The sequence below is a fragment of the Marivita sp. genome (assembly GCF_020055675.1).
GTDB lineage: Bacteria > Pseudomonadota > Alphaproteobacteria > Rhodobacterales > Rhodobacteraceae > Marivita.
Genome location: NZ_JAIPUS010000025.1, coordinates 1 through 46664, shown reverse-complemented (window position 1 = coordinate 46664; position 46664 = coordinate 1). Strand labels below are relative to the sequence as shown.

At 61.5% G+C, this 46664-nt stretch carries 31 protein-coding genes and 1 pseudogene; 27 read left to right on the top strand and 5 right to left on the bottom strand.

Features of this window, described 5'->3' with window-relative positions; genetic code table 11:
- The 3 genes and pseudogenes from LCF59_RS14240 to LCF59_RS14230 form a co-directional block, all read left to right on the top strand.
- Positions 1-250 (top strand): IS4 family transposase (locus LCF59_RS14240; protein WP_292288277.1); only part of this gene is annotated, 250 nt, incomplete at its 5' end.
- A gap of 6 nt (positions 251-256) precedes the next feature.
- Positions 257-382 (top strand): annotated as a pseudogene (locus tag LCF59_RS14235) (ectoine synthase); the annotation flags it as partial.
- Between the two features lie 134 nt (positions 383-516).
- Positions 517-1254: an endonuclease/exonuclease/phosphatase family protein gene (locus LCF59_RS14230; RefSeq protein WP_292288276.1), complete on the top strand. Its 738-nt coding sequence runs from the start codon at positions 517-519 to the stop codon at positions 1252-1254.
- A gap of 15 nt (positions 1255-1269) precedes the next feature.
- Here the strand turns inward: LCF59_RS14230 and LCF59_RS14225 are convergent, their stop codons facing one another.
- The 3 genes from LCF59_RS14225 to LCF59_RS14215 form a co-directional block, all read right to left on the bottom strand.
- On the bottom strand, positions 1270-2769 hold the full coding sequence (locus tag LCF59_RS14225; RefSeq protein WP_292288275.1) for a glucan biosynthesis protein: 1500 nt from the start codon (positions 2767-2769) through the stop codon (positions 1270-1272).
- Positions 2769-4334: a glucans biosynthesis glucosyltransferase MdoH gene (mdoH, locus tag LCF59_RS14220; RefSeq protein WP_292288274.1), complete on the bottom strand. Its 1566-nt coding sequence runs from the start codon at positions 4332-4334 to the stop codon at positions 2769-2771. Before mdoH ends, LCF59_RS14225 begins: the two co-directional genes overlap by 1 nt.
- Positions 4335-4415: 81 nt before the next feature.
- The gene (locus tag LCF59_RS14215; protein ID WP_292288273.1) at positions 4416-4973 is read right to left on the bottom strand and encodes a cytochrome b; all 558 of its coding nucleotides are present in this window, start codon (positions 4971-4973) and stop codon (positions 4416-4418) included.
- A 119-nt stretch (positions 4974-5092) separates the two neighbouring features.
- On the opposite strand from LCF59_RS14215, the gene LCF59_RS14210 reads away from it, so the two are divergent.
- The 7 genes from LCF59_RS14210 (at position 5093) to LCF59_RS14180 (ending at position 12948) form a co-directional block, all read left to right on the top strand.
- A complete protein-coding gene (locus LCF59_RS14210) occupies positions 5093-5842 on the top strand; it encodes a CDP-alcohol phosphatidyltransferase family protein (RefSeq protein ID WP_292288272.1) in 750 nt (249 codons plus the stop codon).
- A complete protein-coding gene (locus LCF59_RS14205) occupies positions 5839-7476 on the top strand; it encodes a sulfatase-like hydrolase/transferase (protein ID WP_292288271.1) in 1638 nt (545 codons plus the stop codon). Before LCF59_RS14210 ends, LCF59_RS14205 begins: the two co-directional genes overlap by 4 nt.
- Positions 7473-8441 carry a lysylphosphatidylglycerol synthase transmembrane domain-containing protein gene (locus LCF59_RS14200; RefSeq protein WP_292288270.1) on the top strand — a complete coding sequence of 323 codons (969 nt, stop codon included), beginning with the start codon at positions 7473-7475 and terminating at the stop codon, positions 8439-8441. Before LCF59_RS14205 ends, LCF59_RS14200 begins: the two co-directional genes overlap by 4 nt.
- Positions 8442-8527: 86 nt before the next feature.
- Positions 8528-9526 carry an ABC transporter substrate-binding protein gene (locus LCF59_RS14195; RefSeq protein ID WP_292288269.1) on the top strand — a complete coding sequence of 333 codons (999 nt, stop codon included), beginning with the start codon at positions 8528-8530 and terminating at the stop codon, positions 9524-9526.
- The gene (locus tag LCF59_RS14190) at positions 9516-10316 is read left to right on the top strand and encodes an ABC transporter ATP-binding protein (protein ID WP_292288268.1); all 801 of its coding nucleotides are present in this window, start codon (positions 9516-9518) and stop codon (positions 10314-10316) included. The genes LCF59_RS14195 and LCF59_RS14190 overlap by 11 nt, the downstream gene beginning before the upstream one ends.
- Positions 10313-11908: an ABC transporter permease gene (locus tag LCF59_RS14185; protein WP_367273412.1), complete on the top strand. Its 1596-nt coding sequence runs from the start codon at positions 10313-10315 to the stop codon at positions 11906-11908. The genes LCF59_RS14190 and LCF59_RS14185 overlap by 4 nt, the downstream gene beginning before the upstream one ends.
- Positions 11905-12948: a glycosyltransferase family 4 protein gene (locus tag LCF59_RS14180; protein WP_292288267.1), complete on the top strand. Its 1044-nt coding sequence runs from the start codon at positions 11905-11907 to the stop codon at positions 12946-12948. The genes LCF59_RS14185 and LCF59_RS14180 overlap by 4 nt, the downstream gene beginning before the upstream one ends.
- 108 nt (positions 12949-13056) lie before the next feature.
- Here the strand turns inward: LCF59_RS14180 and LCF59_RS14175 are convergent, their stop codons facing one another.
- Positions 13057-15342: a TRAP transporter permease gene (locus LCF59_RS14175; protein WP_292288266.1), complete on the bottom strand. Its 2286-nt coding sequence runs from the start codon at positions 15340-15342 to the stop codon at positions 13057-13059.
- Positions 15343-15496: 154 nt separating this feature from the next.
- On the bottom strand, positions 15497-16480 hold the full coding sequence (locus LCF59_RS14170; protein WP_292288265.1) for a TAXI family TRAP transporter solute-binding subunit: 984 nt from the start codon (positions 16478-16480) through the stop codon (positions 15497-15499).
- A 312-nt stretch (positions 16481-16792) separates the two neighbouring features.
- Here LCF59_RS14170 and LCF59_RS14165 point away from each other — a divergent pair, with 312 nt between their 5' ends.
- The 17 genes from LCF59_RS14165 to LCF59_RS14085 all read left to right on the top strand — a co-directional run.
- Positions 16793-17953 carry an efflux RND transporter periplasmic adaptor subunit gene (locus tag LCF59_RS14165; RefSeq protein WP_292288264.1) on the top strand — a complete coding sequence of 387 codons (1161 nt, stop codon included), beginning with the start codon at positions 16793-16795 and terminating at the stop codon, positions 17951-17953.
- A 3-nt stretch (positions 17954-17956) separates the two neighbouring features.
- Entirely contained in the window at positions 17957-21127 is a 3171-nt protein-coding gene (locus tag LCF59_RS14160; protein ID WP_292288263.1) for an efflux RND transporter permease subunit, read from the top strand.
- Positions 21128-21278: 151 nt separating this feature from the next.
- Positions 21279-22289, top strand: a complete 1011-nt coding sequence (locus LCF59_RS14155) for a TAXI family TRAP transporter solute-binding subunit (RefSeq protein WP_292288262.1) — start codon at positions 21279-21281, stop codon at positions 22287-22289.
- Between the two features lie 61 nt (positions 22290-22350).
- Positions 22351-24459: a TRAP transporter fused permease subunit gene (locus LCF59_RS14150; protein ID WP_292288261.1), complete on the top strand. Its 2109-nt coding sequence runs from the start codon at positions 22351-22353 to the stop codon at positions 24457-24459.
- 9 nt (positions 24460-24468) lie between these two features.
- A complete protein-coding gene (locus LCF59_RS14145; RefSeq protein WP_367273414.1) occupies positions 24469-25842 on the top strand; it encodes an NAD(P)/FAD-dependent oxidoreductase in 1374 nt (457 codons plus the stop codon).
- A 91-nt stretch (positions 25843-25933) separates the two neighbouring features.
- The gene (locus tag LCF59_RS14140; RefSeq protein WP_292288260.1) at positions 25934-26746 is read left to right on the top strand and encodes a flagellar motor protein MotB; all 813 of its coding nucleotides are present in this window, start codon (positions 25934-25936) and stop codon (positions 26744-26746) included.
- A gap of 101 nt (positions 26747-26847) precedes the next feature.
- A complete protein-coding gene (locus tag LCF59_RS14135) occupies positions 26848-28149 on the top strand; it encodes a flagellar hook protein FlgE (protein WP_292288259.1) in 1302 nt (433 codons plus the stop codon).
- Between the two features lie 28 nt (positions 28150-28177).
- Positions 28178-29626: a flagellar hook-associated protein FlgK gene (flgK, locus tag LCF59_RS14130; protein WP_292288258.1), complete on the top strand. Its 1449-nt coding sequence runs from the start codon at positions 28178-28180 to the stop codon at positions 29624-29626.
- A gap of 11 nt (positions 29627-29637) precedes the next feature.
- Entirely contained in the window at positions 29638-30642 is a 1005-nt protein-coding gene (locus tag LCF59_RS14125) for a flagellin (RefSeq protein ID WP_292288257.1), read from the top strand.
- Complete coding sequence (locus LCF59_RS14120) at positions 30639-31739, top strand: flagellar basal body P-ring protein FlgI (protein WP_292288256.1); 1101 nt, start codon at positions 30639-30641, stop codon at positions 31737-31739. The genes LCF59_RS14125 and LCF59_RS14120 overlap by 4 nt, the downstream gene beginning before the upstream one ends.
- Before the next feature lie 33 nt (positions 31740-31772).
- Positions 31773-32639 carry a flagellar motor stator protein MotA gene (motA, locus tag LCF59_RS14115; protein WP_292288255.1) on the top strand — a complete coding sequence of 289 codons (867 nt, stop codon included), beginning with the start codon at positions 31773-31775 and terminating at the stop codon, positions 32637-32639.
- Positions 32632-34374 carry a hypothetical protein gene (locus tag LCF59_RS14110; protein ID WP_292288254.1) on the top strand — a complete coding sequence of 581 codons (1743 nt, stop codon included), beginning with the start codon at positions 32632-32634 and terminating at the stop codon, positions 34372-34374. Before motA ends, LCF59_RS14110 begins: the two co-directional genes overlap by 8 nt.
- Positions 34375-34581: 207 nt before the next feature.
- The gene (locus LCF59_RS14105) at positions 34582-35430 is read left to right on the top strand and encodes a glycosyltransferase (protein ID WP_292288253.1); all 849 of its coding nucleotides are present in this window, start codon (positions 34582-34584) and stop codon (positions 35428-35430) included.
- A gap of 2 nt (positions 35431-35432) precedes the next feature.
- Positions 35433-36788, top strand: a complete 1356-nt coding sequence (locus LCF59_RS14100) for an oligosaccharide flippase family protein (protein ID WP_292288252.1) — start codon at positions 35433-35435, stop codon at positions 36786-36788.
- Between the two features lie 105 nt (positions 36789-36893).
- Positions 36894-43370 (top strand): type I polyketide synthase, encoded by a 6477-nt coding sequence (locus tag LCF59_RS14095; protein WP_292288251.1) that lies wholly within the window; start codon positions 36894-36896, stop codon positions 43368-43370.
- Between the two features lie 5 nt (positions 43371-43375).
- On the top strand, positions 43376-44395 hold the full coding sequence (locus tag LCF59_RS14090) for a glycosyltransferase (RefSeq protein ID WP_292288250.1): 1020 nt from the start codon (positions 43376-43378) through the stop codon (positions 44393-44395).
- Between the two features lie 3 nt (positions 44396-44398).
- A partial coding sequence (locus LCF59_RS14085; RefSeq protein WP_292288249.1) for an AMP-binding protein occupies positions 44399-46664 on the top strand: 2266 nt, incomplete at its 3' end.

The window sequence follows — 46664 nt, the reverse complement described above, 5'->3', positions numbered from 1 at the left end:
ATCGCCTGCTGCCGTCTTCACCAACGTCGAACGCCAACTGCTCGAGCGCACGACGCCAGAAAGCAAGCAGAAGCTCCCGCGCGACCTCGATTTCTATATCAGGAGCATCGCGCGGCTCGGCGGCTATCTCGATCGCAGCTCCGATGCGCCACCAGGCACCACCGTCATATGGCGCGGCCTCTCTCGCCTCGCCGACCTTGTCGAAGGCGCGCGCATCGCAGAAACACCGCCAGCGGAGACATATGGGTAACTGCAAGTCGATCAGCACGACAAACACACCCTCGTGGCTGACGAAGAGCTGGTGATGGCCTGTTGTTTCAACCCGCCGGTCACGGGCACCGAGGTGCATCGCGAAGACGGCTCCTACGCAGCAGCCGAGTGAATCGACAGCAGTTCATGGCGTCCGGACATCCCCTCGAACAGATCGCCGCATGACATGAGCACGGCACAGGAACGAGAGTAAGGCGGGTCCATTGAGGTTTTACACCGGCGCATGGACTGGTACCGGATAAACCTGTGACCCGCCTTTCGATCATCAGCTGGAACATTCATCGGGGACGTGGCCAGGACGGCGTGATCGATCCCGTCCGAACGGCCGATGTTCTGGTCCGGGACGTGGTTGCGCCGCCAGCCGACCTTGTCGTTCTCCAGGAAGCTGACGAAGAACGAGTGCCGCACCGGGGCATCCTCGATCTTCCGGATATCGAGTCGCGCACGGGCCTGCGTCATATCCAACGGGAGACTTGGAGCCGTTGGGGCAGCGAAAGTCACGGCTTTCTCGGGGTGTTTTTCCTGGCTGGACAAGCGATCGATGTCGAATCCGTCACGATTATCGACTTGCCTGGCTATTGCCACCGGGGCGCCGTCATTGTCGAGCTCCGCAGCAACGGGTGCGCGCTGCGGGTCGTGGGAACGCATTTGTCGCTGTCGCAGGTGCTGCGGATCGCGCAGATGCGGACGCTGGGGCAGCATCTGTGTCGCAGGCCCGCGCGGCCAACTGTCCTGTGTGGCGATTTGAACGAATGGCGCCCCTGGAGCGGTGCCGCGCTGTCGCGTTCCATTCTGGGGGACCGATACACAGGTCCTGCGCCGGCCACGTTTCCGGTACGCCGTCCATTCCTGCCATTGGATCGCGTCCTCGGCGCCGGCGGCGCCCGTGTCTTGCACGCTCGGGCGCTGGACAGTGCGGGGATCCGCATCGCCTCGGACCACCGACCGCTGCGGGCCGAAATCGAAGTCCATGCACCTGGTTGACTCAGGGTCCGGACCCTAGACACCGCCATCTCGCGCGCGGGTCCAGCGATGGACCCAGACAGACGGGGAATGGGGGCTGCGAGCGTCGCGCAACAGGATGCGGATATCGGCGGCGTCGATGTCTCCGGGCACAAGCAGAAAAGTCAGCCGCGTCGCATCGCCCCCCGGCAGGGCAAAAACGCTGATCCCCTCGACATCCACCGCCGCGGGGCCCGTGATTTTCGGCATGACCCCCGCCGGTGAGCCCGAGATATCAATGACGTAACGACGGGCGCCGGGACGATCATGTTCGCGTCCACTCCGGGTCTGGACAATGGCGCGTGCGGTGCCGGCCTCCGGTGCGTCCTGCGTCCAGGTGATGGCATAAGCGAAGCGGTACTCTCTGCCGGACAAGAGCGGCGCAGCCGGCCGCCAGAAGGCGACGATATTGTCCATGAACTCGTCGTTCGCGGGAATTTCGACAAGCATCACCGCGCCGCGCCCCCAATCCCCGATCGGACGCACGATGGCCGAAGGACGCGCGTGATAGCGCGCCTCTGTATCCTCGAAATCCGCGAAGTCGCGCTTGGTTTGCAACAGGCCAAAACTGACAGGCCCATCGTCCAGAAATGCCGAGGTCTCTACCCGGGCGGGGTTGGAAATGGGTCGCCAGAGCTGCTCGCCCGCGCCGTTTTCGATCAGCAGCAGATCGCTGTCGTGGACCCTTGGCCTGAAATCATCGCTGACCGAGCTACGAAGTGGCCCCTTGAGGTACATGGAAGTCAGCGGCGCAACGCCGATATCGCTGATGTCCCGGCGAGGCAGGAGCGTGACAACAAGTTCGGTCACCGTGTCCGCCCCGGGGCGCAGGGTCATGTCGAGATGTCCGGCCAGCGACGGGCTGTCGAGGACCGCTTCGATTCGGACCGTGCCGCCGGGTGCCGGATGCAGCAGCAGATGGGTAAAGCGCGGAAACTCCTCTGGCTCCGGGCCGCCTGTCCCCAGGGCCACGGCGCGCGCAGACAAGCCGTAGACCATCGCCTGACCGATGGCGCGAAAGTAGCTCGCCCCCTGCAGCACCAGAACTTCGTCGAAGCGGTCCGGCGCATTCAGAGGATGGCGCAGCCGCAATCCCGAGAACCCCGCACCCGGCGCGGCTGCGGGCACATCTTCGAAATAGCGGTCATCGAATTCAAAGAGACCGGGCGCGAAGGTCACGGGCGCAGGTCCGCTGCCCTCGTCCACCTCAACGCGCACCGGGTCCGGAAAGAACAAGCCGGGCGGCAGGAGATCGAAGGCGAAATCGGGGCCGTGCGGAAGTAAGGCCGAGCGCCCCGGGACAGGTCGGATGCCGCGATAGGCATCATAGCTCAAGCCAGCGAAGGGCGCTGGCAAAGATGGCGATTCATTCGCGAACGGGCGGGACCCAAGGCGCCGCGCCTTGTCCAGAAGCGAGGGAGCCGGCCCAGCGCGCGGTCCGCGCGGAACCAGCAGCGCCGATGCAGCGGCCCCGGCCATGAAGCTGCGCCGCCGCATCAGGCCGGCGCATCCAGCATGCGGATGATCAGCGGGGCGAAGCAGAGTGGCAGGGCCACCGGCACGAGCCAGATCGCGGACGGCCCCGCCGCAGGTATGGCCAGCGCCACGAGGCTCCAGCCAACTGACGCTTCGCCAAGGCCGGGTCGCAGCCGCCACCTCGCGCCCTGAGATGACTTCCATCCACAATCGCGACCAAGACAGACGGCGATCACCGCACCCGTTTGCCGCAGCATCACGAGCGGCGCGATGACGGTCGAAAGAGCAAGCTCGCCCAGAGAGGCGCGCAACATCACCGCGCGCCGCCGCGCCGTCCGGGCCGCCTGCCAGCGGTCGAACAGCGCGCAGAGCTTGGGCATGAGCAGGACGCCCGCCACCACTGCCAAGGGCAGCCCCCCCGCCACCGGCACGTCACCAAGGGCCACAAGCGCGACGACGATCAGCCAGATCGGAGCCACAAGGTAGCTGAGAACGCCCATGATCAGGTGCATGCGGCTGACCGGATCAAGCCCCGGTTCAGTCAGCAAGCGGATGTGCTGAAGATTGCCCTGGCACCAACGGCGATCGCGGGCATGAAACTCGGCGATGGTCTGTGGCGCCGCCTCGGCGCTTCCAGTGGTGTCGGGGTCCAGCGCCACAGCCCAGCCAGCGCGCCGGATCCACGCGGCCTCGACGAAATCATGGCTCAGGATCATGCCGCCCCACGGGGCATTGCCCGGGAATTCTGGCAGGGTGCGGGCGACGCGGAACGCCGCCACGCGCACGATTGCATTGTGGCCCCAAAAGTTGCCGCTCTCACCGCTCCAGGCGGCAAATCCTCGGCCGAAGCCCCGCGTCAGAAGGCGCGACGCAATTCGCTGATGGCGGCCGAAGCGTGTCCTTCCCCGCAGCAGGCCGATCCCGGCCTGCAAGAGCCCAAGATCCGGGGTCCGCTCCATATGCCAGATCATGCGGGCGATGCGGCCCGGGGTGATACGGCTGTCGGCGTCGAGGATCAGCATGTGATCGAAACGCGCACCATGGGTGTCGACCCACTCACCTATGTTGCCGGGCTTGCGGCCGAGGTTGTTGCCGCGACGCCGGTACGTCAGAACGCCCGCGTCCTGCCGGCACAGAAGGGCCGCCTCTTCCCGAGCGACCAGACCTGCGCCTGACGTGTCCGACAAGACGAAAATTTCAGTGGCCTCCGACAGCCCGCAGCGTTCCAGCCCGTCGTGTAGAGACTCCAGGTACGCGGCCACCGGCTGCGGATCTTCCTTGCACAGGGTGACGAGGATCGCCGACCGGGAATTCGGACGCCAATGCGCAGGCACCTTTGCAGAATACGGCGGAGGCAAAAAATAACCGAGGAGCGCCAGCGCCGCGCCGCCCGAAATCCAGATCGCGGTCAGGGCGACAAGGGGCAGCGCGATGACCGCAGACGGTGTCCAGTCGGTCAGGTTGGCTGCGAAGATCGCAACAATCGCAAGCGTCATGCCAAGTGACAGTGCCGCCACCATGACCCGTGGACCATGCCAAGGCGGCTTCGTGGCAACCACACCCAAACGTTGTTCTTGAAGCGACATGGCGGTTCGCGAGCCCTCCCGTTGGATTGGGCAGGATTAGTTAAATCTAGCTAACCCGAACGCCTGTTTTGACAATATGCGCTATCCATGCCGTCTGGCAAACGGGGGCCACATGCGCGAGAAAACGCCGTCCCGGCGCAGAATGCCGTGATAGGCGGCGGCGCCGATGTGCAGGACAATGAACGCGCCAAGGGCAATACCGGAAAAGTAGTGAACGACCTTTGCCGTCTCTGCCACGGCATCCGAGCGCGGCACCAGCGACGGGATACCGAGCCAATCCAGCGTCTCGATCGGAAATCCGCCGGCTTTCACCCGGATGTAGCCCGCGATGGGCATTGCCAAAAGCAAAGTGTAAAGCGAAACATGGGACAGCCCGGCGGCCTGCCTCTGCCAGCCGGGCACATCATCGGGAAGCGCGGCCGGCGGATGCCTCCAGCGATAGAGCGCACGCAGGATCAAGAGAAACAGCAGCAGCACGCCCACGTTCTTGTGAAACATAAACAGCCCGTTCTGCAACGACCTGTCCAAATCCGGCTGCACCATGAGCACACCCGCGCCAATCATGGCAATGACCAGCACGGCCATTGTCCAATGGAGCACCCGCGCGGGTCGACGATACTGGAAGGCGGGGCCTGACACGAGCTGTCTCCAGACCGGTGAGAAACAAAAACCAAATTAACAGATTAGCGTCTGGCCTCAGCGCTTCAAGGGTCGGCAGCCGGGCTTGACTGTTCAGGCAACGGCCCAATGTTCTACCCATGGCATATGTCAGAGCAGAGAATGGCCAGCAGACGCCGGCGCAATCCCAGTCCGTCGTCCGGCACCCGGTCACCGAATTCGCGGCAACATCCGTTGCGCTGGCTGCGGGTATCGTCTTGCTGACCATGCTGATGCCCGCTGTCGGGCCTGTCCCGGGCGGTGTCGCACTTGCGTGCTTCGCCACCGGGGCGATGGTTTCGGGCCGGGCTTTGCAACGCAGTTACCCCCACGCGCACCTGGGCGTTTGCAATGCAATCACGCTGGCGCGGCTTGCCCTGACGATGGCACTGGCGGGACCTTTGGTGGCCGGCGTGGGGCCTTCATGGGTCGTCTTTTCCGTCGCGCTTGTCGCCTTGGCGCTGGACGGCATCGACGGCTGGTTCGCCCGGCGACACGGCAATGCCTCCGCCTTCGGCGCGCGTTTCGACATGGAAGTCGATTCCGCCCTGGCTCTGATCCTGGCGATCAGCGCGGCGACGACTGGCGTTGTCGGACCAGCCGCTATTCTGCTGGGTGTCCCGAGATATCTGTTCGCGAGCGGGGGATGGTTTTTCCCCTGGATGCGGCGGGACTTGCCGGAGCGTTTTAGCCGCAAGCTCGTGTGCGTGGCGCAACTGGCCGCCCTGATCGCGCTTCAGGCACCGATCCTGCCTGAGGCTGTTGCGCTGCCTCTGGTACCGTTGGTCCTGGCCATGATCGCATGGTCATTCGCGGTCGACCTGTTGTGGCTCTGGCGGCACCGAAGATGACGCGTCGCGTCATTCGAATCCTGACGGAGCTGGGTCTGGCAGGCCTGCTTTTTCACGTTTTGCTGATCCAGCCGAACCACCCGGCGGCAATGACTTGGGCTGCGCTCTTCGTGTTTCCCCTGGAACTGCCCGTGATCCTGCTGGGTTTGGCGGCGATCCCGGCCGCCGGCCGGGATGTCGTCCTGCGCGGCGTGCTGGTGGCGATCCTTGCGACAATCGCGATTCTGAAGACAGCGGATCTGGCGATGTTCACGGCATTGGGCCGCGGGTTCAATCCGGTGGCCGACCTGCCGCTGGTCACGGCGGGCCTGCGGCTGTCGACGGGGGCCATGGGTACGGTTCTCACCATCGGGGCCGTTTTGGCCGCATTGGCAGCAGCCGTGCTCGTGGTGCGGGCCATGTGGTGGGCAAGCGCGGTCTGGACACGGATTGCCGCACCTGCGCCCGTGGCCCGGGGGCTTGCCGCGGCATCCATCCTTTTTGCCGGTATCGCCACTGCTCAAGTGGGCGAGGCCATGGGGCGCTGGAGCCTTCCGGTCTCGCCGCCCGGTGCCGCCTTTAGCGCACGTGTGGCGGCAGAGCGGATCCAAATGACGCATGCGACTTTAACCGATTTGCGGAATTTCAAAGCAGCGGCCGCAAACGACCCCTACGCGACCCGTGCGGATCTACTGGAAAAGATCGACCGAGACGTCTTGATCGTCTTCGTGGAAAGCTATGGCCGGGCAAGCCTAGATACACCCATCTACGCGGACACCCATCGTGCCACGCTGAGGTCGGCGCAGGACCGGCTTGGCGCGTTGGGCCTGTCCATGAAGTCCGGGCTGCTGAAAGCACCGACGCGCGGCGGGCAAAGCTGGCTGAGCCATGCAACCCTGTCGAACGGGCTCTGGATCGCGGATCAGACAAGTTATGGTGCCGCGCTTGCCAGCGAACGCAGATCGCTTTTCCACCTCGCCTCGGATGCGGGGTTTCATACCGCCGCGGTGATGCCGCAAATTACCCTCGAATGGCCGGAAGCCGCGCTGATGGGCTTCGAGACAATCCTGGCGGCCGACGATCTTGGCTATGCCGGCCCCCCCTTCAATTGGGTGACCATGCCCGATCAATTCACCTTCGCGGCGCTCGACCGGCTGTTGCGAAACGACACGGCCGACCGGCCGTTGTTCGTGCAACTCGCACTCGGATCGTCGCATGCGCCTTGGGTGCCGGTACCAGACCTGGTGGATTGGGACGAGATCGAAGACGGCAGTCTTTTCAAGGCCATGGCCTTGTCAGGCGATCCCCCCGAGGTCGTCTGGCGCGATCGCGATCGGGTGCGGGACCAATATCGGAGGGCTGTGGATTATGCGCTTCGCGTCGTGTTCGACTACGCGGCGCGTCATGCCGAGGATCCGCCCCTGATTTTCGTGGTCGGCGATCACCAGGCCGCCGGCTTTGTCGCACGCGACGAGAGGCCCGACGTGCCGGTGCACGTCATCGGGCCGCAGACGCTGGTGTCCGCCGTTCAGCCCTGGGGCTGGACCGAGGGGCTGATCCCGGTGGAGACACTCGGGGTGCGGTCAATGGCGGATATGCGGGATCTCATCCTTGATGCGTATTCAGGTCCGATTGCTGCGGGACCGGACAGTTGAGCGCGCTTGGGCTGCAAATCCCCCGGTGGCTTGTCAAGCTCGGGCAGGTGGGGATCACCCTTGGCCTGCTCGCCCTGATCTGGCGGGCAGCGGACGGGCCCGAGGCCGCTCGCAGTCTTGCGGCGTCACACTGGGGCTGGCTTTCACTCGGGGTTATCCTGCTGAGCGTTCAGACCTTCTTGTCGGCGCTACGCTGGCAGCTCACGGCGGGCCGATTGGGTATCGAACTTGGCACCGGTCAGGCGCTGGCGGAATACTATATCTCGCAAGTGGTGAATCAGTCCTTGCCGGGCGGTTTCATCGGCGATGCAAACCGTGCCGTGCGCTCCCGGGGGCAAGGGGGTCTCGTGGCGGCCGGACAGGCGGTCGTTTTCGAGCGTCTGACCGGTCAGATGGCACTGTTCGCAACGCTTGGCGTGTCTTTTGTTGCGACGCTGGTCGTTCCGGGCGGACTGGAATGGCCCCGGTGGCTCATTGTGCCGGTGGCATTGTTTTTGATGATCGGCCTTTGCCTGCCCTTGCTTGTGCAGGGGGCATTCTACTTGCCCGGTTCGGTTGGCCTCGCAGCCCGGCAGATCCGGGCCAGCTTTTTACAGTCGGTCGCAGCCCGTCCTGCTTTGACCCGGCAAATCTTGCTGAGCCTGGGCACAACGCTTTGCAATCTTGCCGCCTTCGCCGTTTGCGCGCGCGCTATCGGCGTGGACCTTGGCATTGCAGCCATTGCCGGCCTTGTGCCGCTGATCCTGTTTACCATGGTAATCCCGATCTCGATCTCTGGCTGGGGCTTGCGCGAGGGTGCGGCGGCAGCGTTGTTTCCGGTTGCCGGGGCGACTGCGAGCAACGGCTTGGCGGCGAGCGTCGCTTTTGGACTCGTCTTGATCGCAACAGTTTTACCAGGCTTTCTTCTGGTTTGGGTCAAACCGCCGGCAAAGCTGCACGAAACGAGGCAAAAGACACCGAATTGACAGGTCGGGGGCGATCCGCCACGGACCGTCACCTTGCTTCCCTTCAAGTGAAATCTATCTTTGGCAAAAGCGATTGGGAGATGATGATGGGACCGACGTTGAACCGCCGTAGTTTGCTCGGCGCCGGCACGGCAGCCTTGGGTGCTGGCGCCTTTGGCCTGGCGACCGGACGCCCTGCACTGGCACAAACCACTGTCAGCCTGCAACTGTCCTGGCTGCATTCCACGCAATTCGCAGGCAGTTACATAGCGCTCGATCGCGGCTGGTGGTCGGAAAACGGCCTGGAGGTCTCTCTTCTGCCCGGCGGACCAAACGCGCCGGTCGAGCCGCCTGTGGTGTCCGGTACAGCGCTTGTTGGCATCTCGGCTGCCGACTACACGGCCGCCGCCATCAATCAGGGGGCGCCTTTCAAGATCATCGGCGTTGCGATGCAAAAGAACCCGTTCGTAATTGCGTCATTGCCGGACAATCCCGTGAACGAACCCGCCGATCTGGTCGGCAAAAGGATCGGCATGGCATTGGCAAACACGCCGGTGCTTGAGGCGCTTTGCACCTTGAACGGGGTTGATATCGACGGCATCGAAATCGTTCCGACCCAGTATTCGGCCCAGCCTCTGCTGGCCGGTGAGGTGGACTGCCTGCTGTGTTGGGAAACCGATTTGCCCGTCTCCATGGCGATGCAGGGTGTCGAGAGCCTGACGATGCTGATGGCCGACCACGGCTACGCGGTACACTCGCAGACCTATATCGCCACCGACGACAGCCTGGCCAACCGGCGGGACGAACTTGTCACGCTGATGTCCGGCGAGGCGCGCGGCTGGGAGGCCTATCGCGGCGACACAGATGCAGCGGCCCGGCTGACGCTTGAAATGCATCCCGACGCGGGCCTCGACCTGGAAACCCAGATGCTTCAGGCTGCGCGTCAGGTCCCTCTGATGTTCTCCGGGCTCACAGACGCCAACGGGTTTGGCTGGTGGACCGACGAGACAGTTGCCGCCAATATTGAAACGCTCGGTCTTCTGGGACAGACCGTCACACCGGACCTCTGGGACCGGTCCATCCTCGAAGAGGTCCATGGCACGTGACCTGACGCCCCCACCAGAGGTGCTATGCGCCGATCTGAGCAAGACCTTCGCGGGCGGAACGAGGGCCGTTCAACCAATCGACCTGACATTCCAGGCCGGCCAGACGACCGCGTTGGTCGGGCCATCGGGATGTGGGAAGTCGACCCTCCTGCGCATGGTGGCCGGGCTCGAAAGCCCGAGCGCCGGAACAGTGCGCATCGCCGGGGCGCCGCCGCTGGCAACACGGCGGCAAGCGGGGCTGTCGATGGCGTTTCAGGACCCTGCCCTTCTGCCATGGCGGAGCGTGCGCGGGAACATCAACCTTGCATTGAAACTCGCACGGCGCCGGGCAGAGCCGTCCGAAATCGACCAGTTGATCAGCCTGGTCGGCCTCGATGGGTTTGCGGACACACGCCCTGCAGAATTGTCCGGCGGCATGCGTCAACGTGCAGCCATCGCGCGCGCGCTGGCCACGCACCCGGGCCTACTGCTGCTTGATGAGCCGTTCGGCGCGGTCGATGAACTGACACGGCAGCAATTGTCGCAGGACTTGCCCCGCATCTGGGAAGCGCGAGGAACGACGACGATCCTTGTCACCCACTCGGTCAGCGAGGCGGTCCTGCTGTCCGACCGGGTGATCGTCCTGTCGCCACGGCCTGCCGAAATCGTCGACGATATCGCAATCGACCTGCCGCGCCCCCGTACCCGAGACGCTGCCCGCAGCGATCACGTTATCGCACTGACCGACCGTGTGTTTGCCGCTTTGTCGAAAGGCATGGCAGATGGCGCCGCGTTCCTGGCAGCGCAATGACCCAAACGGCCCTGGACACGGCGATGGCGCCAACAATCAACCGGCGCGGACGGGCGGCGGTCGGCCCTGTTCTTGGTCTGCTTGCCGTGCTCGCGGGGTGGGAGATTGCGGCGCGCGTCCTGACCGACGCCTTCGTTCTGGCCGCGCCCAGCGAGGTCCTGCACTATCTTGTTGCGAACTGGCAGCTCATGACGCGCGCGCTTGGCGTGACGCTCGGCAATGCAGCCGCCGGCTTTGTTATCGGAAATCTCGCCGCGATCTGGCTTGCCGGGATCGCGCTGGTCTGGCCTCGCAGCGAGGGTGTGATCACCGGACTCGCGCTTCTTGTCTTCTGCTTGCCCTTGGTGGCGACAGGTCCGATCCTGCGGGTGTTGTTCGGGCCCGGTCCCGGTCCACAGATCACGCTGGCCGCGTTCGCCGTTTATTACACCACGCTCATCCCGCTTCTGATCGGCCTTCGCGCCGCACCGGAAAGCTGGTTTGATCTGGTGCGCAGCTACGGGCGGGGGCGCATCTCCACGCTGGTCCATGTGCGGTCCATGGCTGCTCTGCCCTACCTTTTCGCCGGGCTGCAGATCGCTGCGCCAGCGGCGTTTCTGGGGGCGATGGTGGGCGAGTTCACAGGTGCCGAGCGTGGCATGGGGGTTCTTACGATCCGCGCGATCCGCGCCCTCGATGTCGAGATGACGTGGGGCCTTGCGACCGTGGCGACCGCCGTGTCCGTTCTTGTCTATCTCGCGATCGGTACGCTGGCCCGCCGCGTGTTGCTGGATGACCCGCCGGTGATCCTTGCCACGCCTGCACCAACCGGGCGGCGATACCAGGATGGCTGGATCGACATCTGCCTTGTGCTCTTTCTGGCGCTTGGAAGCTGGGCCGGGTCCATCTGGCTTTTCGATTTGAACCCCTTCTTCGCCAAGGGTCCGCAAGATGTCTTCGACGCGCTTTTTCTTGCAACGGATGCCGCGGCGACGCGGGGCACCATCGGCATGGCGCTGATGGAAAGCGCGATCTTCCTGATACCGGGCTACTTTGCCGGGCTCGTGACCGGTGCTCTGCTTGCAATGCTGCTGACCCTGGTCCCAGCCATTGTCGGCACGGCCATGCCGCTGGCGATCGCGCTGCGGTCCGTTCCCATTGTCACGACCGCGCCACTGGTCGTGCTGCTGATCGGACGAGGCGCCCTGGGCACGATCGTGCTTGTTGCGATCATGGTTTTCTTTCCCACCTTCGTGGCCTGTCTTCAGGGGCTGAGACAGGCTCCGGCTCAGGTCATGTCCGTCTTTGACAGCTACGCTGCAGGACCGCTCACTTGTTTGCTCCGGGTTCGCATCCCGGCCATGCTGCCGGCCTTTTTCGCAGCAGCGCGTATGGCGGTGCCTGCCTCGGTTCTCGCGGTGACAGTTGTCGAATGGCTTGCCACCGGGTCCGGCATCGGGAGCCTCATGGCGCTTTCCGCCTCACTTTCGGACTATGATGTCCTTTGGGCGTCTGTCGTTCTGGTGGCGGCGCTATCGGCGTTTGGCTATGGTCTGGTGGGCGCAGTGGAACGGCGAGTGCTGGCGATCTATGCGCCGGAGCAACTCGCATGAGCCTGCGCCGCGCAGCCTTTGCGATACCCGGTGACATAACCACCCCGACGGGCGGATTCATTTACGAGCGCCGCCTGCTTGAGGGCCTGCGGGGACAAGGCCGTGACGTCCTGCATCTGCGCCTCGGAACGACGTTTCCAGACCCGGGTGCCGGCGATATGTCCGATGCCATCGCGCAGCTAAATGCGCTCTGCTCCGACCGGGTGTTGATCCTCGACGGCTTCGTCTCTGCGACACTGGACACCGACGCGCTGGCCGCCCTGCACGTGCCCAGCGTGGCGATGGTGCACCATCCGCTGGCGCTGGAAACCGGGTTGGACGACGCACGCCGTGACCACCTCTTTCGGACCGAACGCGCGAACCTCGCTCATGTCGACCACGTGCTCGTGCCAAGCCCTTCCACGGCTGCCGTGTTGACAGATTCCTACGATGTTGCTGCGGAGCGGATCACCATCGTTCGACCGGGGGCTGACCAGCCAACTGGCATGCGCATGCCGATCACGCCGCCCTTGATCCTCTCCGTGGGCATCCTGCATCCCCGCAAGGGCCATGATGTCCTTCTGAAGGCGCTCGCGCGCCTTGTCGATCTGGACTGGACCGCCGTGATCGCCGGCAAGTCTTACGATGCCGAACACGCTGCGGACCTGGCCCGTCTGCACGAGGATTTGGGCCTCGGCGCGCGGGTCAGGATTGCGGGGTACCTCTCTGAGGCCGAGCTTGCCAGCCTCTACGCGAAAGCCTCCATCTTCGCGCTCGCCACACGCTACGAAGGCTATGGGTTGGTCTTTGACGAGGCGTTGGCGCAGGGGCTGCCGGTTGTCAGCTGTCGGTCGGGCGCCGTCCCGGATACAGTGCCCGCCGCGGCCGGCCAACTGGTTGCACCAGACGATGACGCGGCCTTCGCCAAGGCTCTTGCCGGGCTGTTGTCGGACAAGGCCAGCTATTGCAGATACGCGGACGCGGCCCTGGCGGCCGGACAAGACTTGCCCACCTGGGCCGATACGGCCCGAACGGCTGGGCGTGTTCTGGATCGACTGTAACCAGACGACGATCAGGAAAGAGCCTTGCCGGTTCCATGCGACTCTCCTGACCCAGCGCGGCCGCATGGCGCAGCACGATGAACAGGCGGTTCAGGACGCGCCCTGCCGTCAGTCCGCACCGCGTATCGGGATGGCGATGTCGGGATCCGGGCGCAGGACCTTTTGAATGAAGAAAATCACCACAGCCGCGCCAATGCCGACCAGATCGGTCATCCAGCCGCCCTCGATCATGAAGAGCGCGGCAAGAACCAACCCGACCCGCAGGAACCACGCCGACCGACCACCCAGGAACCAGCCCTGCACCCCCGAACTCAGCAGGAACACACCGACTGCGGCGGTGGTGCCTGCCCGCAGGATCTCTGGCCATGTCCCGTCCATCAGCAGGGCGCTGTTATAGAAGAACATGTAAGGCACGATAAAGGCGGCGATGCCGATCTTGAAGGACGTGACCGAGGTTTCCATCGGGTTTGCCCCCGATATGCCCGCTGCGGCGTAACTGGCCAGCGCCACCGGAGGCGTGATGGCCGACAGAACGGCAAAGTAGAACACGAAGAAATGCGCCGTCAGCATCGGTATGCCAAGCTGCACGAGACCCGGCGCCACGACCGAGGCGGCAACGGCATAGGCGGCTGTGGTGGGCATGCCCATGCCCAGAAGGATCGCGATGCACATGGCAAAGAACAATGCCAGAAGCTGGCTCACCCCGGCCAGGTCAAGCAGGACCGAGGAAAACCGCGCCCCCACCCCGGTGAGGGAGATCACACCGACGATGATGCCCGCGCATGCACAAACCGCGATGATCTGGATCGACATGATCCCAGCGAGCTCGAATGCCTTGAGGATCGACCGCAGGCCCATTCGGTGCGGCGTAAACCATGACACGACCGCTGCGGCGACCGTCGCCAAGGTGCCCGCCCGAATGACCGAATACCCCATGAAAAGCGCTGCGATCAGGATGATGATCGGGATGAACAGGTAGACCTGTGTCACTAGCTTGCGGAACTTGGGAAGCTCGTCCTCGCGCATCCCGCGCATACCCAGCTTGGCGGCTTCGAAATCGACCATGAAGAACACAGAGACGAAGTAAAGCACCGCCGGGATGATCGCGGCAACCGCGATCTCGGTATATGGAATGCCGGTGATCTCGGCCATGATGAAGGCCCCTGCCCCCATGATGGGCGGCATGATCTGACCACCTGTTGATGCCGCGGCCTCAACCGCGCCGGCGGTTTTCTTTTGATAGCCCACCTTTTTCATCAGCGGAATGGTCAGCGAACCCGTGGCGACCACGTTGCCCGCAGATGTGCCGTTGATCATCCCCATGAGGCCCGAGGCAAAGATCGCCACCTTTGCCGGTCCGCCGCGTGCCCGTCCCGCCGTGGCAAAGGCGAAATTCACGAAGTAGTCCCCGACCTTCGATGCCTGAAGGAAGGCGGCAAAGATGATGAAGAGGATGATATAGGTCGAGGAAACGGCGGTGGTTGGCCCCAGGATACCCGCGTCCGAATAGACATGGCCGAAGAAACGCTGCCATGAATAGGCGTTCTGCACGGCAAGGATACCGGGCAGCATATGCGCCGTGAACGTGTAGAGCAGGAAAACCCCGGTGATGATGACCAGCGCCAGCCCCGCAACGCGGCGGGTGAGTTCGAGAATCATGGCCGCTCCGGCGGTGGCGGCGAAGGCGACACCGATGGGAACAAACTGCGTGCCGACCGAATTGCGTGCGGCAGTGCCGTAAATGGCGATCAGATAGATCGCGATGACGATCCCGCAGACCGCCAGAACAACGTCCGAGGCGGCAAAACGCCCGCGCGCCCGCCGTTCCATCCAGCCAAGCGCAATGGCCCCGAACGTGGCAAGCAGAAGCGGCACGCCGAACCACCATACTTCGCTGATATAGATTTCCGTCCCGGGAAAGGCAGCCCAGGTCGTCAGGCCGCCCATTTCCGGCAAGGCGCCCGAATTGATCATGTTCCCGAACCGGATGGCCGTGAAGCCGGAGACGAGCGCTGGAAGGATCAGCAGCATGGACAGGATCGAGACGATCCGCGTGTCCTTTCGCCCCGGCCCGTCCTCGACAAAGCGATGCGCCGAGAAAAGCAGGAAGCCGAGCGCCAGCGCCCCCGAAATGTGAACGATGCGAAAATTCCAGGTTTCCAGCGGGAATTGTGGCAGCAACGGCAGTTCGATTCCGGTCCAGTCCGAAATTGATACCCCGTTGAGCGCGATCATGTGGAACGCGGCATAGAACGTCGCCAGCCCGGCCATGAACAGGTAGGACCAGCCGGTAAAGACCCGCCGATTGCTTTCGATCGCCTCTTCATCGACCCCGTCGGCCAGAACCGGGCCTTCGAAATTGCCTTCGGCTTGATGGTTGCCTGGATCCGTCATCGTCTCATCCCCCCGAAGAACGGCTCTGCCATGATGCACGTTACCGCATTTTCCGAATTCTGGTGGAAAAAAGGCCGCGCCCGCAAGTGGGGCGCGGCCTGGTGTTCTGGTGCCCGTCCGCACTGCAAAGCCTTGCAGGCGGCGCGCTCCGGGATCAGCCGCCGTGGATCATGTCAGCGGGAATCTCGGCCCCGGCATTTTCCGTGAACCAGCGGGCTGCACCGGGATGCCAATTCATCACTGTGTTCTTTGTCCAGTTCTCGGGCAATGTTGACGCGGCGGCGCGGTGGATATTCATCATGCGCTCGTTGTCGGACATGACGGTATCGACCACCGCATGAACAAAGCTATCCGGCAAATCGCAATTCGCGATGGCGAAGTTCCACATCGACACCGACCGTGCCGGTTCTTCCAGCGTGGTATAGATGTCCGCCGAAATGTCGAATTCCGAGACCGGGAACGCGTCCAGGATCGCGGCCTGCTCTTGCTCTGTGAACTCGATGATGTTCACGTCGGTCTGCACTTCGAGCTGGCTCACCGCCGGGACGGGAACACCAGCCGCAAACGCGATCACGTCGAGCAGACCATCCTGAAGCTGACCGCCAAGATCGGACCAGCCGCCGTTGCGGCGCTCGAAATCCACGCCCAGTTCTTCCATCATGCGCGGAAAATAGGTGTCAGAGGTGGAGCCCGCCGGACCAAACCCGATTCGCGCGCCATCGGGGATGTCGGAGATCGAGGTGATGCCCGAAGAGGACAAGGCCGTGACCGAGAACGGGGTCTGGTACATCGGGAAAATGGCGCAGGCATTGGTCATCTGCAGTCCCGGCGCAATCGGGTTTGTCCCTGCCAGCGATTCCGCCGCCGGACCCATCGTCGTCATGCCGAACTGCGCGTCGCCGGTGTGGACCAGCGCCATGTTCTGCATCGGTCCGCCGGTCACCTCGCCGCTGCCCGAAAGGCCCAGTTCCTCGGCCACGAGATTGGCCCAGCCCGAACCGTAGGCGAAATACGTGCCACCCTGCGATGCGGTGCCGACGGTAAAGCTGTCCGGCCAGTCTTCGCGATCCTGGGCAACGGACATTGTCGCCGAAAGGGCAGCGACCGCGAGGGTCCCTGTCAAAACAGTAAATTTCATTGTGTTCCTCCACTTTTGGCGTTCTTCAGGAGACATGACTTGCCCCCCGCAGCGGCTATCGCGGTAACGCACTCTTGAACGGTATAGGCAAGCAGATCATTGGATCAAGGGGAAAGGGGCGCACGGATTGGGCGCCGCATCCCATTGGAATCGTAAAAGCCGGGCTCAAACCCTAGAGTTGCCGGTTTTCTTGGCATAAGCCGCCGGCACAGGTCATTTGACACCCGAAAGGCACGCCATGGCCCTGCCTTTCGGCAAAGACACGCTAGTTTAGCCCAACGGACGGTTGGTGCCACATGAGGGAGACGAGCAATGCGAAGGATTGCATCCATTGCAATACTGGTCACGATACTGGGCTTTCCGAGGCTTGCGGACGCGCAGGGCCGCCCTGCCGGCGTGTCGACCGAAGCTGTCACCACCACCACGATGGCTGAAACGGTTTCGGTGTTCGGAGAGGTTGTCGCGGGACGCGAAAGCAAGGTCGCCGCGCGGGTCGGGGGCGTTGCCGAAGAGGTGCCGGTGCGCGTCGGGGACCGGATCGCGCAGGGCGATATGCTCGCGCGGCTGGACACCGAACTGCTGCGTATCGAACTGGCGCAGGCCGAGGCACAGCTGTCCATCGCACAGGCCGGGATATCCGTATCCGAAGCGCGGCTGGACCGGGCGGAAAAGGCCTTTCGCAGGGCCGAAAGGTTGCGACAGAATTCCACGATTGCCGAAGCCCAGCTCGAAGAGCGAGCCAGCGATTTTGCCGAGGCGCGCGGCGCACAGCAAGAGGCGCAGGCACGCAGGAAGGCGTCGCGGAATGCGTTGGAACAAGCCCGGTATCGTCTGGACAATGCGATCGTGCGCGCACCGTTCGATGCGGTTGTTCTCGATGTCTCGACGGAAGTCGGGCAGTTCATCGCCGCTGGCAGCGATGTGGCAACGCTTATCGACACGGCTGCGCTCGAGATCGAGGCCAACGTCCCCGCCCGGTTCGTCAGCGCGCTGCGGAGCGACCAGACCGTTGATGCGACGACGGATATCGGGGATACGATCGCGCTGATGCTGCGGGCGGTCTTGCCAACCGAGTTTGCCGCCACCCGCACGCGGCCCGTTCGGTTCGAGGTCACAGATGAAACCGCGGTGATTGCCGTGGGTCAGACCGTGACGCTGGATGTGCCCATCAGCACCCCACGCGAGGTTCTCGTGGTGCCGAAAGATGCGCTGGTCCAAAGCTCCGGTGGCTGGAGCGTGTTCGTCAACGAAGATGGCAAAGCGGTGCCGCGGACGGTCGAGATCGGCGCCGCGCTCAACAATTCTTTCGAGGTTCTGTCGGGGCTGCAAGAAGGCGACGCGGTGGTGGTGCGCGGAAATGAGCGGCTGCGACCGGGGCAGGAAATTGCGCCCTCCGGCCCGCCGGAAGGCGCTTCGGAAAACGACGCGGCGGCGTCGGACCGGCCAGCGGTTGCGACCGAGAACGAGGGCTGACCCATGGACCTGATCCGCGCTTCCATCGAACGCCCCATAGCCGTGATCGCTGTTGTTGTCATGGCGGTCCTTTTCGGCGCATTGGCGCTGAGCCGCATTCCCGTTCAGCTTGCACCGGATGTGCGCAAACCCGTTGTCGTGGTGGAAACCATTTGGCCAGGCGCCGCACCGGCCGAGATCGAGCGCGAGATCATCAATCCGCAGGAAGACGCGTTCCGCGGGCTTGAAGGTCTCGAGATCATGACGAGCAGCGCCCGGACCGGCCGGGCCTCTGTCACGCTCGAATTCGCCATCGGATCGGAGATGGGGGATATCCTGCTGCTGGTGTCGAACCGTCTTGACCGGGTTGGCGGCTATCCCAGCGAGGCCGGTGAGCCAACGCTGAACACGTCTGGCGCGGATGACAGCCCGATTGCATGGGTGATGGTCAAGGCAGCCGACGGTAACACCCGCCCCCTGCCGGAATTCGGTGACTTTGTTGAAGACGTTGTCAAAGAACGTCTCGAACGCGTGAACGGCGTCTCCACCGTCAACGTGTTCGGCGGTGTGTCGCGCGAATTGCAGATCGTGATCCGTCCCGAGGAACTGGCGCGGCTTGGATTGACGATCCCGGAGGTTGTCGCGCGGTTGCGCGCCGAGAATATCAGCATCTCCGCCGGCGATGTGGAAGAAGGCAAACGCCGATACACCGTCCGCGCGGATGGAAACCTGAACACGATAGACGCGATCAACAGCGTCGTTCTGCGCAGCCAGAGCCTGGGTGACAATGGTGCGTTGGGACGTGTCCGGGTTGGCGATGTCGCGGAGGTGGGGTTTTCCTACAAGGAAAACACCGCCCGCCTGCGGTTCCGCGGTGAACCTGCGCTGGCCTTCAATATCGTGCGCGAGCAGGGCGCGAACGTCATTTCGACGATGGCAGAGATCAAGGAGGTCATTGCAACCCTCGAAGCAGGGCCGGTTGCAACGAACGGCCTGACGCTGGAACAGGTCTATGACGAGACGATCTATATCGAAGGCGCGATTGACCTGGTCACGCAGAACATCTGGATTGGCGGGTTGCTGGCAGCGACCGTGCTGATGATCTTTTTGCGCAGTCCGCGCGCGACGCTTGTCATCAGCATGGCGATCCCCGTGTCCATCGTCGCCACCTTCGTTGCGATGGCCGTGACAGGCCGGACGCTGAACGTGATCTCGTTGGCCGGTATCGCCTTTGCCGTCGGCATGATCGTGGATGCGGCCATTGTCGTGCTCGAAAACATCTTTCGATTGCGGGAGGAGGGCAAATCGCGGCGCGAGGCGGCCTATATCGGCGCAAAGCAGGTCTGGGGTGCGATCCTCGTGTCGGCGCTGACGACGGTCATGGTGTTCATCCCGATCCTCGTGATGCAACTTGAAGCGGGACAGTTGTTCCGGGACATCGCGGTGGCGATTTCGGTCTCCGTATTGCTGTCGCTTGTCGTGGCAGTGACTGTCATTCCGGCCTTATCGAGCCGTCTGCTGGCCGGTGGGCAGACCAAGAAAATGCCTCTGCCCGGCATCGACCATTTCGGACGGGCTTTCACCTGGCTGGTCATGAAATATGTGCGTTTCACGGTGCAATTCCGGGCCGTTGGTCTGGTCATGGTCGCACTCATTGCAACGACCGCAATCACCGCAGCGTGGCTTTTCCTGCCCAAGCTCGAATATCTGCCCGAAGGCAATCGCAACCTCGTTTTCGGGCTGATCATTCCGCCGCCGGGATACAACCTGCAAACCACAGAAACCATCGCGCAACGCATCGAGGCGGTGGCCGAACCCATGTGGTCCGCGGCGCCGGAGGCCGAAACGGCGGATGGGCAACCGGCGCTCGAGTCCTTCTTTTTCGTGGCGACGCCGGGCAACAGTTTCGTTGGTGCGGCAGCCGTGGACGGCGACCGGATCGCAGACGTGATTCCAATCCTGTCACGCCCGATCTTTGCCGAGCCGGGAACGTTCGGGTTCATGACGCAACCCTCGTTGTTCGGACGCGGGGTCGGCGGTGGTCGGACCATCGAGCTGAATGTTTCAGGCGACAGGCTGGAGGATATCCTGCGCGTGGCCGGGCAGGCGGCGGGGTCGATCGGCCAGCTTTTGCCGCGCTCCGAAGGCCATCAATTCCGCCCGATACCGGGGCTCGAACTGGGCGCGCCGGAGGTGCGTTTGATCCCGGACCGCATCCGGCTCGCCGATGCCGGGCTGAGCACGCAGGACCTGGCCGCGACGGTGGACGCCTTCAATGACGGGCTCCGGGTGGCCGAGATCAATGTGGGAAACCGGCGGCTCGACCTTACGCTCAAGGGGGACAGCACGATCCTGAACGGGCTGCGGACGCAGGATGTGGGAAGTTTCCCGGTGGTGACGCCCACCGGCCGGATCGTTCCGGTTTCGGAATTGGCAGAAGTGCGGGTGACGGCCGGACCGACGGAAATTCGCCACCTGGAGAGACTTCGGACCGTCACGCTCGAGGTGCGCCCCTCCGATGCGCTACCGCTCGAGGCCGCTGTCGAGCTTCTGGAAACCGAAGTGATTGCCTCGCTCGAAGAGCAAGGGCTGCCGCCCGGAGTGCGGCTGTCCGTGTCCGGAACGGCGGATCAGCTTTCGCAGACGTGGAATGCAATTCAGATCAACCTTGCCGTCGCCTTGGTCATCGTGTTCCTCGTGATGGCTGTGCTTTTCGAATCTTTCGTGTTGCCCCTGGTCGTGATGATCTCGGTCCCGGTTGCGGCGGCAGGCGGGGTCGGAGGCCTTGCCGTGCTCAATCTCATCGGGACGCAGCCCTTGGACATGCTCACATTGCTGGGGTTCGTGATCCTTGTCGGGATTGTCGTGAACAACGCCATCCTGATCGTGCATCAATCACTGCACCTCTTGCGCGAAGGCGGCATGTCTCCGGCAAATGCGATCATCGAAGCCACGCGCAACCGCATTCGTCCGATTTTCATGTCGACGATGACATCGGTCTGCGGGATGCTGCCGCTGGTTCTGTTTCCGGGCGCGGGATCAGAACTCTACCGTGGCCTGGGTGCGGTGGTTGTCGGCGGTTTGGCGATGTCGGCCTTCCTCACACTCTTGACGGTCCCGCCCCTGTTGCGTCTGGTTCTGTCGCCGCGGCGCGCGCAGGAGGATGCAGGTCTGGAACCTGTTGCTGCGGAATAGAGCGGCTCATGCAGGTCGGCCGTTTCGACACCGCTCCGGGCATGATTCGCAGGGTTGTGCTGGACGCAACCAAAATTTTCCCTACTTTCGGTCGGGAATTCTGCCTAATGTAGCCAAAGCGTCGGTAAGGCGCATCAACCGGGAGGACCTCATGAACCACCTCAAGACCGCGGCATTCGCCGCGACAATCGCAATGTCGGGCGCATCCGTCCAGGCGCAGGACGATGGCGCAAACTATATTCTGGCGACTGCATCAACCGGGGGAACATATTACCCGGTTGGCGTGGCACTCGCGACGCTTGCGAAGGTCAAGCTCGAGCCGGAGCAGAACATCGGCATGTCGGCCATCAGCTCTGCCGGGTCGGGCGAAAACGTGCGCCTGATCCGTGAAGGCGAAGCACAGTTCGGCATCATGCAGGGGCTTTACGGTTATTACGCCGCGACGGGCACTGGCCCGTTGGAAGAGGTCGGACCGCAAGAGAACATGCGATCCGTCTCGATGCTGTGGCAGAATGTCGAGCATTACATCATCGACTCGGACGCTGTGAACACCGGCACGATGGCGGACATGGTGGCCCTGAAGGGCGAGAGCATGGCGCTGGGCAGCCAGAATTCCGGTACGATCGGGTCGAACGCGGCAATCCTTTCAGGGTTCGGCATCGACATATACAACGATTACGACCTTGTCTTTGGCGGTTATGGTCCGTCATCCGAAGCGTTGCAGAACGGTCAGGTCGAGGGCGTCGGCATTCCCGCCGGCATCCCGGTGGGTGCGATCAGCCAACTGATGGCGTCGGCTGGCGACTCCGTCACCCTGCTCAACTTCACCGAAGAAGAAATGGCCCAAGGTGACGGCGATCGGGGCCTTTGGACGCCGTTCACCATCCCCGCGGGCACCTACCCCGGTCAGGATGCCGAAGTTCAGACCCTGGCACAGCCCAACTTCCTGGCCACCAGCGCCGATTTGCCGGAAGAGGATGTGTACCAGCTGACCAAGGCAATGTATGAAAACCTGGCCTTCCTGCAGGCGATCCATCCCGCTACCAAGGCAATGTCGCTGGAAGCGGCGATCGCGGGTCTGCCCCTGCCGCTGCACCCCGGTGCACAACGCTATTACGAGGAAGCCGGGCTGGACATTCCCGAGCGCCTGATAGCGCAGTAATCCGACATCCTCTGGCCAGCCCGTGTGCCTCATGGGCTGGCCCCTGACGATCGGTGGGTCCATGTCAGATATCGAGAAAGACCACGACAGCGCTCGCATAAGATCGTTCAGCGGTTCGGCGGATATGGCCTTGTCGGTGGTCTGTTTCCTGATCGCCATCGGGCACATCTACGTGGCCTTCGACCCGGTGCTGTCAGAACTGCAACGCAACGGCTGGCACTTCGCGGGATTCGCCGCGCTGGCCGCCGTGCTGTATCCCATGTGGCGCGGGAGGTCCGGCAAGGCGGCACCGCTTGCATTGGACCTGACACTCGGTATTGCCGTTGCCGCGTCAGCGGTTTGGCTGACCCTTGCCGAGAACGCGATCTATGACCGAGGGGTGAAACTTGCCCCGCTCGACTGGATCGCGGTTTCCGTATGTGTCCTTGGCGCAATAGAGCTGACCCGGCGTGTGGCCGGGATCATCATTCCGATCCTGATCATCTTGGCCCTGACCTATGTCGCCTTCTGGGGGCAGTTCATCGGCGGGGTCTTTGCCTTTCCGGGCCTGAGCGTCGAAACAGTGGCGTTCCGGTCGATCTATGGCGATGACGCGATGTTCGGCACGATCGCGCGGATTTCCTCGACCTATGTCTTCCTGTTCATCATCTTCGGCGCCTTTTTGCTGCGGTCGGGCGCAGGAGAGTTCGTGATCAACATGGCGCGCGCCGTGGCGGGCAAACTGGTGGGCGGACCGGGAATCGTTGCGGTAATCGCGTCAGGTCTGACGGGGACCATCTCGGGCTCGGCGGTTGCCAATACCGCCTCGACAGGCGTGATCACCATTCCGCTGATGAAACGCGCTGGCTTCAAATCGAAATTCGCGGGTGGCGTCGAAGCGGCCGCGTCCACTGGCGGGCAACTGATGCCGCCGATCATGGGCGCCGGAGCCTTCGTGATGGCAAGTTTCACGCAGATCCCTTACGAGACCATCGTTGCGGTCGCGGCCCTGCCGGCGCTCTTGTATTTCCTGTCAGTCGCGTTTTTCGTGCGGATCGAAGCGCGCCGGAACAACCTCGCCCCGATGCCGGACGAAGGCCAGACGCTCGGGTCGGCCTTTCGCGAAGGCGGGGCCAGCTTCATCATCCCGATCTGCACCCTGATTGCGCTTTTGGTGTCGGGTTTCACCCCGACGTATGCCGCGGTCTTCGGAATCCTCGCCGTGATCGGGTCAAGCTGGCTGACCAAGAACCCGATGAACCCGAAAGCGGTGTTCGAGGCCTTCGTGATGGGGACCAAGGGCATGGTGCTGACGGCAGTTCTGCTTTGTGCCGTGGGCCTGATCGTCAACGTGATCGCGACGGCTGGCGTCGGCAACACCTTCAGTCTGATGATCGCAAGCTGGGCTGGTGGCAATATCCTGATCGCGCTTGTGCTGGTTGCATTGGCCAGCCTGATCCTTGGCATGGGGCTTCCGGTGACGGCGGCCTATATCGTTCTGGCCACGCTGTCGGCCCCGGCGCTGTCCGGCATGATCAGCGACCAGTTCGTGATCGCGCAATTGGCTGCGGGCGCCTTGCCCGATGCCGCGAACGCCATCCTGATGTTCGGCGTGCCGGAACAGGCCGAGATGCTGAATCGCGATCTGACCCAATCCGAGGCGTCAACGCTCATCCGCAGCCTGCCGCTCGAGGTTGCGTCACCCCTACGCGAGTTGGTGGTGCCGCCCGAGGTCGCGACAAGTGCGCTTTTGTCTGCGCATATGATCATCTTCTGGCTGTCTCAGGACAGCAATGTGACCCCACCTGTTGCGCTGGCCGCCTTTACTGCTGCGGCGATTGCCAAGGCGCCGGCAATGGCCACTGGTGTCGAGAGTTGGAAGCTGGCGAAGGGCCTTTATATCGTGCCGGTCCTGTTTGCCTATACGCCATTCCTGTCGGGTGATTGGCTCGCGATGTTGCAGGTGTTCGGCTTTGCCGTTGTCGGGGTATATGCGCTGTCTGCGGGGCTGCAGGGCTGCATGGAGCGACCCTTTGGCTGGATCATGCGGATCATCTGTTTTGCCGCCGGCTTTGCGTGCTTGTGGCCCGAGGCGCTGATGATCAATCTTGCCGGAGTAGCGGTTGTGCTCGCGATACTTGCATGGAACATCCGGTTCGGCGCGCCCCGCCTGGCACAGGCCGGGACATGAAGCCCAAGGATTGGCAAAACCCCGGCTGCGCCCCGGTTTTGCGCGACGTCTTTTAATTCAAGGCCGATTTTCCTGCGCGGCCCGGCTTGTTTCGGGCACAAAACACTGGTCAGTTGTAGTGCGCCACCGAAAGACAAACAGATGGGCAAGAAAATCATCGTGATCGGCGCCGGGATCGTCGGTGTGTCGACAGCGATCTGGCTGCGCCGGTTCGGTCAGACGGTGACCCTCGTGGATCGCGCAGACCCCGGACAGGGCGCGTCTTATGGCAATGCGGGGCTTCTGGCCGCCTGTGCGATGGTGCCCGAAACAACGCCTGACCTGTTTTTCAAAGCACCGAAAATGCTGCTTGACCGGGACTCGCCCTTGTTCGTGCGCTGGTCCTATTTGCCTCGGATGCTGCCCTGGCTGACCGGCTATATGAAACATGCAAACGACCGCGATACGCGCCGGATATCCGGCAATTTGGCCGAGATCACCAGTGATACGGTAACCCAGCACTGGGCTTTGACAGAGGGGATGGGTGCCCGCGACTACCTGAACAAAAGCGATTATGTCTTCGCCTACCGCTCCCGCGCCGATTTCGAGGCAGAGGCCTATACCTGGCAGATCAGGCGGGCGCGTGGCTTCGACCCCACGCTGATCGAAGGACCTGCCGTCCAGGAATTCGATCCGGGCTACGGTCCGAACATCGGATGTCTTGCCGTGGTCAAGGATCATGGGTTTGTCACCGATCCGGGCGGATATGTGGCCAGCTTGGCGGATGAATTCCAGAGGATGGGCGGACGGGTTGTACGTGCCGATGTAACCGACATCGAGGCCTCCGAGAATGCACCACCGCGCGTCATTACATCCGAAGGTGCCATGTCCTGTGACAAGGTGGTGATCGCATCGGGCGCTTGGTCCAAGACGTTGATGAAAAAACTGGGTCTTCGTATTCCTCTGGAGTCAGAGCGCGGATATCACATCGTCATGAAAGACGCCTCGGGCGGTCCGCGCGCGCCGACAATGGTTTCGTCCGGCAAATTCGCGGCAACGCCGATGAAAGCGGGGCTGCGCTGTGCCGGGATTGTCGAACTCGGCGGATTGGAGGCCGGACCGTCAGACGCGCCGTTTGCTCTGCTGCGCCGCCAGATCCCCGAGGCCTTCCCGCATCTGGAATTTTCGTCCGAGCAGACCTGGATGGGTCACCGCCCCGCGACAACCGACAGCTTGCCCCTGATCGGTCAGGTCCGGCGCAGCGGAGTTTATACCGCTTTCGGTCATCAGCATGTCGGCTTGACCGGAGGACCAAAAACCGGGCGGCTTGTTGCCGGGTTGATCGCCGATCAGCCGTCGAATCTCGATCTGGGCGCCTACGCGCCGGATCGCTTCGGTGTTTGACGCCGCCACGCAAACACCCGTCGATTTTTAATTGTTAAGCCACGGTTTACGCCTGCCTGCTACCCCGGTTGCGGGGCGTAAGGAGTAGGGTATGGCGACCGACAGAAATGTCGCGCCAGTTATCATCAAGCGTAAGAAAGTGATCGCCGCGGGCGGTCATCACGGTGGTGCGTGGAAAGTGGCTTATGCCGATTTCGTCACTGCAATGATGGCATTTTTCATGCTGATGTGGCTGTTGAACGCGACAACCGAACAACAGCGCAAAGGGATCTCGGATTATTTCAGTCCGACTGCCCCGATCAGCCGCCTGTCCAGTGGGTCGGACGGCATGTTCATGGGCGACAGCGTCTTCGCCGAGGACGTGCTTCCGCGCATGGGAGTCGGGGCCAGCTCACTGCAAGACACGACCAGCAAAAGCACATCATCCCGAGAGGAAGACGCGCAAGAACGGGCCTTCAAGGAAGTAGAGGATGTCCTGCTGGGCCTCGGCGGGGAAAGCGGACTGCAGGACAAGTGGCTGCGCCATGTCGTGACCCGTGTCACCGATGAAGGGCTTGTCCTGGAGTTTCATGACACCGCCGATGAACCGCTTTTCACGGATGAGGCCACCCCGACCCGGATCCTGCATGAAATCGCCTATGCCGTGCGGGAGGCCAGCAAGCTTCTGACAAACGAAATCGCGATCGAAGGGCATGTTGCCAAGGTTCCGATTGTCCGCCGCGAAGACCCGGTCTGGGATTGGTCTTCGGAGCGCGCTTTCCGCTTTTCCGAGATCCTGAATGGATACGGTCTCACCCCGGAACGGTTGCGCCGTGTCACGGCCTATGGGGATCGTGAACCTGTGGTTGATAACGCCATGGCCGAGCGGAACAACCGGATCGAGCTAGTCTTCCTGCGGTGGTGACTGTCGAGAGAAATTCATCGACTTTTATCCGTTAGGCCCCCGTTAAAGCCCTGCCCTTATTGGTGAGAGCACAGCGAGTCTCCACACCAGAAAGGCGCTTCATGTCGATCTCTTCTTCTCTTACGGCGGGCGTTGTTGGCCTTTCATCCAACGCAACCCGTCTGGCCACAATTTCTGACAATATCGCCAATTCGCAAACGCCCGGCTACAAGCGGGTCGATGCCAATTTCCACTCCATGGTCGTAACCTCTGGCGGCGGCGCCTACACCGCCGGTGGTGTGCGGGCCACGACCCAGCGCTATATCGACCACGAAAGCGCGATTGCCACGACCTCCAATCCGACCGATCTGGCCGTGAGCGGTCGCGGCTTCCTGCCCGTCGCGCAAGCAACCGAGGTGATGGCCGGGTCCGAGACACCGCAAATGTTCTTGTCCTCAACCGGGTCATTCCGAACGGATGCAAACGGGTATTTGCGCACGGAATCCGGCCAGATGCTCTTGGGTTGGCCCGCCAATCTTGACGGCAGCATCCCCAATTATCCGCGCGCCACCAGCGAAGCGCTCGAACCTGTGAGGGTCAACGTCAACCAGTTCAGTGGCGAACCAACTACACGGATCGAACTCGGGATCAATCTTCCAGCAACTGAAACCGAAGCAGGTGCGGGAGGGGACCCGCTTACCCAGTCTGTTGAATACTATGACAATCTGGGCCGGGCCGAGTCGCTTGAAATTACATTCACCCCGGCTGTGCCAGGCGCCGGCACGTCCAACGCATGGTCCATGGAAATTGTCGATAGTGCTGATCCGGGGACCGTCATTGGCCAGTATGATCTGGAATTCGATGATGCGCGAACCTTGGGCGGCACGCTTCGCGATGTGGTCGATGTTTCTGGCGGCCCATACGATCCGGCCACCGGGGTGCTGACCGTGGCCGCACCGAGCGGACCCATCGATATCAATATCGGGCGCTATGGTCAGAACGAGGGCCTTTCGCAGCTCTCCGATATCTTTGCGCCCTTCAATATCGGCCGCGACGGTGCCCCGGTTGGCAAGGTCACCTCTGTTGAAGTTGATGAAACAGGTATGGTCAATGCCTTCTACGACACCGGTACGACCCGAACCTTATACCAGGTGCCGCTGGCCGATATCCCCAACCCGAATGGCATGGCTGCGGCAGGCAGTCAGCTTTACATGCCAACCCCCGAAAGCGGCAGTTTCTTTCTTTGGGACGCGGGCAACGGATCAACCGGCGACATCCTGTCCTTCGCGCTGGAAGAATCCGCGACCGACATCGCCAACGAACTCACCGAATTGATCCGCACGCAACGGGCCTATTCCTCCAACGCCAAGGTCATCCAAACCGTGGACGAAATGTTGCAGGAAGCGACCAATATCAAACGATGACACGCCTTGAACCAGGAAGGATACCGCCATGAACCTATCTGGCGCACTCTCCAACGCGATGAGCGGCCTGACCGCCAACGCCCGCGGGACCAGCGTGATATCGTCAAATATCGCGAACGCCTTGAACGAAGGCTACGGTCGCCGCGAAGTAAATCTTGTATCGAACGCAACCCAGTCGTCTGGAGGCGTCACCGTGGCGCAGGTCACACGCCATGCGAACCCGATCCTGTCGCATCAAAAACGGCTGGCACTGGCGGATCAGTCTGCACAATCCACAACCTCCACCTTCCACGCCGGGCTTGAGAAATTGGTGGGCAGCATCGATACGCTAGGGTCCGTCGCGGACAAGTTGACGAAATTCGAAACCGCTTTGCTGTCGGCAGCATCCGATCCGTCCTCCGAAACCCGGTTGCGAAATATCTCCGTTGCGGCAGAGGGGGTGGCCTCAGCCCTGCGCAAAGCAAGCACCGGCATTTCGGATCTGCGCACCCGCGCTGACCAACAGATTTCCGCGACCATTGACCAGATGAGTTCCGGGCTATCACAGCTTGAAAAACTCAACGGGCAAATCATGACAGCCAATCATGATGGGCGAGACGTTCATGCGCTGATGGACCAGCGCGATGGCGTTCTGGACAACCTTTCGGAATATGTTCCCCTGCACGTCATTGAACGTGACAGCGGCGAAGTCGCAGTGTTTACCACGCAAGGACGAACACTCCTTGACGGGCGGGCCGCGACACTGTCCTTTGAGTCGCCCAGTGCCGTCCTGCCACATATGACTGTTGGAAACGGCCTCCTGTCCCGGATCGAAGTGAACGGCCAAACGGTCGATATTCCCGGCTCTGGCATGATGGAAGGCGGCGCGCTTGCCGCACAGTTCGACCTTCGCGACGGCCTGGGCGTCGAGGCGCAAGCACGGCTCGATGCAATCGCACGCGACACGATCGAACGCTTTGGCCCGGGCGGCCCTGATGCAACACTATTGCCAGGTGACCCAGGTGTGTTCACCGATTCCGGCATGGCTTTCAATGCATTGAACGAAACCGGAATCGCGACCCGGATCTCACTCAACGCGTCATTGTCAGCATCAAACGACGAAACATGGCGATGGCGCGAGGGAGTGAATGCGGTCACCCAAGGGGACGCTGGAAAGACAAGCCTGCTCCTTGACCTGAATTCCCAATTCTCAAGCGCAACAATGCCTGGATCGTCTGTTCTGGGAACCGTCCCTCAATCGCTTGTCGGACATATTCAATCTCTGACAAGCGATGTTTCTTCGAACCGGGTACGGGCAAGCGACGCACTCGAATTTGCCTCGTCCCACTTCGACAGCGTCCGGCAGTCCGTAGCCGAAGGCGGAGTCAACTCCGACCAAGAATTGCAGCAACTCATCGAGCTGGAAAAGTCCTACGCGGCAAACGCGCGGGTCGTGCAGGTCGTCGACGACATGCTGTCCGAACTTCTCAGAATTTGAAGGAATCTCTCATGCGCGCGATTGGTGATCTTGCATCATATATGCTGTCGAGCCGGTTTCAGACCCAGCTGCGCAACAGCGCTGATGCCGCTGCACAGGCTGCAACGACGGGGTTGGCACCAGACAAGGCACGCCACCTTGGCGGTTCAACGCTGGCCGTATCCCTTATTGATCGCAAGAGCGAGCTTCTGGAGCAACATCAACGCGGAGTTGCCGAAGCTGCCTTGTTGGCGGGCGCCACGCAATCCGCATTTGGCCATATCCAGGATCAAGCGTCCGAGTTGAGTGGCGATTTGGCGCTGACTCCACAGCTCCAGAACCGATCGGAACTGAAGGCAGTGTCAGACAAGGCGGCCGAAGTGTTTATCGACACGGTCAATGCGCTGAATTCCGAAGTCGCTGGACGTAGGCTTTTCTCTGGGACCGCTACGCAGACGCGACCATTGCCGGACGGACAGACCATGTTGAACATGCTGCGATCCGATGTGGCCGGGGGTGTCACAGCCAGCGATGTTCGAACTGCGCTGGATACCTGGTTCAACTCGGCTGGCGCTGGATTTGAAACCATGGCCTATCAGGGGTCCGATACCGGGTTCATAAGCCTTCCGCTATCCTCGGATGAAACCGCGACCTTTGGCGTGCGGGCGGATTCCGATACCATGCGTCACCATTTGGAGGCATTGGCGCAGGCTGCCTTGGCCTCTGATCCTAGCATAGCCCTTGGAATACCGGATCAGAAGGACCTATTGAGCCAGTCACGCGCAGCTCTGCTCCAATCTGACAATATCTTGACGGAAGAGCGAAGCAGCCTTGGCCTGACCGAAGCAAGCATCGAACGTGCCCGCACCGGAACCGAAGCGGAGCTGTCCCGCCTCGCCTCTGATCGCGTGTCGCTGGTCGGGATCGATCGATACGAAGCAGCATCAGATTTTGAAGCGGCGCAGCAGCAGCTGGAGATCTTTTACAGGGTTGCTGCGCGCCAAAGCCGAACCTCGTTGGCGGAGTACCTGAGATGAGATCATTCCTGATAGCAAGCATCCTGATACTTCTACCGGTCCTTGCCACAGCCCAGGGAGTCCGGCTCAAGGACATGGCCGATTTCGAAGGCGTGCGCGGGAACGACCTTGTCGGGTACGGATTGGTTGTCGGGCTGGACGGAACAGGGGATGGCCTGCGCAACTCACCCTTTACCGAGGATATGATGTCAAACATCCTCGAACGCCTTGGCGTGAACGTAACGGGCGAACAATTCCGGGCCAAAAACGTGGCCGCCGTGATTGTGACAAGCCAGTTGAAACCTTTTTCGCGCGCAGGCAGCAAGATTGACGTGACAGTCTCGGCCATTGGCGACGCCTCCAGCCTACGCGGCGGAACACTGGTTATGACACCGCTGAACGCTGCGGATGGCAAGATATACGCTGTTGCCCAAGGGTCGATCATCGCCGGCGGAGTCGTTGCAGAGGGGGACGCGGCAAAAACCGTTCAGGGCGTTCCCACGGCAGGAAGCATCCCGTCCGGGGCCATTGTCGAACGCGAGGTGGACTTCGATTTCGATGGGTTAAAGACTCTCACGATAGCTCTGAAAAGCCCGGATTTTTCCACTGCGTTCCGCGTCGAGCGCGCGATCAACCTGGCAACTGGTTCTGCCATTGCGAAGATGTCCGATTCAGGGACCGTGTCGGTCAATCTGACTGCCTCCGGCAAACGGTCGCCGGCGCACCTGATGGCCCAGATCGAAAATCTGCGAATCGAGCCAGATACGCTCGCAAGGGTTGTGGTTGACCAACGTTCCGGGACCATCGTGATAAGTGAAAACGTCCGCGTATCGCGCGTTGCTGTTTCCAAGGGCAACCTGACATTGACTGTTCAGGAACAGCCAATAGCAGTGCAGCCAAACCCGTTCGCCGAAGGCGAAACCGTTGTCGTTCCGCGGACCGGGGCACAGATCGACAATGAACCCGCTGTATCGCTTGCCGAGGTGCCGGGCGGAACGTCATTGTCTGATGTCGTCACCGGCCTGAACGCCTTGGGGATCACGCCCAATGATCTGATCGATATCCTCAAGACGATCAAGGCAGCTGGCGCGCTCCATGCCGAATTCGTCGTGATGTAACAGCGCTTTGCGCACAAGAAAGGATTACGCGACATGATCGCTCTGGCAGGGATCGCCTTTACATTCGCGATGGTTTTCGGCGGCTATCTATTGGCGGGCGGAAAGCTTGGAATCATCCTCAAATCCCTTCCGTTCGAAATGATGATGATCGGTGGGGCTGCGATCGGATCATTCGCCTTGGGCAACACGTTTTCCTCCGTGAAACAGACGGCAAAGGATACTCTCAAGGTGTTCAAGGGCAGCCAATGGAGGGCCGAGGATTACAACATGCTGCTTCAGGTGCTGTATCAGTTGATCAGCGTCGCACGCAAAAATCCCGTCGGTCTTGAAGCGCATATTGATAACCCGCAAGATTCTGACATTTTCGCGCAATTTCCGAAGCTGCAAAAAGATCACGCTGCACTGGATATCATCTGCGATACATTGCGGTCCGCCTCCATGAACTATGACGACCCCATTCAAGTCGAAGAGCTTTTGGACAAGAAGATCGACGAGACACGGCATCACCTCGAACACTCGGTGCACGGGCTCCAATCGGTTGCCGACGGCCTGCCGGCCCTCGGAATTGTTGCGGCGGTTTTAGGGGTTATCAAGACTATGGGATCGATCGATCAGCCACCCGAAGTCCTGGGAAAACTGATCGGAGGGGCGCTTGTCGGCACGTTTCTCGGTGTCTTTCTCGCCTACTGCCTCGTCGCCCCTTTCGCACTCAAGGTGAAAGCGGCGGCAGACGACGATATCAACTTCTACAAGACCATCAAGGAAGTATTTGTTTCGCACATGCAGCAACACCCCCCCAAAATCTGCCTTGAGGTCGCACGGCAAAACATTCCCCATCATTTTCGTCCCGGCTTTGGCGCTTTGGACGAGGCATTGCGGTCTTTGAAAAGCCATGCGTGAATTTCTTTCAGCCCTGCTCTTGCTTGCGGTCTGTGTCGTGGCTGGAGTCGCGCAAGCAAACACCGGGATCGTTCGCGGCGGAGAACACGGGAGTTTTACCCGGCTTACAATCGCTTCGGAACAAACAGTAGAGAGTTTTGAAAACACGCCCATGGGTGATGCCAAGTTCCACCTGATATTGACACCGCCCTTCTCGAAACTGAACACAGATATGATGTTTGATAGATTAAGCGCAGATCGGGTTGGCGCAATAAGGGTGCTGAAAACTACCCTTGAATTGCAAGTGACCTGCAACTGCGATATCAAAACCCGGATCGAAGCAAACAATCTGCTCGTTATCGACATTTTCGAGAGCACTGAGAAAGAGACAGTCACTCTCCCCTTGTTGCCTTTCAAACCAGGCGCTTTCCCTGAATTACCTGAGGCACCACCCCAACCAAGCCCAACCATGGATGCCTTGGCGCTCGATTTTTCTGCCGTGGATCGATTGTCAAACTCAATTGCCGCGCAGATCAGTCAAAATTCACATATCGTCGGATTTTCTGACGTTCCGAAGGGACTTCGCAACGGCGAACATCAGGCGGTTGAACGGGATATCACTCGAGGTAATTCGATCAAAGGAATTGACCGGCTGTGCCAGTGGTCCGAAGCCCTTTGGTCTGTGATCGGCACAGAAACACCTGAGCTTACTGGTCAGACCAACGGTAGCAATTATGCCCGGTCAATCAATGACGGCGCAATGTCTGATAACAAAGCAATCACCAGGGAATTGGTCGTTCACCTCTTGTCAAACGGGCTATTGGAAGAGGCAAAAGCCACATTTCAACTTATCTCGGATTCCCCCGATGATGCCGCAGGCTTTTCCAAGTTTGTTTCTGCTATTTCCGATCCTGCGCCTTCAGTCTCAGGACGGTTCGGTGACTGTGGTCCCCTTTTTGATATTCTGCTCGCGACCGCAACCAGCGAAGCGGATATTCCGGGAAACATCAAGTTACAAATATTGCAGGATTTTCAACTTTTGTCACCCGGGCTTCAAATTCAGCTCTATCCAAGATTAAATTCAATACTCGGAGGTGATGAAAAATCCCTTTTCCCACAGCTTGTGACCCATGCAACATTGGAAGAGTCGCTGGCAAAAAGGAAGACAGGCCTTGCAGGCAAGGAGGGCGACAAGACAGGTGACCCCGACAGCTTGGCTGCTGTCACCACGGAGTTGCGTGGTACCGAAAGAGAGATGGAAAGCTGGGAAGCGGCATTTGATGCCTATCTTGATCACAACAGGTTTTTTGACGCCTTGGCCGCCTTGAAAAAGACCAGCTCGTTACCGCCACTGGTGCAAGAGATTGCTGTTTCACAGCTTATAGAGGCGCTGGTTGATCATGCGGACAGCGCGACATTCGTGCAGGTCGCGCTGACGTCGTTACCTGATCTGGACCCAAGCATTGACGCGGCTGATGCCAGAAAAGTCGTTGATCGCCTGATTGAAGAGGGTTTCTCGGACGAAGCCCGTAGAACCGCGGATCTGCTCGAACCGGCGCCTGTTGCCGCAACAAATGATACAAGGTTCGATGCTGGGTCTTCGATGCGGATGGATGATGCGACGCTCCTGAATTCACAAGACGCCTTGGCCGGTTCTTCCGGGAGCCCAGAGCAATTGAGCGTTGCGATAGCACAGGATCAGTTGGATCAGAGTAGCCGGGCGCGAGAGGCGTTGGAGGAAAGATATGCGGATTAGGAGGATTGGCGAGCCACGAGAGTTTCATTCTTATCTTGCTGACTGTTGGTACGCGTAACGCGTCAACTCCGCCCACCGGGGCACAAAAGTTGTAAAATCTCGAACAACCTTAAAATTGACATGATCCTGTGAAAGACCCCTAGCACCCCTGAACGTAGCGTCGCTTCCAAGGAATGGCCGATTATGCCGCATCCGCCTCGCGGTCCCATGACTGAGCCCTTGCCTGTTCTCAGCATCCTGATCCCTGCCTCGAACGAAGAGGCATTGATCGGAGCATGCCTGAGCGCCGTTTTGCAAAGTGACTGGGTCCATGAAGGGGGTGTGGAAACAGTCGTGATTTCCAACGGCAGCCAAGACCGGACAGCGCAGACCGCATTGCGGCATCAGGAGGAATTCGCGCGCAAAAGCTGGTGTCTCCGTGTTCTGGAGCGCGAGGAAGGCAGCAAGCTTGGTGCATTGAACGCCGGCGATCGAGTCGCACGAGGTGCGATACGGGTCTACCTGGATGCAGATGTTGAAATATCTGAGCGCTTGCTCGGTAATTTGTACGAAGCACTCGATACGCCCAGACCGCGATATGCGAGTGGCCAGTTGAATCTGTTCGCACCGCGAACATGGGCGACACGTGCCTATGCCAGGATTTATGCGCAAGTGCCTTTCATGACGCAGGGCGTGCCGGGTGCCGGACTGTTCGCGGTGAACGCGGCGGGCCGAAGGCGATGGGGCGCCTTTCCTGACATCATCTCGGACGACACCTTCGTGCGGTTGAGTTTCCGCCCGGAAGAACGTGTGCGCGTGAATGCTCCGTACTCGTGGCCGTTGGTCGAAGGGTGGCGCAACCTGGTCCGCGTGCGCAGACGGCAAAACGCGGGTGTGGACGAGATCAAGACCAGGTATCCAGAATTGCTCGAAAATGATGACAAACCACCCTATCCGGCGATCGAAAAGGTGAAGCAAGCGTTTCGGGACCCGGTTGGATTTGCCGTCTACGCGAGCGTCGCGCTTGCTGTGCGCATCAAGGGAAGCGGTCGCTCGGGCTGGAGCCGGGGCCGGTGATCATGGCAATGTCGTCCCGGTTTCGCGGAGCATCGCTGAACGCGCGTTTCATGCGGAGTTCGGTCTTCACCCTCGCCGGATACGGTGCGGCGCAGACGTTGCGTCTTGCGTCGAACCTCATCCTGACACGCCTGCTCTTCCCGGAAGCCTTCGGTCTCATGGCGCTGGTTGCAGTGATCATGCAAGGGCTGGCCATGTTTTCCGATGTCGGGGTCAACCCCGCTATCATGCAATCGAAACGCGGCGATGATCAAAAATTCCTTGATACCGCTTGGACCATTCAGGTCATTCGCGGCGTGCTCTTGTGGCTTTTCGCATGCGCCATCGCGGTGCCTGTGGCGGCAATTTACGGTGAGCCATTGCTGGCATGGCTGCTGCCCTTTTCGGGGCTTTCCCTGCTGATCGCCGGATTCAATCCGACACGGATGGTGACAGCGAACAGGCACCTGTTGCTGGGCCGCCTGACCGCATTAAACCTTGGGTCACAGGTGATCGGCCTCGTGATCGCGATCGTAGTCGCATGGTACCTGCAGTCGGTCTGGGCGCTGGTGATCAGCGGCGTCTCGTCGGCGCTGGTGTTGCTGGTCTTCTACAATGTCTTACTGCCCGGAGAACGCAACCGCTTCCACTGGGAACGCGCAGCGGCGGATGAGCTGATCAAATTCGGAAAGTGGATCTTCCTCAGCACGATCTGCGGGTTTCTTTATCTGCAAGGTGACAAGCTCATTCTGGGGACGTACCTGCCACTCGATCAATTCGGCATTTACAACATCGGCTTTTTCCTCGCCAGCTTCCCGATTCTCATGGGCGGAGAGATGACCCGCAAGGTCCTGATCCCCGTCTACAGGGAACGTCCCCCTGCCAAAAGCGCGGAGAATTTTCGAAAATTGCAGAAGATGCGCTTTTTGCTGACAGGCGCGTTGATTTGCCTGACCGGCACCGTGTCGGTTGCCGGGGTGCTTTTGATCGACCTGATGTACGATCCACGATATTTGATGGCTGGCGCGGTCGTTGTCCTGATCTCGGCAATGCAGATACCCCACATCATCGTCCTGACGTATGAACAGGCGGCGCTGGCCGCTGGTGATTCCCACCGCTTCTTTGTACTGTCAGCCGCGCGGGCGGTTCTGACATTGGGATTCCTGTTTGCGGGCCTGATGCAAGGCGGGCTGTTCGGTGCGCTTGTTGGACAGGGCTTGGCGGGGCTGGCCGCTTATCCCTTTGTTGTCTGGATGTCGCGCCATGTCGGGGCGTGGGACCCCAAACATGATGCGTTATACGCTGTCGTCGGCGCCTTGACGATCCTGCTCGCATTCTGGATCAATGCCGACGCGTTAACCAATCTGGCCGCGCTGTAAACGGCGGGTTCGACCGGTCGACCAAAGCGCCTGTGACAACGCTGACTGCCCTAGTTTCATCATATTCATGCGATAACCGTTCACGCGAGAGACCGAGGTACGCGCATGACGCATAGAAAAACCGATCCGATTTCTGTCCCGGACGGGGATGTTGCAATCGTCGGCATGTCCGCCCATTTGCCGGGCGCGGCATCGCTGTCGGAATATTGGCGGAACCTGCGGGACGGCGTATGCTCGATCCGCCAGCTGTTCGAGCAGGAGTTGACCGACGCAGGCGTATCGCCGGGCCTGTTGCGGCACCGGGATTACGTGCCCTACGCTGCCAATCTGGAAAACTTCGACCACTTCGATGCAGAGTTCTTTGGCCTGTCGCCCAAGGACGCGGCCATCATGGATCCACAGCATCGCCAGTTCCTTGAATGCGCGTGGGAGGCTCTGGAAAACGCGGGCCACATGCCAGAGAGGCATGACGGACGTATCGGTGTCTTCGGTGGCTGTGGCATGGGCAGCTATTTCTATTTCAACCTGTGTTCCAATCCCGATCTGGTCGATGGCACCGGGATGTTCCTGCTGCGCCATACCGGCAACGACAAGGATTTCCTGACCACCCGCGTTAGCCATATCTTCGATCTCGATGGCCCGTCCGTCAACGTGCAGACCGCCTGTTCCACCTCGTTGGTGGCAACGCATTACGCCTGTCAATCGCTGCTCAACGGCGAATGCGACATGGCGCTGGCGGGCGGCGTAACGATCGAACTGCCGCAGGGGCAAGGGTATCTCTACAAGGAGAACGAGATCCTGTCGCCGGATGGGCAATGCCATGCGTTTGACCACCGCGCACAGGGAACGGTGTTCGGATCGGGTGCCGGGATGGTCGTGTTGCGCCGCCTGTCCGATGCCTTGGCAGATGGCGATCATATCTGGGCCGTCATCAAGGGCAGCGCGGTCAACAACGATGGGGCGGCCAAAGCAGGCTATCTGGCCCCGTCCGTCGATGGACAAGCTGACGCGATTGCAGAGGCGCATGCCATGGCCGGCGTTTCGGCCGAAAGCATAGATTATGTCGAATGTCATGGCACCGGAACCTATCTCGGCGATCCGATCGAGGTTGCGGCACTGACGCAAGCCTTCGAGTGCACAAGCGACAAGACAGGCCATTGCCGGATCGGGTCGGTCAAGACCAATATCGGGCATCTCGATACCGCGGCGGGCGTGGCCAGCCTGATCAAGGCGTCGATGGCCCTGCACCATCACCAGATGCCGCCGAGCTTGGGATTCGAAGAGCCCAACCCAACCATCCAATTCAAAACCACGCCATTTTGCGTGAACGACCGGCTGACCGATTGGCCAAGGACCAGCCATCCCCGCCGCGCCGGGGTCAATTCGCTGGGCGTCGGGGGAACGAATGCCCATCTCGTGCTCGAGGAGGCGCCAACACCGGAACCGTCCGAAGACAGTGACTGGCCGTTCCAGATCCTGACGCTGTCGGCGCGGAATACCCCGGCGCTGGATGCCAACGCGGCCCGGCTTGCCACCCATCTTCGCGCGAACCCCGATCAACCGCTGGCGGATGTGGCCTGGACGCTGAACACTGGGCGCCGCGCCTTCGAAAAGCGCCGTGTCGTGGTCGCGACCGACCCTCTCGACGCGGCTCAACAGCTCGAACGCGGCGACCCGCGCCGCGTCCATACCCATGACGCGCTGTCTTTGCCGGACATCGCGTTCCTCTTCCCCGGCGGCGGCGCGCAATATGTCGGCATGGCCCGCGACCTCTACGAGACCGAACCGGTCTTTGCCGAATGGATGGACCGCGGACTGGCGCATCTCGAAACGCTGGAAAATCGGGACATTCGCGCGCTCTGGCTACCCCGGCACGGCGAAGAGGATCAAGCTGCCGAGACGTTGCGCAAGCCGTCGCTGCAACTGCCGCTCATCATGATCGTTGAATACGCGCTGGCGCAGCTCTGGATCAGCTGGGGTATCCAGCCAACCGCGCTGGCAGGCCATTCCATGGGCGAAAACACCGCCGCCTGCGTTGCGGGCGTGATGTCTTTTGACGATTGTATCGGCCTTGTTCACCTGCGTGGCACGCTGTTTGACACGGTTGATCCCGGCGGCATGATCTCGGTCGCCCTGCCGGCGGAAGAGCTGGAGCCGCTGCTGGGCAACCACCTCGATCTTGGGGCGGTGAACAGTCCGGGCCTCAGCGTGGCATCCGGGCCGACCGCGGCGCTGGAGGCGCTGGAGCAGACCCTGCAAGAACTGGAGATCGAGTTCCAGCGCATCCCGATCGACATCGCCGCCCATTCGCGCATGCTCGATCCGATCCTCGACCGGTTCCGTGCCTATCTCGAAGCGATACCGCTGCACCCACCGCAGATCCCGATCACATCGAATCGCACCGGAACCAGGATGACTGCCGACCAGGCGACCAGCCCGGAATACTGGGTGGCCCACCTGCGCGGAACGGTACAGTTTAACCAGGGCCTCCAAGCTCTGGCTGAACGGCCAAACCGAATCTTCCTCGAAGTCGGCCCCGGCAAGGCGCTGTCCGGGCTTGCCCGCCAAGCCCCCGGCATCGCCGCGAACCAGGTTCTGTCCAGTCTGCGCCACCCCGACGAAACCGTCGAGGATGACCGCCACATGCTCGAAGTTCTGGGCCGTATCTGGGCGCTTGGCGGTGATTTCGACTGGGATCAGATCTGGGGCGATGCCCGCCGCAACCGCGTGCCGCTGCCAACCTATGCCTTTCAGCGGTCCCGCTATTTCATCGCACCCGGAGAAGCGCAAACCCCGTCGGTATCGCATTTCCTGACGCGGATCGACGGTCTCGAACACTGGGGCTGGACGCCCATCTGGCGGCCACAATACGCCGCGACCGCCGTTGACGTGCGCGACGACCTGGCAAGCGCCGAGGTGCAAAGCTGGCTGATCTTCATGGATGATGCCGGTGTCGCCAGCGCCGCCGCCAAACGCTTGCGTGATGCAAACCACGCCATCATCGAGGTGTGGCCCGGCGACAGCTTTGCGCGCGTGGACGACACGACCTATGTTCTGGCCCCCGAACGCGGGCGCGAAGGGTATGACATGCTCTTTGCCGACATGCTTTCGCGCGGGCTGGTCCCCGGCCGCATCGCGCATTTCTGGGGTGTGACCAAGGATCAAAGCCATCGTCCCGGGTCCAGTTTTTTCCACAGGATGCAGGAACACGGGTTTTATTCGCTCATGTTCATCGCGCAGGCGATCGCGGACGACTCCCTGCCCAAACCGGCGCAGATGACCGTGTTCACGAATGGAGCGGCGGCGCTGGGTGCGGAAACCGTTGTCATGCCGGAAAAGGCCATTCTTGCAGGCCCGGTCCGTGTCATTCCACGCGAGGTTCAAGAGCTGAACGTCGCTTCTGTCGATCTGGCCCTGCCCGACCCCCCTGCCAGGCGGATCCTCGGCGGTCGGGGCGATCAGACTGTCCATGCACAGGCGTGGAAAACTCTCACGGATCAGGTTCTCGAGGACATGATCGCGACCCCGGCATCAACCGTTGCCGCCCTGCGCGCGGGACGGCGCTATGAACAAGACCTGCGCCAGACCGTGCTACAACCTGCGCAGGACACCCTGATAAAGCAGGGTCGGACCTATCTTGTCACGGGTGGATTTGGTGGTATCGGGCTGACCATCGCGAAATCGCTGGCGGCGCAGGGCTGCACGCTGGTCCTGACAGCCCGTGATGCCCTGCCCGACCGTGATCTTTGGACCCGTTACCTCGAGCGCCACGCGCCGCAGGACAAACTGGCCCGACGCATCCGCGCGGTGCAACAGCTTGAAGCGCTCGGCGCAACCGTTCACAGCCATGCGGCGGACGTGTGCAACCTGACCGACATGACGCGGGTCGTTGATGAAACAACCACCCGCGAGGGCCGAATCGACGGCGTGATCCACGCCGCAGGGGTCATGGACGACGCGCCATTGCTGGCGAAATCCACCGGGTCGGTCGAACAGGTTTTCTCGGCCAAGATCCACGGCACCAAGGTGTTGGATCAGCTTTTCCCTGATGGCAGCACCGATTTCATCGCGCTTTTCGCATCATCCTCGACCCGGACAGCCCCGGCAGGCCAGATCGACTATGTCGCAGCGAACGAATACCTGAATGCCTATGCCCATGCGCGCAAAAATGACAAGACGCGGGTCGTTGCCATAAATTGGGGCATCTGGTCCGAGGTTGGGATGGCTGCAAACGCCTTGTCAGACCGCCTTGGCGATTCCGGATCAGCCGCATTGACGGAGATCGCGCTGCCACTGCTCGACAAGACCGGCTTCGACCCGTCTGGCCACCGGATTTTCGAATCGCGCTACACCGCAGGGGACTGGTTCATTGACGAGCACAGGACCAAACAGGGTGACGCCCTGTTCCCCGGAGCGGGGTATCTGTCGCTGGCAGCCAAGGCGCTGCGCGCACAAGGGGAAACCGGGTGCTTTACCATCCGCAACATGACCTTCCTGCGCCCCTTGCATGTTCCCGACACGGGCCACCGCGACATCCGGCTCCGTCTGTCCCGCCGCGATCACGGGTACCATATGGATGTGCTTGGCAGCCACACGCTGGGCGGGCGCGCAGGGTTTGCCCCCACCGTGGCGGCCGATCTGGTGCTGAGCCCGGAGGCGCAGCCTAAACCGGTCGATATCATGGCGATCCGCGCCCGGTGTGGCGTGGCGCGAAGCGCTGGGGATCGCGGAAAGCTCCGCTCTGCGCAGGAAAACCATCTGTCCTTCGGACCACGGTGGAAGGTGCTGGACACTTGCGCCTACGGACAAGGGGAAGGCATCGCCGACCTATCCCTCGGCCCCGAAGGACAAAGCGATGAAGGCTGGCACTTCCACCCGGCGCTTCTCGATATCGCGACCGGCTGGGCGATGGAGCTGATAGACGGCTACAGCGCCGAAAATCTCTGGGTGCCGGTATCTTATGACAGCGTGAAGGTCTATCACCGCGTCTGCGGGCAGATTGTCAGCTGGGTTCGATCCAGCGGGCGCAACCGGAACGCGGATGACACTGCCTGTTTCGACATCATCCTGGCCAAGCCCGACGGCACCATTTGTATGGAGATCGAGGGCTTCTCGATCAAACGGATGGACGATACCGCCGCGTTGTCCGCCCCTATCAAGGTGAGCCAGAGCGAATTCGAACCAGCCGATTTCGGCAGGGCAACGCAACCCCTGTCGCCTGCCGAAGAACGGTTCCAGCACAACCTGTCCCAGGGCATCCCGCCCGAGGATGGGGCAGATGCCTTCCTGCGCGCCCTGGGACAGGGTGTGCCGCAACTCTACGTGTCCTCGCTCGACATGCCGGCACTGATAGAACAGGCGGGCATCACGTCTGAAACGACGGGCGAGGGCCAGAAATTCGACCGTCCACAGCTCGATGGTGACTACATCGCGCCCGAAACCGAGGTCGAGCGCACATTGGTCGGCATCTGGGAAGACCTTCTTGGCGTGCAGGACGTCGGGGTCGAAGACAGCTTCTTTGATATGGGCGGGCATTCGCTGATCGCGGTGCGTCTCTTTGCCAAGATACGCAAAACCTACAATGTCGATTTCCCGATCTCGGTCCTGTTCGAAGCCCCGACCATCCGCGCCTGTGCCGCGTTGATCCACGACCGTACCGGGATCAGCGACACCCCCGAAAGCGCGCCCGACAGACCCAAGCCCAAGACGCGCCGGTTCAAGCATGTCGTCGCCATGCATGACGGTGAGGGGGGCCCGAAAACCCCGTTCTTCCTTGTCGCAGGCATGTTTGGCAATGTCCTGAATCTGCGCCACCTGGCCCAACTTCTGGGCGATGATCGCCCCTTCTATGGACTTCAGGCCAAGGGGCTTTACGGCGATGAAACACCGCACCGGTCGATCCGCGATACGGCACGCGATTACATCGCCGAAATGAAACAGGTTCAGCCTGAAGGTCCGTATTTCGTCGGGGGGTTCTCGGGCGGCGGCATCACCGCCTATGAGATCGCGCATCAGCTCGAGGCAATGGGCGACGAGGCAGCCTTGGTTGTTCTGCTCGACACGCCACTGCCGCAGCGCCGCCCGCTGAGCCGCAAGGACCGCCTGCTGATACAATGGCAAGAAACGAAGCGCAAAGGCATCGCTTACCCGTTTGTCTGGCTGCGCAACCGTGTGCGCTGGGAACTCGAAAAGCGCACGCCAAGCGATGCGACGAAAACCGCGCACAGCTTCCACAATGCGGAGATAGAACAGGCGTTTCTCGATGCCGTGGCGACCTACCAGATGACCGGATGGGATGGCCGCATCGCCTTGTTCCGTCCGCCCTTGACAGGCACATGGACGGTCTCGAGCCGCCGCCTGGTCAACCATGAGCGGTCCTACCTGTTCGACGACAACGACTGGGGCCAATTCACGCCGCAGATCGACGTCTACGAAGTGCCCGGCGACCATGACAGCATGGTGCTTGAGCCCAATGTCCGTGTGCTTGCCAGCTATCTGCGCAAGCTGATCGAAACCACGGAAGCAGAGATTGGCGGCAAGGGCACGGTGCTGCCGTTCACATCCTCGGAGGCAGCAGAGTAAGCAGCATGATCAACATCGTCACGGTTGTCCTGAACTACAAAACGCCCGACTTGTCGGTCAAGGCCGCACAATCGGCGGCGGCGGCCATGGCTGATTTCGGCGGCGTGATCGTACTGGTTGACAACGCGTCCCCTGACGATTCATTCCACCAAATGCAGCAGGCCGTGCGCGCCGCCCGCTGGCCCGCGCATATAGACGTTCAAGTGCTGCAATCGGGTCGCAATGGCGGCTTCGGCGCGGGCAACAACTTCGGCATCCGTGCGGGGCTCGACATCTGTCCCGACGCCGAATTCGTCTACATCCTCAACCCCGATGCCTCGGTCGAAAAAGACGGCATCGCGGCGTTGGTCAGCTACCTTGAGGCCAATCCCAGGGCCGCCATTGCCGGGAGCAGGATCTCGGGCGAAGACGGGGCCGCCCATTGCAGCGCCTTTCGCTTTCCCGGCCTTGCGTCGGAATTCGAAGCCGCGGCGCGCTTGGGTCCGGTCACGCGCCTGCTGAAAGACTACGTCCTGCCGCTGCACGTGCCCGCAACGTCCAGCGCCGTGGGCTGGATCGTTGGTGCATCGATGCTGGCGCGGACCAGTGTGTTGAACAAGATCGGCCTCTTTGATGAAACATTCTTTCTGTATTTCGAGGAAACGGACCTCTGCCTGCGCGCCCGTCGCGCCGGGCACGAGGTGCATTTCGTCCGCGAAAGCCGAATCTGCCATATCGGCTCTGTGTCCACCGGGATGGGCTGCTGGACCCGCACGCCACCCTACTGGTTCCAAAGCCGCTGGTATTATTACAGCAAGAATTACAACCGTGCCTATGCCATCTCGGCCACCCTTCTGAACGCGGTTGGCACGGTATGCTGGCGCCTGCGCCGCTGGGCCGAGGGAAAACCGGACACGGATGCGGAACACTTTGTGCGCGATCTGCTGTCCCACGACCTGCGCGCGCTTTGCCAACCGACACCCGAAGCCTCGATCCGGGCGATCGGGATGCGCCCTGACACGCCTCTCCAGATCAGTGTGGACTGACCCATGACCCATTTCGACAGCATCATCATCGGTGACGAAAGCTTGACGCAGCACTGCGCGGAAACCTTGTTATCGCAAGGACATCGATTGACCGCCTTGGTCACCGACACGCCCGCGCTGGCGGATTGGGCCAACGCCCGCAACATCCGGGTCGAGGCGCATGGCCCGGACCTTGCCGATCGGTTGCAGGGTATATCTGCCGACTGGGTGCTGAGCATCGCCAACCTGAAGATCCTGCGCCCGGACGTGTTGGCGCAGGCACGCAAGGGCGCGGTGAACTTTCACGATGGCCTGCTGCCCAAACGCGCCGGGCTGAACGCGCCGATCTGGGCGCTGATCGATGGGGAGAAGACCCACGGAATTACCTGGCACCTGATCGATGATGGCGTGGACACCGGCGATATCCTCGTCCAGCGCAGCGTCGACATCGCGCCCGAGGACACCGCGCTCACACTCAACACCAAGTGTTACGAGGCCGGGCTGACCAGTTTTCCAGACCTGTTGTCGGAACTCGCGGCGGGGCTGCCCAATCGCCGCAGGCAGGACACGGACCGGCGCGGCTACCATGCGCTGAGCGACCGGCCAGAGGCACATGGCCTGCTGCGGTTCGACCAAACCGCCGACACCGCGCTGCGCCTTATCCGGGCCTTGGATCATGGATCCTATTGGAACCCGATGTGCCGACCCAAGCTGCATGTTGGCGACCGCCTCGTGCATATCGGCAGCGCCTCCAGGACAGAAAGCAGCGCCCCCGCCGGACGTGTGATCGGCGTGGACGACACATCCCTGACCATAGCTTTCGCCGATGCCGCGCTGCGCCTGACGGAGCTTGCGGATGAGACAGGCCGGCCCGTCGTACCGAAGACCCTCGTTTCATTGGGCGACGCGCTGACGTCCCTGTCGGATTCGGAGCGCGCAACCATAAGTGACACGATGCGCACCACCGCAAAGCGCGAGAACCATTGGCGGCGAAAGCTGTCGGAAACGGTCCCGCTGACCTTGCCGTTTCTCCGCTCCGAACCACGATCGCTAAGCACGCGAGAGACAGGCATCAACGCAGACCACCTTGGAAAGGCGCTGTCGATCCTCGCAAACCGGTTGTCTCCACAAAGGGAACCGGGACTGGCGCTCACCAATCCGGCGCTCGTCGAAGCGTCGAGCATCGGCTTTGTTTGCCCATGGGTGCCCGTTTCCGCCGACACGCTGGGCCGCGAAATTCCGAAGGTCGAGACCGGCTTTGCGCGCGACCTTCCCTTGCGCGACCCGGCCTTGGACGCTTTGCAAACCCCGGCACTTGGCCTGTCGCTCAATGCCGGGGCCGTGCCCCAGGCCGCGATCACCTTCGAACTGTCCTCAGGGGCCGTCAAAGCTCATATCGACGAAGGCCGCATCATCCCGGATTTTGCCCGGATCCTGATCCATCGACTCCGCTGGATCTCCGATCAACTGGCAGATGGCAAAGCAGCCGAGGCGGTTGATCCGCTTCCGCCCGGCGAACGCCGGGATGTGCTGGAGACCTACAACGCCACCGCCGTCGATACGGATGCCCCGGCCACAATGCACGCCGCGTTCGAGGCGCAAGTGGCCCGCACCCCGGATGCCACCGCGCTGGTACATGAAAACACCACGGTCAGCTTCGCATCCCTCAATGACCGCGCGAACCGGATCGCACATACCCTGCGCCGGATGGGCGTGGCCCCCGACACGATGGTGGGACTGCACTGCAAACGTGATCCAGACCTTGTCGCGGGCGCGTTGGGTATCCTCAAGGCGGGCGGGGCATATGTGCCGCTCGATCCGGACTATCCACAAGACCGGATCGCGCATTACCTGTCCGACAGTTGCGCGCCGGTCGTCATTACCCAAAGCGACCTGCGCAGCGATTTGCCGGACAGCAGCGCCGATCTGCTTGTCATCGACCGTGACCCGCGCCTTGCCAATGCCCCGGCCACCAACCCGGACGCAAGCGCCACCGGTGAAAACCTCGCCTATGTCATCTACACTTCCGGCTCTACCGGATTGCCCAAGGGCGTGATGGTCGAACACCGCAACGTGCTCAACTTTTATGCCGGGATGGATTCTGTCATCCCCGACCGCGAAGCGGCCACATGGCTCGCCGTGACCAGCCTGAGCTTCGACATTTCCGTTCTCGAGCTGTTCTACACCATGGCGCGCGGCATCAAGGTGGTGCTGCCCAGCACCAGCCAACGTGGCACACTCTCGGGGGGGCCGGTGCGGCAACGCGGCAGCGGCATGGAATTCTCGATCT

Bases quoted from the DNA above. Each gene is read 5' to 3' on its own strand.
- LCF59_RS14125 (WP_292288257.1), top strand. From the start codon at position 29,638: ATGCGCGCGATTGGTGATCTTGCATCATATATGCTGTCGAGCCGGTTT.
- LCF59_RS14135 (WP_292288259.1), top strand. From the start codon at position 26,848: ATGTCGATCTCTTCTTCTCTTACGGCGGGCGTTGTTGGCCTTTCATCC.
- LCF59_RS14165 (WP_292288264.1), top strand. From the start codon at position 16,793: ATGCGAAGGATTGCATCCATTGCAATACTGGTCACGATACTGGGCTTT.
- LCF59_RS14210 (WP_292288272.1), top strand. From the start codon at position 5,093: ATGGCATATGTCAGAGCAGAGAATGGCCAGCAGACGCCGGCGCAATCC.
- LCF59_RS14185 (WP_367273412.1), top strand. From the start codon at position 10,313: ATGACCCAAACGGCCCTGGACACGGCGATGGCGCCAACAATCAACCGG.
- LCF59_RS14155 (WP_292288262.1), top strand. From the start codon at position 21,279: ATGAACCACCTCAAGACCGCGGCATTCGCCGCGACAATCGCAATGTCG.
- LCF59_RS14100 (WP_292288252.1), top strand. From the start codon at position 35,433: ATGGCAATGTCGTCCCGGTTTCGCGGAGCATCGCTGAACGCGCGTTTC.
- LCF59_RS14180 (WP_292288267.1), top strand. From the start codon at position 11,905: ATGAGCCTGCGCCGCGCAGCCTTTGCGATACCCGGTGACATAACCACC.
- LCF59_RS14090 (WP_292288250.1), top strand. From the start codon at position 43,376: ATGATCAACATCGTCACGGTTGTCCTGAACTACAAAACGCCCGACTTG.
- motA (WP_292288255.1), top strand. From the start codon at position 31,773: ATGATCGCTCTGGCAGGGATCGCCTTTACATTCGCGATGGTTTTCGGC.
- LCF59_RS14105 (WP_292288253.1), top strand. From the start codon at position 34,582: ATGACTGAGCCCTTGCCTGTTCTCAGCATCCTGATCCCTGCCTCGAAC.
- LCF59_RS14120 (WP_292288256.1), top strand. From the start codon at position 30,639: ATGAGATCATTCCTGATAGCAAGCATCCTGATACTTCTACCGGTCCTT.
- LCF59_RS14225 (WP_292288275.1), bottom strand. From the start codon at position 2,769: ATGCGGCGGCGCAGCTTCATGGCCGGGGCCGCTGCATCGGCGCTGCTG.
- LCF59_RS14205 (WP_292288271.1), top strand. From the start codon at position 5,839: ATGACGCGTCGCGTCATTCGAATCCTGACGGAGCTGGGTCTGGCAGGC.
- LCF59_RS14160 (WP_292288263.1), top strand. From the start codon at position 17,957: ATGGACCTGATCCGCGCTTCCATCGAACGCCCCATAGCCGTGATCGCT.
- LCF59_RS14140 (WP_292288260.1), top strand. From the start codon at position 25,934: ATGGCGACCGACAGAAATGTCGCGCCAGTTATCATCAAGCGTAAGAAA.
- LCF59_RS14095 (WP_292288251.1), top strand. From the start codon at position 36,894: ATGACGCATAGAAAAACCGATCCGATTTCTGTCCCGGACGGGGATGTT.
- LCF59_RS14190 (WP_292288268.1), top strand. From the start codon at position 9,516: ATGGCACGTGACCTGACGCCCCCACCAGAGGTGCTATGCGCCGATCTG.
- LCF59_RS14110 (WP_292288254.1), top strand. From the start codon at position 32,632: ATGCGTGAATTTCTTTCAGCCCTGCTCTTGCTTGCGGTCTGTGTCGTG.
- LCF59_RS14170 (WP_292288265.1), bottom strand. From the start codon at position 16,480: ATGAAATTTACTGTTTTGACAGGGACCCTCGCGGTCGCTGCCCTTTCG.
- LCF59_RS14195 (WP_292288269.1), top strand. From the start codon at position 8,528: ATGGGACCGACGTTGAACCGCCGTAGTTTGCTCGGCGCCGGCACGGCA.
- LCF59_RS14150 (WP_292288261.1), top strand. From the start codon at position 22,351: ATGTCAGATATCGAGAAAGACCACGACAGCGCTCGCATAAGATCGTTC.
- flgK (WP_292288258.1), top strand. From the start codon at position 28,178: ATGAACCTATCTGGCGCACTCTCCAACGCGATGAGCGGCCTGACCGCC.
- mdoH (WP_292288274.1), bottom strand. From the start codon at position 4,334: ATGTCGCTTCAAGAACAACGTTTGGGTGTGGTTGCCACGAAGCCGCCT.
- LCF59_RS14175 (WP_292288266.1), bottom strand. From the start codon at position 15,342: ATGACGGATCCAGGCAACCATCAAGCCGAAGGCAATTTCGAAGGCCCG.